This is a genomic window from Pseudoalteromonas sp. BSi20480, from assembly GCF_000241365.1.
GTDB classification, from domain to species: domain Bacteria; phylum Pseudomonadota; class Gammaproteobacteria; order Enterobacterales; family Alteromonadaceae; genus Pseudoalteromonas; species Pseudoalteromonas marina.
The window spans coordinates 1-57671 of sequence record NZ_BADX01000166.1; the positions used below are offsets into that span (position 1 = coordinate 1).

A 57671-nucleotide genomic window follows, 5' to 3' on the forward strand; every position below is an offset into this window, starting at 1 on the left:
ACAAACGAATTTTAAAAACCGATATTGGTGCTGGGGTCATCTTAACCATGATTGTAAATCATTGAATTATAAACACAAATCAAACAAACAGAAAGCAAGGTACCACCTTCAGTACTACTTAAGTTAAAACTCATGCCATTTTTACTCCTAACACTTAGGATTTAAAAATTTGTGGCTAAAATATTAATTTTATATTTTTATCAATTTTTGAGTTTATCTAAAAGAGCATTAATTGCATTTTTACGCCAACAGCTCAAATACTCACTTATAAAATGCTCAAGCTCATCGTCGGTATAAAGCCTAGAGCAACGGTCTGATATCGCTAGCTGGTTTTTTATTTCGTGCATATCAAAATCGTAAAAGATTACTTCTGCCCATTCATAATCACCAAGATCACATTCTAGCTCTTGCTGTACATCATCAGCAGAGCAATGCCCTCTATAATCCGCTACCTGCTCATCCTCAAAATATGTGTCGCACATAGTCTCTATCAAACTATATGCACTACTGTCATCATTAAATGTGACTGTACCTTCAATAATTAGCTTTACTAAATCACGTAATGAGTTGAACTTAACTTCCATATTGCTTACCTGTGAACGTGCCTTTTTATCAAATTAAAAAGGTAAGCTATTACGGCTTACCAATAAAAATAAACTTTAACTGCGTCGCTCATCGCCTTTACCCGCAACACCTTTCATTAGCATATCGAACACTAAACTCGCTATGCCTTTAGACACTAAATCGCTTGATAGTGCTTTCATGGCCATTGCGTTGTGAGTATCCATGCTTTCAATAATCGCGTTTTGGATTGCTTCAGGGAATTGGCCAAGCATGGCTTGCTCTTTGGTATTGTGCTTAACCTGATCCATTGCGGTTTCGTTTTCGGCTACTTTACCCATAATTGCATTAGCGTAATTAACCATATCGTTTTCAGATAGGCCATCTTCAGCAAACAGGTCGTTCATGCGCTCAATGATTTCGTTTAAAAGCTCAGTTTTAGGATCCTTTGGTACTGCGCCCGAGCCTTCTTTGCTTGGTGGTAAGTAGCTTTTAGGCTCTTCGCCTACTTTGTGGCCTAGCTGTAAATCAGCTTCGCGTTGTTCATGCAGCCGATAATGTGTCATTACTACATCTGTTAGGTCAACGTCGTCTTCTATTACATCCATGCGTAAGAGTGGGTGTAAGTTTTTAGCAAACACGCTGAGCTTTTCTAGGTCAGTGTCGTTAAAGTCAACAATTTGAGAGCTAAACTCGTAATAACGATAAAACGAGATTAAATCTTTTCTAAACACATCTAAAATATCTCTGGCTTCTTTAGCGTGCTTAACACTGTTTTCACTGTACTTAATCGCTTTGTCGTTGTTCTCATCTTTTGCTTTAGCCAGCTCTTTTTGGGCTGATTGCAGTACCGTGGTGGCTTCTTTGTAGCGCAACTTAAATCGCTCTACAGGCGCTTTCATAATATTAGTGAGCTTGTCTTGCTTGGCATGTTTACTGTTATAAGCGGTTACAAAGGTTTCTACTTCAAACCATTGGTAAATGCCCACCTCAGCAAGCTTCTCCATAATGTCGTAAACAATATTAGGATCAGATACGTCTGAAAGCTCAGCGGTTTGAAAGTAAACTTTAAACTCTTCTAAAATTTCTTCAGGGTCGTTTACAAAATCAAGCACAAAGGTTTTATCTTTACCTTTGCAAGTACGGTTTAGCCTAGAGAGCGTTTGTATACATTCAACACCCTTTAATGGCTTATCAACATACATAGCCACTAACTTAGGTTGGTCAAACCCTGTTTGAAACTTATTCGCGACTAACATTACTTGGTAGTCGTTAGTGTCAAAAGCTTTGCGCATATCGCGATTACGTAAATTAGGGTTCATCGCTTTTTCAGTAAAAGCATGATCAGGAATATCAGGATCATTCACTTCACCAGAAAACGCCACCATCGCATTGACGTTTTCATAGCCTTTATCCATTACATACTTTTCAAAGGCAAGCTTGTAACGAACAGCCTCTAAACGGCTACTCGTCACCACCATAGCTTTGGCTTCTCCGCCTAATAAGTGTTTAATTTTGGCATTAAAGTGCTCAACAATTGTTTCAACTTTTTGTGCAATATTGTATGGGTGTAATCTTACCCATTTAGCCATTTTAGACGCTGCTTTTTTGCTATCTACTTCTTGATCAGACTGCGGATTATCGTGAGCTAATTGATACGCCACGCGGTAACTGGTGTAGTTTTGCAGCACATCTAAAATAAAGCCTTCTTCAATGGCTTGGCGCATTGAATACACATGAAAGGGTAATGGCTTATTAGTATCGCTTAGCGGTGCGTCTAAATCTTCAGGGCGGCCAAATAGCTCTAAGGTTTTCGCTTTTGGTGTTGCTGTAAAGGCAAAATAACTAATATTATTAGAGCCTTTACGGGCCTCTAGCGATAAACGCAGCATATCCTCGCTGTCTAGCTCGTCATCGCCTTCAAGTTGCTCAGCCATTAGCACTTCACGCAACTTACGTGCTGTTGTGCCTGTTTGGCTAGAGTGCGCTTCATCGGCTATTACCGCAAAACTTCGCCCAGCTAAGGTTGAATCTTTACGTATTGCCTCTAAAACATGGGGAAAGGTTTGTATGGTTACAATAATAATCGAGGTGCTGGCTTTAAGCTCACCGGCTAGCTGGCTCGACTTACTGCCTTGTGCCTCTTCGCGGTTAACGCGCGCTATCATTCCTTCGTTATGATCAAACTGATAAATAGTATCTTGTAGTTGGCTATCTAAAACGGTTCTGTCGGTAATCACTATTACTGAGTCGAATACTTTGTCGCCAGCTTGTTTTTGTAATTCTGGGTGCTCAGTTAAGTAATGCTTAGAGGCCAACTGATGCGACAACCACGCAATTGAGTTCGACTTACCTGAGCCCGCACTATGCTGAATAAGGTACTTTTTACCCGTACCTTCAAAATCAACTGTATTTATAAGTTTAGAAACCACAGCCCATTGATGATAACGCGGGAATATCATGGTTTCTTTTACTTTTATTGAGCCATCAAGTTGTTCTTCGTCTTTTACTTCTAAGTGAATATAGCGGCTTAAAATAAGTAACAAGTTATCTTTTTGAAATATCTCGTTCCAAAGGTACGAAGTAGCATAGCTGCCATCAGCCGGGCTATCATTTCCTGCAGCGCCTTCAGCTGTACCTTGGTCAAACGGTAAAAAGAAGGTTTTATTACCCGCTAAACGCGTCGTCATAGCTACGTTATATTGGCTTACGGCAAAATGGACTAACGCACCACGTTTAAAGGTCAATAACGGCTCAGCCTTTTTAGTGGTTGGATCTTTTGGCTGGCGGTCTTTCATGTACTGCACTTTGGCATTATTGAGCGACTGCTTAAATTCTGACTTTAACTCACAGGTTGCAACCGGTAAGCCATTTACAAATAAGGTTAAATCTATTCGGCCATCATAACCGTTCGGTGAGTATTTTAGCTCAGGCACCACACGTAAAATATTTTTACTGTAGCGAGTACTCGCATCAGGGTTTAAATCGTGATCGGGCTTAAAGCTACATAAACTAAATTTAGCACCGCGGTCTTTAATCGCATTACGTAACACCCAAAGCGTGCCTTTATTTTTTAAGTTACGTTCTAGGTTTTTAAGTAAAGCATCAGCGGTTGCTGTAGGGCTTCGGTCAGTCTCTGGGTAATGCTTTTGCAGCTTATCCCATTGCTCAGGTTGCGAGCCTTTTACAAAAGCAATCACATCTTCAGGGTAAAGTGCCAGCTCTTTGTTGTACTTGTTCGACTCACCCAGTAACCAGCCCTGTGCAAGCATTTGGTCAATAATGTCATTTTGAAATTGCAACTCTCTTACTGTTTTTGCTTGGCTCATTTACTCATCCTTTTGATTTAATCGTTGCTTTGCCTTGGCAATAGAGTGCTGTAATTTTTGTTCGAGTAGTTCAACATCCATCAAATGCGTTAGGTATTCTGCAACATGAATATCGCTGCCTTCCATTTCAAGTAACTCAATTTGTTCTTGTTTTTTACTGGAGCACAAAATGATCCCAAGTGGTGGGTTTTCACCCTCTTCGGTTTCATATTTTTTTAGCCAGTTGAGGTATAGCTCCATCTGGCTTTTGTGGCTGTGTTTAAACTTTTCGAGCTTTAAATCGATTGCCACCAAACGCTTTAACTTACGGTTGTAAAATAGCAAGTCGATATAAAAATCATCGTTGTCAATTTGGATACGCTTTTGACGTGCCACAAAACTAAAACCGGCACCCAGCTCTAATAAAAACTGCTCAATGTCTCTTAGAATGGCATCTTCTAAATCTTTCTCTAAGTAGCGGTCATTCAGCTCTAAGAAATCGAGAATATAGGGGTCTTTAAGCAGCAGTTCTTGATTATACTGGCCTGAATTTCGCAGCTCAGAGAGTTCAGCCACAATGGTATCGTCTGGCTTTTTAGAAATAGCCGTGCGCTCAAACAACAAGGCACCTATGCGCTCATCCAAGGTGCGGGTTGACCAGCGTTCCTGAATGGCCATTGTGGTGTAAAAGTCTCGCTTTATGGGTTCATCAATAGCAATTAACTGGCGAATATGGGTCCAGCTCAATTGTGTACGCAGTGCGTGCACAATCTCTATATCCCCAAAAACCTCTGCAAACTTAACCATTTGCGCAAGGTTGCGTTTGCTCCAGCCTTTGCCAAATTGTACCGTTAGCTCATTAGAAAGCGTGGCAATCACTCGTTTGCCATAATCGGCTCGCTCACCGCCCAGCACTTCTTGATTGATGCGATAACCCACCTGCCAATACAACAAAGTAATTTCACTGTTCACTGCGACCGCAGCGCGCTGCTTGGCACTGTGGATCAGTGCGGCCAGCTCTTGGCTTAAGGGAGCTAAGTTCGTTAGCTTACTCAACCTTGAACTCCTTGTGGTTGCCCTTGTTCTGCAACAAAGTCACGCACGTCAATCTTGCCTGTCACAGCCGCTGAGATAAGGGCTGTTTTACGTTCTTTCATTAACTCAATAGCACTAATAGCTTTGGTTTCAAGATCTGAAACTGTTCTCAAGAACTGTTTCAAATATTCAGCAATTTGGTGTTGTTCATCAATTGACGGTATAAAACATTTGAAATCAAGCATATCAGCAACATTTAAACTTGCTTGGTTTGCTGTCCCGTGGGCGTGTAAATCCAAATGATCTCGGTAAGCCCTAGTTTGTAACAGCAAAAACAGGTACTTTCTGTCAACTGTTTCCTCATTTGGGTCAAAAACAACAGTGTTTTGATTAAGTAGGGTTCCATCTAGCTCTTTTGGTACCATTGCAATTTGACCAACAGCACTATTCTTAACATCGGGCGTACTACCTACAGTGCTGAGTATGATATTACCTTGGTTCAAATATGCCTTGGGATATTTTTTAGTAAAAGTTTCTGGAAGAAAAACGTCTGACTTCCTTAGTGATAACTCTTTAATATCACTAGCTTTTACAACCCTTATGCCACTATCACAGAAGTCAGACGTACTAAAAGCAACACCTTTCCTTGTTTTGATAAATTGCTTAAAAGCAACCCTCCCCCAATGCTCTGGCACTTCACCCAACCATTCTACGCCAGAGTCGCGCATTGGGGCATCGGGGTTTAGCCCTTTAGTGACTGCGTGAGAAATGACCGCTTGGCGCTTTTCTTTTAACAGCTCAATCAGCTTTTCTTGTTTGGCAATTAAGGTATCGATTTTAGCGGTTTCGTGATCGAGGAAACTGGCTATTTTTTGTTGTTCTTCATAGCTACAGTATGGGAGGTAAATAGCACCAAACTGCTCATATGAAATAGATTTACCATCACGAAGACTATCTGTAGAAGATTGTAGAGCTGCTATAAACGGTTCACATTTCAATAAATACTTATAGAATGCACTGTGCATATGAAGTGAGGCTTCCAGCACTGTATATGCTGGAGAAACGCACCCTTCATAAGCGCTATGCTCAATACCACCTTCAAAACTTCTAAGGCTAATCACAAAGTTGTCTTTTTCAACGTGTCTAAATGAGTTTGTTCCTTTTAATGCCAACATCACTTTAGCACTATTCAATTTCATCATCAGAGATTGAGGAACAACACCATATTTCTGGCTTGCGGCTAGCTGCTCATCAGTATCTTTAGCTGCAACCCTAACAGATGCGAAGATACGTTTTGCTCCCCAAACACTCCATTGGGAAGGTATATCTCCCAGCCATTTATGACCAGAGTTCCTGTATTCTGAATATGCTTTATAACGACCGGTCATTACGAGTGTACCTCGTTAAGTAGCTGCATAATCTCAGCCGATACCGCATCTAAATCAGCGTCAATTTCGGTAAGTGATCTTGGTGGTACGTATTCGTAAAAATGGCGATTGAATGGGATTTCGTAGCCGACTATACCGACTTCACCGTCTTGCTCGTCAGTTTTTTTAGTATCAATCCACGCGTTTGGTACGTGCGGTAGTACTTCACGCGCAAAGTAGTCCTCAACAGATTCAGTGAGCGGTACGTTTTCGTTATCGCGTAAGTCTGGGTTGGCTTCTAATTTGCCTTTAGTTTTGCATACTTCTGCTTCGTCGTCGTGTTCGCTTAAATGTTTAACTATCAGCTTGAGTTGTGCAGCGCTTAGCTTAACCGCTGGTGTTGCTGTATCTAATTCAGTAGTCAGTGCTTTTAAAAATACATCGCGAGATAAATACTTGCTATTAAGTGAAGCAAGCGCTGCAAGAATAGTGTGTTGAGCATGCTCGTTTAACTTATCCCATGCTTTGTCGGTTGTTAAAGCAGTAATACGTAACTCATCTTTTGGATAAACTGCCAGTTGTAATGGGCGCTCTACAGTAATACGGCGATAACCAAATTCTTGGTAATCAAATATTTTACTAAAGTCGTTCTCTACAAATTGGCCGTATGTTTTAACAATGGTTTCTATTGCATCTTCTGTTAGTTCTTTACGTTTGCTACCGAGTGACTTACGCATAGCTGCATAGAATACATTCTCATCATTCCCTTCAACCTCACCGCCGCCACTGCGACCACGACCGCCTGTTTTGGCGCGCTCTTTTGCCGCGTTGATAAGTTGAACCTTACCTTTACGGTTAGCTGGCCTGTGGCTTGAAAGAACCCACACATAAGTTGCTATGCCGGTGTTGTAAAACATATCTGTAGGTAGGGCTACAATGGCCTCTAGCAGGTCGTTTTCGAGAATGTAACGGCGAATTTCGCTCTCGCCACTTCCGGCACCACCGGTAAATAAAGGGGAGCCATTTAAAATAATACCAATGCGCGAACCCCCTTCGTGTTGTGGGCGCATTTTGCTAACTAAGTGCATTAAAAACAGTAACGAGCCGTCAGACACGCGCGGTAAACCCGCACCAAAGCGGCCTTCAAAGCCTTTTTCGGTGTGTTCGTCGTTAATTTGTTTTTGTATTTTTTTCCAGTCCACACCAAATGGTGGGTTAGATAACATGTAATCAAACTTTTCGGTGCGTAGCTGATCGTTTGATAAGGTATTACCGAGTTTTATATTATCGACCTTTTGGCCTTTAATAAGCATATCGGCTTTACAAATAGCGTATGACTCTGGGTTTAGCTCTTGGCCAAATGCTGAAAGCGATGCTTTATTGTTAAGCTCTAATACGTATTCCATACCTGATGATAAAAAACCGCCAGTACCCGCTGTAGGGTCGTATATTGAGCGCACTAATCCCGATTGCGTAAGCGCGTCGTCGTCATTGGTAAATACTAAAGACGTTGTTAAACGAACAATGTCACGCGGTGTAAAGTGCTCACCTGCTGTTTCGTTAGAGCTTTCAGCAAAGCGCCTAATGAGTTCTTCAAACACTAAACCCATGCCATAGTTATTAATAACATTTGGGTGTAGGTCGGTTGTAGCAAAGCGTTTAGCGACTTTATAAAGTAGGTCGGCTTCTGCCAACTTATCTAGGGTGTTAAAAAAATCAAAATGCTCAAAAATTTCACGCGCATTAGGGCTAAATGACAGTATGTAGCTTTCTAGGTTACTAGCTACATCGGTTTCGCCAAGGCGGTTTAAATCCATTTTTGAGGTATTGTAAAAACTTAACTGCGCTGTGTGAGTAAGAAGTTTGTCTTGTGCTTCAATAGGCATGGCTTTTACGGTTTCGTACTTTTCAAGCACGGCAGGTTTAGTAGCTTCAAGCACACACTCTAAACGCCTTAACAGTGTAAAAGGAAGGATAATACGGCCATACTGAGATTGTTTAAAATCACCGCGAAGTAAGTCAGCTACTGACCATAAAAAAGCAGCGGTTGAAGAGAAGTTGTTATCTGTCATTTTGACCCTTTATTATTTTGTTTTCCGTAACTTAACTTACCATATCACTTGATACGCTATTTTTTAAGCAAGATTTAAGGATTATTTACCAGCACTGGAGGCAGTACTTTTTATTAAGGGTATTGTAACCTTTATTATGTTGTATGGTAGAGAAGCTTTATCAAATTAAGGTAATATTCATAATTAACAAAATAGTAATCTATAAATAACTCATAGCTTTAAAACGGAATTAAATTATGAAAAAGGAAGAAGTAGACGCACATGTTAGAAGTGTTGTAGATAAGCTAATTGAGCAAATGCAGGAGAACTTGGGGGAATGGATAGCACCTTGGCATAATGGCTTTTTAGAACCTAAAAATGCCATTACACACCACCTTTTTAGTGGAATGAATGCAACGCTACTTTGGGCGTCTACCCTTGATAATACATTTCAATCGGATGAGTGGGCTACACTTAAACAATGGAATACAAAAAAAGCTAAGGTAAAAATTCGCTCAAAGGGGACGCGTTTATTTCGCCCTATTTACGCTAAGAAAAATAACCCCAGTGATGAAGATTATATTATTTATTTTAAACCTTATACTGTATTCAACGCTGACCAAGTAAATAATTACAATTCAGCACACCCTGACTTATTTGCAGATGATATGCCGATAGATCCGAGTGCTGATAAATTTATAGCCCGATGCAAAGCCAGTATTACTCATGGCAATACCAATGCATTTTATAGAGTATACGAAGATAAAATATACCTGCCATTCCCCACTAATTTTGTAGATAGTTCTCATGGGAGCAAAAAGCATAATTATTATGCTACTGCTATTCATGAGTTAATTCATTGGAGTGGTCATGACACTAGAATGAAGCGCAACTTAGCTAACAATAGTACTGAGCAGTATGCATATGAAGAGCTTGTTGCTGAACTAGGTGCTGCAATTATATGTACGCGGCTTGAAAATACAATTACACCAAGAACAGATCATGCAGCTTATTTGAAGTCTTGGATAAAGCATTTAAAAGATGATTTTCGTTACTTATTTAAAGCCGTAGATGATGCAAAAAAAGCAGTACACTTTTTGTATGAGTTAACAGGCATTGAAAATGCTGATGTGGATTGTGAAGATAAAGAGTTTGAACAACTTAATGATAGTGAAGCAGTAGAACCAGATAAAATAATTCTTACAGATTTTGTAAGTACGCTAAAGGTTAGTGCGTGCTGTATCCATTGTCATGAAAGTTATAGTGTTACGTTAACCCGTTATGAAAATTTATCGTTTTGTGAGCAATGCTCTAAACCAAATAAACACCTTATTGAGTGGTAATTGCTGAATATTTTATTAGGGTTGTGGTAACGAGAGGGCTTATCGTAAAACAGGAACAAACCGTTTGAATGTGCTTTAATATGTTCCAAAATAAAATATAAAACCATTATTATCATAGTCTTAGTTATTTTAGATTGTTCCGGTTTGTTCCGCATTGTTCCGGTTGCTATACATAGTAAACCGAGACACACCTTAACACTTTGAAGGCTTTCACAAACATTTAGCACGCGTGAAAAGTTAACAATAATACACATTTCAATTGATTCGACTTGTTCCATAATGTTTTGTTTGTGGCGGTTTCTTTCCCTTACTTCTCACTTTAGCCAAATAAGAAATACGCCATATAGCCTCTTGAAGTGAATCGTAATCACCTCGCATAATGTTGTAGTAGCAGTGCTTTGGGGTATATTGTGAACCTTGTAGCTGGTACTCCCAGATAGCTTTTACCTTAATTAAAATATCATACGGATGACGTACTTTATGACCATCGAGCATCAAAACGTAGTGGTAATGTTGTTGCTTAGCGGTTTCAATCTCACGACACCAAATAAAACCTACCCGTTTTAAGTTATATGCTCGCTTAAGCCACCTAAATAGGATTCGATTAAATTTTGTAATTATTTGATTATCCGACGAGTACTCGTAAAGGCGGAGATCGAAACGAATTAGGTGTACTTTGCTATGATGCTTTAATATCATATCAACTTGGTTTATCATCTTCTTGGCCATAGTTAAGTAAATACCACTATGCTGACCGTTCACCCAGAACACCTGATCATTGACCTCAATAGCCCTAACCTTAACCTTATAAGACATACAACACTCAAGAGATATTATTAATTACCTAGTGGCGTGTTAGTCACTACTATCGCCATTCAATAAGTATGAATTTAAAGCGTCATGGCCTTACTAATAATTTATAGGGTCAAAAACCTATAAATAGCGACCAATAAGCGTTTTTTAAATCCATACAATGCATTCAGTGTAAGCGAGTACTAACATTGTTTAGCTAGGTAATTAACGTTATGCTTAAACGTGCTGGTGGTTTAACTTCCACATTGCGCCACCAGCACACCATTGATAAGTCGCATTGAAATTAACTTTCTTTGCGGCTTTCCTCGTTTTTATACAATGCTTGCTGCTCATCCGTCATCGACAAAACCAATATCGGAAATGGTGTTAATCGACCCGTTGATGGACATTCGGCCTCTTTATCTTCTACTGTAAATAAGTAGCCTTTTCGTTTAATTGCACATACCACATCTTGCAGGTCATCAATTCCAATATAGCGAGCCATATTAGTATTTATTGTTAGCCCTTGGCTTATCACACTCAACACATAATTCGACTCTTTTTGGCAATCGTTTGGCTCTGGCAAGCCTAGCTCTAAGCATTTATTTCTAGGGATCATAACTGCAATTCCTTTATGCCACGATTACTAATAATACTTTGCACTAATGCTTTTAATTGTTGCTCTGTGTAGCCTGCAATCATTGCTTGGACTACTTTGTCACATTCACTTTCAACAAAGCCAACAGCTCTTACTCCCAAACTTATGGGTGTAGGAAATAGGCCATCATTAATGCGGTTATAGAGTGTAGATTTTGACCAGCCAGTTTTATTTAAAACTTCAGGTCTGCGGATAATTTTAGAAAAACTTTTAATGTTCATATTTAATTGCCTTAGTACGTTATGAAATAGTTCAGGCATATTAAAAACCATTAGCATGGGGGTAAGGCAATACGGTCCGGCAACTAAATTTTAGGGGGGATGGAAGGGGTAATGGGGGTCCCCCCGCTAAAAATATGACCTTTTATTTCGATTTTACTATAGAAGCTATAACTTGAGCCTTTTTTTGACTTAAACCTGGAATATATTCCGAACCATCCAGTTGAAGAATATTACGACGAAAAGCCTCTCCTATTAACCAGTCTTCAATTACTTTATTTTTTGGCAAAGTTTTTTCATCTCTACAGAATTTATCATAAGCATCAATTGCTAACTGAAGCTCTAATGGATATTGAGGTTCTTGCTGGTAAGGTGCTTTAAAATCCATATCACCGTTTCCCCCATCAAGGTTTTCATTTCCTATGTCCTCATCAAAAATTCCATTTAATGTGTTATCCCAAAAATCATCTTTTTCTGCAATATCTTTAATTGGTAATCTTAGCTGGGCACAATAATCGACAAAATCGTGATAGTAATAATAAATAGTTGCGTAGTTTGTATTGAAAAAACGATCGGGAGTCAGATCTTCATTATTACTTAACTCAGGTCTAGAACAATAGGCACCACACTTATATACATAGGAGTGAATATGGTGTTCTTCCCCTCTATCATCAATATAGGTATCGAAAAAGAATGGCTTTATTTTAATAAAGCCAGTCACATATAAATCTTCATTACGCCCTGAATCTGTCAAAATCCCATCGTAATAAATGTAGTTATCTAGTTTAGTAATAATAGATCCTATGTTTATATCGATGCACTCTTGCAACTGCTCTTTGGTAAAAAAGTCATTTTTAAAGTCATTTTCTTTATTCATTTTTTTATTATCCATAATAACCTCAACCCACTATTTTTAGAGTAGCATTAGAGACACCGACCTTGCCTTGCTTAGCTAACTCTATATATTCAGACCACCAGCTCATCATTACTCGCCTACGCTCTAAGTAATCCGCTCGGTTGTATGCTCGCCTTACTTCGTTTTTATCAACGTGGGCCAATGCGGCTTCAACTACATCACCTTCAAAGCCATGTTGATTTAATGCCGTACTGGCAATAGACCGCATGCCGTGAGCAACTAAACGATTTTCATACCCCATACGCTTTAAAGCCATGTTCGCAGTTTGTTCATTAAGATGAGAACGGGGATTTCTATCACCCGGAAATATATGCTCTCGATGACCACTGATTGGCTTTAACCTATTTAGTAACTCTATTGTTTGATCTGTTAGTGGAACATTATGTCCGCGCTTCTTCTTCATTCGCTCTGCTGGAATCTCCCACACCTTATTTTCAAGGTTGATTTCTCGCCATGTCGCACCAGCGGCTTCGCTTGGTCTAACCATGGTATGTAGTTGCCACTCGATTAAAAGACGAGTAACAAGCTTTATACTCGCATAACTAAGGTCTTTCATTAACTCAGGAAGTTCTTCAGGTGGGATAGTAGGCATGTTTTCTTTGACTGGCTTTTGAAAAGCAGCCCTTAAGCCAGATAACGGGTTGGCGTGTATTAGCCCTGTATTGACAGAATAGGTCATTATTTCATTTAACCTTTGGCATAAGCGTTTAACCGTTTCCAAACTTCCCTTCGCAGCTAAAGGCTTTATTACCTCAATAACTTTTGGTGCCGTTACTTTACTTATAGGTAGTTTTCCTAACTCTGGAAATAGGTGATTTTCTAGCGAGCGCCATAAATCAATGCCGTAGTTTTCACTTACTTGCGTTTTCTTTATTTCAAACCAATTAGTAGCAACATGCTTGAAGGTGTTTGATACTGCCTCTAACTGTATACGCTCATGATCATCTTTATATTCTTTGGGATCGATGTCTTTAGCTAGTAACTCTCTAAATTTTGATTTTAGTTTACGAGCATCCGCTAAAGATATAGCCGGGTATCCACCTAAACCAATACTGGTCCGTTTTTTGTTGTAGGGTTTGTAATAGTCTAGCAACCAAGATTTGTTGCCGTTAGGTTTAACTCTAAGTTGCAAGCCGTCACCATCAGATAGTTTATATACTTTCTCTTTTCCCTTGGCTTGCTTAACTTCCGTATTGGTTAGTGGTTTTGTTTTTGCCATAAAGTAGTACCCGATTTTCTTTAATTAAAGTGGTACCACCAAATGTACTACTTTAAAATCTGGATGTCACTGTTCATTAAAAACTCTACTTGGAATCGTAACTTGGCGAAAAGCCAGCAATGCGGGGGGTTCAAGGCAAAAAAAAGACGCCTATTGGCGTCTTAGTTTTTTAAGTGGTGGAGCTGGGGGGATTTGAACCCCCGTCCGAAAAGCCTCGACCGTCGGTACTACATGTTTAGTATTGTCATTTAATTAACCTTTAAATCCCGGACAAACACGGTAAGTAAAGGCGAGGCCGCTTAGTTTTAACGCTTCAACCCCGGCCAGGGTTTCCATCGCGATCAGGTGTTAGGGTGACACTCCAGAATCCAGTCCACAAGAATACATGGAAGGAGCGCTAGCCAGCCTAAGCTGCTAGAGAGTAGTTATCGTCGTTTGCGATTACTTTAGATTGCGGCTTTTTTACGAGGCAAACCGCACCTCGACATGCACCTTGGGCTTCTTGAATTCCGTCGAATCCTAATCAGCCCCTGAATTAGTAAACTCATTCAGAGCGTGCAAGCAGTATAACTGAGTAAAGTGATGATACTCAAGGCTTAATAACGCTTTATTTGATTTACACAGGCTAACTGCATATTTAGCAACCAAATTAGCAATAATGTATTAGCCACAGTAAACATTTACTTAACAATATGGCAAACCTGTGTTCAAATAAGGGATTAGCCAGCTAGTGCTAAAGGTTTAGTTGTAACTGTAAAGGTTAAGAATAATAACAGGCATAAGAAGTAGGGATTTAAAATGTCGGTTTTTTCATTAGATAAAAATACAGGGTGTGTTTCTTTAATTAAACATCCTATTGATAGCGGTTTTCCGGTCACAAGCACTCAATTAATTGAAATGTTTGAACAATCTGAATTTGGCGAGTATGAAACTATTACAGCTAATATCGGGAAACTTTTTGCGCCTTCTAAAAACCACAAAGAAGTATCTTTAGTGATTGCTAAAGCAGTGGATGCCACTATTGCTATTAATATTGATGAAAAGAATATGGTCGCAGAGGCCACTATTACTACAGCTAAAGGTGGATCACTGCTAACAATGGAAGATGCCCAAGAGGCGCTTAGCCAAGCAGGTGTAAAAAAAGGGATTAGTCCGCGTGCGCTTGATAGTTTTTTAGGCCAACAGTTTGAAAAAGCTTCAGGTGTAGCATATAGCGCTATTGTAGCCCATGGCCGCAATCCTAAAGAAGGTAGCGATGCTAAATTTGTTCGCCTTTGTTCAACAGCACAAGATCGCGTTTTAAGCCCGCAAGCAACCGCTGGCGGTAAAGTTGATATGAAAGATCTTGGGGCTATCATTACTGTTAAACCGGGTACTCCTCTTATGCAACGTATAGCCGCCACCCAGGGTGAAGACGGATACACGGTGTTTGGCGATATTATCCCTGCCTCGCCAGGAAAAGAACTTGAACTACAACCCTTTGAAGGAACAAAAATAGACCCAACAAACCCTAATTTACTGATTGCAGATTGCAAAGGCGTTCCTGTTGCGCTTCCGCGTGGAATGCGCGTTGACGACGTTTTATGTTTCGATAATGTAGATGTAAGTACAGGCCACATTGATTTTGACGGCAGTGTAATTATTAGTGGCGATATAAAAGACGGAATGCGAGTAAAAGCAAAAGGTGACATTACTGTTTTAGGCTTTGTTGAATCAGGGATTGTGCAAAGCGAAAGTGCTGTAACTATTGTATTAGGTGCCATAGGCCGAAATCGTGAAAACGAAGAAGCATTTACTTGCCGTATTTCAGCCAAACGTACAATTTCTATAGGCTATGCTCAATATTGTGACATTAAGACTGAACAAAGTTTATTCATAGAGCGCCAAGTATTACATTGTGACCTAACAGCTAAACGTTTAATACGTGTTGGCAAAGCCGATAACCCTCGTGGCAAAATTATTGGTGGTAATATATTTGATGCAATGCGGATTGAAACTGGTGAATTAGGTGCGCCTGCTGGTACTAAAACGCGTGTGTTTTTAGCACAAAATTGGTTTGAACTGCGTGATAAGCAAAGCCAAATTAACGACTTTGAAAAGGTTTTAAGTAATAAATTACTGGATTTAAAAAATGCGCGAACTAAAGCAGAGAAAATAACTAACCCTGCTCAGCGCAAGCAATTTACTGATAAAATTACGGCTAACGAAAAGCAAGTGAATGCCCGCTCTCGTCATGTTAAGCAACAAAAAGCACTCGTAAAAAGAAAAATAGCCCAGCTATTAGCCTCTAGCCGCTTAAAAGTGAACGAATTAATGCACCCTGGTGTGGAGCTTAAAATAGCAAAAGAAACTAAACAGTTTTCGCGTATTTATCCCCCCCACTTCGTGAAATTATCTGAGGGTAAAATTACTCAGTCGTTTTAGGTTCCTTGGCGGCTTCATCATCGTCACTCTCATCGAGTGGCGCAAGCGGCCAACCGCCTAACTCTTGCCAACGGTTTACAATTAAACAATATAATTCAGCAGTGCGTTCTGTGTCGTAAAGTGCCGAGTGTGCTTGACTGTTATCAAATTCAATTCCAGCTGCACGACAAGCTTTAGCTAATACTGTTTGTCCTAAAGCAAGCCCTGCTAACGTTGTTGTATCAAAGCTGACAAATGGATGAAACGGTGTGCGCTTTATATTATTGCGCTCAATAGCCGCATTTAAAAAGCCGTGATCAAACGCGGCGTTATGCGCCACAATAACAGAACGCTGGCACCCTGCTGCCTTTTGCGCTTTACGCACGACCTTACAAATCTCTTTGATAGCGTCTTCTTCTGCGACTGCACCTCGTAATGGCGAAAATGGGTCAATGCCGTTAAACTCAATTGCTGCTTGCTCAATATTTGCGCCTTCGAACGGCTCAACGTGAAAATGCACTGTTTGATCTATGCTAAGCAACCCGTCATCATCCATTTTTAAAACAGAGACTGCAATTTCAAGTAATGCATCTGTCTCTTTGTTAAAACCAGCAGTTTCAACATCAATAACAACAGGAAAAAAGCCACGAAAGCGTTTTGCGAAAAGGGTTTGCTCAGTATTTGCCATAGTATTCTTGGTTTGTAGGTATAAGCCTTCTATTATGTCAAAAGTAGGTGCCGTTCGGCTAGGGACTTTTACCTATTATTTATGCCTATAATTATAGGCATACAATTTGCTTTAAGTGATACTAGCTAAGTGTTAACTGCTATATAATGTGGCAGTACTGAACAAAGCCAAATTTTTGGCGTGTCGGGTTTACGGGGAGTCTTTGATGAAATTAAAGTTATTATTAATGAGCGTTAGTATTAGCTCTGCGCTATTGAGCGTCAGTGCACATGCGGCCATGCGTAATTACTCTGCAAATCAAGACAGTTCAAATTGGGAAGTGGTTAAAACAACACGTTTGCAATGCCAGTTGAACCATGAGGTACCTTACTATGGCGAGGCTATTTTTAAAGCATCGGCGAGTAAAAATAAAAACCTAACTTTCAATTTAGATATGGTTGTTCGCCCTGAAAATTACGCCATTGCAGGGCTTAAAGCAGTTCCTCCTTCTTGGCGCTCTGGGCTGCCAGCACGCGACATAGCAAATATGAAGCTACTTAAAAAGTTTGATGGTGAACTCGGTAATCAAACTGCTTGGGAAATGCTTACAGAACTTGAAAAAGGGTTTTACCCCACTTTTTATTACCAAGACTGGCAAAATAGTGCCGATAAAATTGCCGTTGGTATTTCAAGTGTAAACTTTAAGCAAGCCTATTGGGCCTTTTTGCAATGCCGTGACGAACTATTACCTTACAGCTTTGAGGATATTTCGTTTACAGTGATGAACTATCAATCTAATAGCAGTAAGTTAACTAAGTCATCCCAGCAACGCCTTGATAAAATTGCTGAATATCTAAAAAACGATTCAACCATTGAGTCCATTAGTATTGATTCTTATACCGACAGTTATGGCGGTCGTTGGAACAACTTAGACCTATCTCGTAAGCGTGCAAAAGCGATAAAAGATTATATGGTTAGCTTAGGTGTGGATGAAAATAAAGTAAAAACAACGGGGTTTGGTGAAAAACGCTTTGTAGACACCAATGATAATATTTTAGGCCGCGATAAAAACCGCCGTTTGATCATTCAAATAGCTAAAATGTAGGGGGTTTACTTAATTGACGAGGTTACAGACTTTGCGCCGTGATTTAACTAACCGCCCCTCGATTAAACAGGCTTCAAGCCACAAAGTTAAACACACCCTAGCGCTTACTTTTAGTTTTTAAGTATTTATCACCAAATTGAAAAAAGCCTAAACTAATTACAATAATAGCAGCGCCAATTATTAGCTCTTTACTTAGTGGCTCGTTATTAAGCCACGCACCTAACCCTATTGCAAAGCTAGGTGTAATAAGTGTTGTTAACGCAACGGTGCTCGCGTTTAAGTTTTGTAAAACATGAAAATATGCCAATGCCCCTATTAACGACCCAAATAGTCCTAAATAACCAATTGCCCAAAGCGACCTTAAATTCCAGTTTTGTATATTAAGCTCACCATCAAGCACCCACCACGCAATAAAAAATAATGGCGTTACAAATACTAGTGCACCAAATGTTGTGGCCATAGGGTGAATTGCAATTTTCACCCGCTTTATCATCACACCGCTTAAGCTAAAAAAGCATACAGCCATAAATACATATACAAGCCCAAATCCCTGAGTTTGTGAGTTTTGTACTTGGTTATAGCTTACAAAATAAAGTCCGACTAACGCACTTGCTAAAGCAATGAGTTTTATAAAACTAAATTTAGGCTCGTTTAATAGCTGTTGAGCAAGCAATCCCGATAAAATAGGAGCTAATCCAAACATAAGTGAAATAATGCCAGAAGGCACTGTTCTAGCCGCCATATAACTCAATAACATGCCACCAAAAATACCAATGCTTGAGTAAGCATAGAGTAGGCAGGCTTGCTTACTCCACGGCACTCTTACATTAGTGACTGCAACGACAAGCGCACCAATAAATAGCCCAACGAGCATACGCATTAACACCGCTAGTGATGGCGAAACACTCTCACTACTCCACACTATACCCAGCGGAGTGGTGGACCATATAAGAACCATTAAAAAATACGAAACTTTAACAGGCACGTACCATTCCTTTGTTAGTTAAAAATAAGGCGAGTGGGTTTTGAGGGAAAAAGCCAGCCAAGCGTATTAATGCACTAGTTACAGTACACATAATTAACGGTCAGTTTAATCTTAAGATATAAACGCTCAATAACTAGTAATAGAATTATACGCTGTAAAGGGTTTATGAATAGATATTTAATCATATTAAAGATTAAATAATGCTTAAATATACAGCTGTAAAATGTAAGTTACATTTTATTTAATACCATTTATAACAAAACTATTTGAGTTTTACCGTTCTAGTTATATGGTGCGTGTAAATTAATAGTAATTAAGGTAATTAAGTGCTCAAAAATAAAACAACAGGTAGCATGTTAATTGTAGCTGGTACCACTATTGGTGCAGGTATGCTTGCTTTACCTATCGCTTCTGCTGGTTTAGGTTTTATGACTGCACTTGCACTCATTGTTGCAAGCTGGATATTAATGACTTACACCGCCTTGCTGATGCTAGAGCTACATCAGTTTGCCCCTCGTGATGCAACGTTAAATACACTTGCTAAACGCTGGCTTGGGAAGCGCGGTCAATACATTGCCAATTTTTCAATGGTGTTTTTATTTTATGCTTTATGTGCAGCTTATATCGCAGGCGGTGGTGCTCAGCTTCAAGAGCGAATCAACCTTGGATTTGAATTAGAAATTGCCCCCCAATTTGGCTCCGTTATTTTGGCGGTCATTATTGCAAGCGTGGTTACACTAGGGACTAGCAAGGTAGATAAATTTAATAGAATACTCTTTTCAATCAAGGTGATTGTTTTAGCTAGCCTATTTTATATGCTTACGCCCTATGTACAATCAAAGCACTTGCTCGAAATGCCTGTTGAGCAAGGGCTAATATTATCGGCAATTCCTGTGGTATTTACATCTTTTGGTTTTCACGGCTCTATCCCATCAATTGTTAAATACGTAGGTCTTGACGTAAAAGTTCTGCGTAAAGTGATGATTGCAGGCGCAGCATTACCCTTGTTCATTTACATATTTTGGCAACTATTAAGCCAAGGTATTATGAGCCAAAGCGATTTACTCAATAGTGAGGGCTTAAGTGGTTTTGTAGCCAGTGTTGCAGGTATTGCACATAATTCAAATGTATCTATAGCGGTGAAATTATTTGCTGATTTAGCGTTAGCGACTTCATTTTTAGGTGTAAGCCTAGGTTTATTTGATTTTTTTGCTGATGCATTTAAACAAGGAGATAACAACCAAGGCCGTGTTATAACAGCGCTTATTACATTTATTCCGCCTTTGGGATTTGCTCTTTTTTACCCGCAAGGCTTCATAATGGCCCTTGGCTATGCCGCCATTGCTTTAGTTGTACTGGCTGTATTTTTACCTGTTGCTATGGTTTATAAACAACGTGCCTCAACCAGTAGCAACACTGGTTATAAAGTACGCAGTGGTCGTACAGGGTTATTGATTGCAGCGTTATGTGGTGTGCTAATAATTACTGCGCAATTTATGCAAATGAGTGGGGTTATACCTGCAATTGGTTAAAGCTTGCTTTTGTAATACCAAAATTTAGTTAATAAAAAACCGCACACCATGATTAATGAAGTGCGGTTTTTTTTATATTAGCTACGTTTATTTACAAACGTCAGCAACTGCATTTGCAAAGTAATCAAGGTTTGCTTTGCTAACACCGGCTACGTTGACACGACTTGAGCCAACAATGTATATGCCGTACTCTTTTTGTAATCGCTCAATTTGCTCTTTATTAATACCCAAGAACGAAAACATACCGTGTTGACGTTCAATAAATGAAAAGTCTTGCGCTATGTCTTTTGATGCTAGGCTTTCTTTAATTAAACTACGAAGGCCATTAATACGCGTACGCATTTCATCAAGTTCAGCATGCCACATTTGCGTAAGCTCTGTACTGCTTAAAATAGTGTTAACAATATCAGCACCATGTGCCGGAGGCATTGAATAAATGCTACGTACCACACTTAACATTACTGAGTTTGACACATCAGCTGTCGCACTGTCTTTTGCAATTAATGAACATGCACCGATACGCTCACGATATAAACCAAAGTTTTTAGAGCACGATGAGCAAATAATTAACTCTTCAACGGCATCAGCTAAAATACGAAGTCCGCGTGCATCTTCTTCTAGTGAAGAGCCAAAGCCTTGGTAAGCTATATCTACTAATGGTGTAAAGCCAACTTCTTTAGCAAGCTCTGCTACTGTGTTCCACTGAGCTTCGTTTAAATCCATGCCACTTGGGTTATGACAGCATGCGTGTAATAGCACTACATCACCCTTTGGTACTTGCTTAAGGGTATTGATCATCTCATCAAATAGCAGGTCTTTATTCTCGTAGTCGTAGTACGGGTATTCTTTTACGGTTAAACCCGCAGCTTCAAATAAACTAATGTGGTTTGCCCAAGTAGGTGTAGTAACCCATACAGTTGCATCTGTATTACAACGCTTAATAAACTCAGCAGCAACACGAAGTGCACCTGTACCACCTGGTGCTTGTGCTGTACGCACGCGATTTGCTAATAATGCTTGGTGCTCACCAAGTAATAGCTGTTCCATTTTTTGACAGTAGTCTAAGTTACCTGCTAAGCCAATATAAGATTTGCTTGTTTCATTTTCTAAGCGAAATGCTTCTGCTTTCTTCACTGCGTTTAATACAGGTGTATTACCGTGCTCATCTTTATAAACACCCACACCTAAATCAATTTTATTAGGGTTTGTATCTTTTTTATAGGCCGCCATAAGGCCAAGAATAGGATCGGTTGGTAATGGTTTTAATACTGAGAACATGGGCTATCTCTTATCTATATTTATGGGTTAGCAATTAAGCTTAGCTTAACATAAAAGCACATCACGTTGACTAGTGTTATTTACACGAGTGAGTGAGGAATTTTAATACAACACGCAATTAAAATGGCCAAAACTTTGTCATCAAAAAAGTCATTATCAAATGCTTCAGCATCAATAATACCTACACACTCATTTTGGGCATTAAATAAAGGCAAACATACTTCAGATTTAACTTTAGGGTCACAGGTATAATACTCTCCACCTTGTGCTAGATACTTCTCTACATTATTAATAATGCGACCTTTTTGTGATAACGCCACTTGAACATTATTGCTTCCTGCAGCAAAGACCTCTGTAAGCGGAAATAGAGGGCGGCTAGGTACACCATGATAAGCAAGCTTTAAAAGTTGTTTACCTTCATCTGTGTCCGTTGATTGATAAATACCATACCAGTCAACACCGGTTTGCGCGTGTACATAGTTAACAATACTTTGCAGCTGTGCAAGCTTGGTATTGCTATCTTTATTTATAAAATCAGCAAGGTTAAAAGGCTCATCTTGCAAGTAACCAAATAAGCTACACGCCCCGCCTTCACCTAATTCAGGTATTTGATACTGCCAACGCGTTTCTGGTAAAGATGTATGCGCTAGATAGTGCTCAAGCTTTTCAAGCTCGGCTGAAATTAAGTTTGCATTAACGCGCAACTGCGCTTGCGTTAAATAAGAAGAAATCATTTGGCCATCCATACATCTAAGTTGCCAGAAATGATAGCATGGATATTTTCACAGAGCTAGATCAACTTATAGGACATTTCAACTTGGTTACCACTGGCGTTATATGTGACTTTTTCTGCAATTTCTTCAAGCAGTGAAAGACCACGCCCAAATTCATTATTGCCACTCATTTCATCATTTGATTGGCTACTGAACCCCCTCCCCGAATCACAAATGATAAAATACAAACTGAGTGTTTCTGGGCAGTAGCGTATATCAATAATGATCATGGCATCTTTTAACTCACTTATGGCTTTCTCACGCATTTCATAAAACTTAAAAAAACCGTCTTCTTGCAGCTTTATTGCGGAGTCTAATCCTAAAACACCATGATCAAGTGAATTGTTATAAGCTTCAGAAAGGAGTAAAAAAATGTTTGAGCGATGATCATTTAATCCCTCAATTCGGCTAAGAATATTGACAATATCGTAGACAGGATCGGTTTGCTTAATTTGCTTTGAATTAAGGCTTAATGACAAATTGAAGGCAAGCGTTGAAAAAGGCTCTCTCGGCTTTTCTTCCACCTGCAAAGGCAAACAGTTAAGCAAGACAATGCTTACATCATCTTGTTGTTGTAAGCCCTGCGCAAAATCACTCACATCAGCAATTATTTCTTCACAAGAGATCATGGGCTTACTTTTTAATGATGCTATAAAGCGTTCTTCAGCAAAAAACTCGTCCTGCTTATTAGTGGTTTCTGTTATGCCGTCGGTAGCAAAAACTAAACGTGTATCACTATTTACTTCAAAATGTATTAAATCGTACTCAAATTCATGTTTGTCTAATATACCCAATGCCATGTGTTGAGACTCTAATGTCTTTTCTATATTACCTTTAGTATTGATCAAATATGCATCGGGTAAGCCACCAAGCCACGCTGATATACTTTTTCCTGACGCACTGAGCTCCACAATGGTAGCCGCGCAAAACATATGCCCCGGTAACAGGTTGTAAAGAAGTGTATTTAGCTCAAAGGCAATATCATTAACGGCCTTACCTTTATTTACCATTGTATAAAATGCGCGAGAGACAGGTAGCGCACCTATAGCAGCTGCCAAGCCATGCCCAGTAAAGTCACCCAGCATGCAATACAAGTTACCAATGGGACTTTGTGCAACTAAAAACATGTCACCATTAAACATGGATGCTGGCGATAAATTAAAATCTAGATGTTGCTTAAAATCATCTTGATATTCGAGTGAATTATTAAATATGTGCTCAACTATTTCGTGTTCACGTTCAATTTGATTGTGGTGATACTCGAGCAGTTGCTTTTGCTGGTTGGCTTTTTTACTTAGCTCACGAGTTCTTCTATGAGCTTTAATTTTTGCGTGAAGAATAACTTTATCAAATGGCTTGTGGATAAAGTCATCCCCGCCAACTTCTAAACATTTTTCAAAACTTGCTTTGTCGTCTAACGAAGTAATAAAAATAATAGGTAAATAAACTTCACTGTATTTATTTTTTATTATTTTGGCTGTCTCAAAACCATCCATAACCGGCATTATTACATCGAGTAACACAATGTCTATGGCTTCATGCTCAAGGACTTTAATTGCTTCTTGGCCGTTGAAGGCCATCGATACTTGATAACCTTCATCTTTGAGCATTTGACTTAATAAAATACGGTTTAATGCCTGATCATCGACAATAAGAACGTGTGCTGCCATTAGCTAATATCAAATTTCTTATCGAAGCGCGATATTTGTAATATTTTTTTCAGCTGTGGCTGGCAATTAGTGATTTCAAACACAGTCACTTTATCTTCTAAAGTTTTTTTCATATTTAAAAGCATGCCTAGTGCAGAACTATCCATATAGTCAGTTTCTCTTAAATCTACAATCACTTTGTTAGTGCTACTGTCTATCTGAGCATAGGCTTGGCGAAAAGACTGCACTAAATTAAAGTCAAACTTTCCCTTTATTTGTATTGTTAGCGCTTTTCCATCGGCTGATGTACGGGTAGTTAAATTCATCGATTTCTCCGTTAAATGTATCTTTGACTAAATATAACCTGTTAAAAGTATTTAGCAAAAAGAAAAACACACAACAGCAAATTTGCTATCATTTACGCCATTACTTAATACATTTTGACTGAATAAGGTAAACCATGACAGATAGTCACTTAGTATATTCAACAAGCACTGGACGTATTGACCAGCCAAAACCAGAAAAAGAGCTTGATATTAAGCTTTTCAAAGATGGTTTTGTTCGTATTGAGCGTCAAACAAAAGGCCGTAAAGGTAAAGGCGTAATGCTTGTTGTTGGCATAGACCCCAAAGATCATGACTTAAAAAAGTTAGCTAAAACAATAAAAAGTAAAATGGGCCAAGGTGGCGCTGTAAAAGAAGGCGTTATAGAAGTCCAAGGCGATGACCGAGATAAGTTAAAAGCAATTTTAGAGGGCTTAAAGTTTAAAGTGAAAATTGCGGGTGGTTAACCCGCAATTATAAATCTACATTACTTTTTTAAATGGTACTTCACCCAGCTTTAAATATAAATCTGGTAAATCAGACTCAGGGATTGGGCGACTGTAATAATAACCTTGCACTATAAAACAGTTGTTGTTTTGTAAAAACTCAACTTGTTCTATGGTTTCTACCCCTTCAGCAACCACATCTAAATTAAGCTTTTGAGCCATTGCTATAATAGCGGCAGTAATCTCCATATCATTGCTATCTTCTGGGATATCTTGCACAAATGAACGATCTATTTTGAGTATATCTACCGGGAAGCGTTTTAAATAACTAAGCGAAGAATACCCCGTTCCAAAATCATCAATTGAGATAGAAATACCTAGTGCTTTTAGCTCATGAAGTTGAGCAATAGCAGCCTCTACGTTCCCCATCAACATGCTTTCAGTTAACTCTAAATGTAATCGTTTAGCCGATACGCCCGATGTAATAATCATCTTACTTAGGGTCGGCACAAGATTCGAATCTTTAAATTGGCGAGCAGATAAGTTAATCGATACGTTATTTTCACGGTTTTGCTCTGTTAATCTCACAACGAAATTACATGACTCCTGTAATACCCACTCACCTAATTCAACAATAAGTCCTGTCGCCTCAGCTATAGGAATAAACTTATCTGGCGGTATTAAACCTTCTGTTGGGTGGAACCATCTCAATAATGACTCGTATCCTACAACCTTTTGAGTACGGCTATCTATCTGCGGCTGATAAAAAACCACAAACTGATCTTCTTTTAACGCAATACGCAGCTCGTTTTCAATAAATAATCGCTCATTTGCGGCTGCATTTAGCTCTTGGCTATAAAAGTGGAACGTATTACGCCCTTTCTCTTTGGCCTCATACATTGCTAAATCCGCGTGCTTTAATAATTGATCTTCTTCGAGGCTGTCATATGGCGCCATAGTAATACCAATACTCGCGCTTATAATTACCTCGTTATTTCCTAGCATAATAGGCATATTAAGCGTTTGCTGGATTGTATTTGCCACATCGGTTGCGTGTTCTTGGCTTTCAATTCCACTGAGTAATACTGCAAACTCATCGCCGCCTAAACGTGCAATCGTATCTTCCGATCTTAGGCGCTTCTTCAGTCTATTCGCAACCTGTATTAATAATTGATCGCCTGCGTCATGTCCAAGGGTGTCATTAATTCGCTTAAATTCATCTAAATCAAAGTAAAAAAGTGAAAATGCATAATGACCACGTTCTGCAAGCGCAAGAGATTTGCGTAACTGCATTCTGAAGAAGGTTCTGTTTGCTAAACCTGTTAGCGTGTCAAAATAAGCGAGCTGTTCCATTTTGCGCTGGCTTTCTTTAACAAACGAGATATCTTGTGCGGAAGCAACATAACTTGTGATATTACCGCCTTCCTCTCGTATCGGTGAAACGCTCAATGAAACCCAAATAGGCTGTTTGTCTTTGCTTTCAATTAACGTATCACCGCGCCAATAGTTACGACTACGTAGGTCTATATCAATATCTTCAACCAAAATAGCCATATCAGACGCAATAATGTTTAAAAGTGGCGCTCGAGTGAAATGACTCTCTGGATAACCTGTCATCTCTAACATTTTGGGATTAACGTATTCGATAACAAAGTTCTCGTCAGTTATAACAACACCTGTGCCAGAGAAAGCGACTGCTTTTGATAATCGATTAGCTGCTTTTTCGGCTATTTCTTTTTCAGTTATTCGCTGGTTAAGTCCATCTATTAATTTACGAATTTCAACCGTCATATCTTTAAACGAACCGATAAGCGTACCAATTTCGTCTTTGTTCTCTTCTGGAAATTGAGTATCTAGTTTGCCCTGACCAAAGCTTGATACCGCATAAACAAGTGAATGCAATCGGCGTAACACAAGATGCTGCAAGGCTTGATGCAATAACAAGGCAACTAAAATAGCGTAAAGAATAAAAAGACCAAAAAACTTAAGTTTCAAATCTTGCAGAGCAGACAATGTAGAAGAACGCTTTTTATAAACCCCTATGTACCAATCTAGCTGATCAATTTTTTGAATATTGATTAAGTGTGCCTCGTCATTTTGTAAAAAAGAACTTGCATATTCTGGAAGCTTTGTCGCAATTGCCTCACTAATAATTGACTTGAGCTGAGGGTTTACAAACTCGTCCATAGCCACTTTTTTATTATTTTTTCCGTATTCAGCAAGTAATGAAGTACTCAAATCTGGGTGGGCTAATAATTGGCCTTTACTATCAAAAACAAGTTAAGTTTTTTCTTTGTCTCCTATAGGTAGAAAAGACACGAGTTTATTAAGCGTAATATCACTGCCTGTAACCCCTATAAATTCATTATTCGAATAAATAGGGACCAGTAAACTGATCACCCAATCATGCCATACTCTATCGTAGTAAACCTTTGACCATTCAGGTTCTACAGAGTTTCCTAAACTTTCGCGAACATACTTATAAGTTGAACCACCGCTTACTCGAAAATCAGCAGGAGCATTTAACGCCCAATTAGGTGGCGATATTCTGATAAAGTCATCATTGGTTATAAGGTAAAAATTGTAGAAGTCATAAACTAATGTTGGTGAGATAACATCCCATAGTGCTTCAGAGTTATTAAATAACTGTTTGTAAAAAGGTGTGAACTTTTCTTGTGGTAAAAACGCGGCAGATAAACCATCCGATGAAGCGCTTCGAATAGTGCCATCACTATTAAACTGTAATTGTGCTTTACTGGTTAGATCAATTGGGGAGTTTTTTTGAAATAACTGCTCATTAACTATGTTGTTAGCTTGCTTAGCAATGTTAACTTTTGTTTCTATTCGTTCTTTAAATTGCCTTACTAATAAATCGGTCGAGCTTTTTAGTACTTCGTGCTCTTCAAAAACCAGCTGCTTTTCCTCAGATTTAAGCATAAAAAAAGCAGCACAAACACCCGCAATTAAACAAATTGAGGATATGAGTAACGACAATTTCACACTTAAAGAGTTTATTCCAAAACGCGATGGAGGGCGTCTATATAGCACAAGCCAACCTTAATTATTAATAGTTGTTATTATTTAGCTGTTAATGAAATATACCAGATTCAAATTCATTATTATAAATTTTTTGTAAACTTTATAAAAAAATTACAAAAGTTGAAATAATCAATACTTAAGCACTATCTTAGTAAAGTATGTTATTGACATTACCCCTAACTCTCCATACATTAACTGCATGAACATATTTTATTCTCGCATTATTTTTTCTTTTTTTAGCTTCTTTAAATAAAAGAGGCTGGCCTGTTTGTGAGATAAATCAATCGAATAGTAAAGCCTCCCAACCGGGAGGCTTTTTTGTATATGCTGCATTTACGCAGATGACTTTTGGAATGAGGAACCCCAAAATGACCAACGATGTATTAAACACATTAAGACATGATATAAATGAAATAGACTCTGACTTACTCGTACTCCTAGCTAAACGGCGCCGTATTAGTCATGGTGTTGTTGAATATAAAATTGCAAATAACAAGCCTATTCGTGATGAAGCCCGTGAACTAGCACTACTAGAAAAATTAATTGGTTATGGCAAGTCGCTTGGCTTAGATGCGTATTATGTAAACAATGTTTTTCAAACAATTCTAGAAGACTCCGTATTACACCAGCAAGCAATGCTGCAAAAAAACCTAAACCCTGATGCATTAAGCGAAACACACCGTGTTACTTATTTAGGTGGGCAAGGCTCATATAGCCAACTTGCTTGCCATAAGTACTTTAGCCGTCGCCCCGGCAAACTCGTTGAAATTGGATGTTCATCGTTTGAAGAAATCACCTCCAAGGTAGAAAGCGGGCAAGCAGACTTTGGATTACTTCCTATTGAAAATACCAGCTCAGGCAGTATTAACGAAGTATTTGATTTACTACAACACGCACAAGTATCTATTGTTGGTGAAGTGACACACAGTGTTGAGCATTGCTTATTAGCTAAACCTGATACACAACTTGAACAGCTCACAAAAGTATTTGCTCATCCACAACCCTTCGCACAATGTAGCCGCTTTTTACAAGGGTTAGGGGATTTGCAGCATGAAACATGTGACTCAACATCTTCAGCGCTTCAATCTGCGCTCAGCACACCAAATAGTGCTGCAATTGGCTCCGCTCAAGCTGGTAAAAATGTAGGCCTTGAAGTTATTAAATCAAACTTAGCTAATCAAAGCGAAAACCACAGCCGCTTTATAGTCGTAGCGCGTAAGCCTTTGCATGTGTCGAATCAAATACCAACGAAGACCAGCTTGATCATGTCGACCAAACAACAAGCCGGCTCACTTGCTGATGCACTGATGATTTTCAAGCAACACAAAATAAACTTGGTAAAACTGGAATCACGCCCTACCCCAGGCAACCCGTGGGAAGAAGTATTTTATGTTGATTTAGAAGCAAACTTGGCTGATACCCAAGTAAAAGAAGCGCTAGAGGAACTTAAAGAACATACCCAATATGTGCGTATATTAGGTTGCTATCAAAGTGAAACATTACAAGCTGTTAGTGTGAATACTTAAATATAGGCTATTCAAAAGGGGGCAAAAAATGTGCCCCCTTTACATTTATTTGATGTAAAACTAGTCGAGTACCTTAGCGTCATTCGCTTTATTAAGTAAACTGCGGCTTTGTGTTAAAAAATGCGCAGTTGAGTCTGAAAAATATGATTTAGCATCTGCAAATGCCTCCATTAAGGCTGCTTTATCACCTACCCTAAGCTTTTCAAGCGTTTGTGCAAAGGTATCTTGGTATTGAGCTAACAAATTTTCAACGTCATCAAACTGAGCCAACATTATATCGGAATAAAGCTCAGGTGATTGCGCAAACAAACGCCCTACCATCATTAGCTCTAATTGATATATCGGCGACGAGCAACTTCGTAACTCTGCTAAAGTATGGCTTTGCTTTGCTAAAAACTGCCCATAAACAAACGTTGTTAAATGTCGCATTACCTGAATTATTTGCATGGCTTCATCGTGTTTTTTAGCATCTAGCTCTACAAGCTGACACCCCCACACTTGTAACTGCTCTAATAGCCCTTTTGCCGCCTTATGCTCTCTGCCCTCACATACAACTACCGTTTGTTTTACCCAATGTGAAATATCAGGCCCAAACATAGGGTGTAAACCAACAACTGGACCACTATGAGCTGCTTTTAATGCTTTAATTGGCGATTGCTTTACTGATGTAATATCTACGAGCAAACAGTCATCATCTAGTTTTGGTAGTTTAGCAACTACAGACTCTAAGGCATTAATAGGTACACTGATCATGACCAGTTTTGCACCGGTTAAAATGCTTTGGGCATCATCTTGCTGCTCTTTATCTAATATTTTGACGTCATAACCTGAGCGCATAAATTGTTGGGCAAATAACTGCCCCATCGCCCCTTGACCGCCCACAATAACAATAGGTGAAAGTGATGGCGCTGCACACGCTAACTTAGCCTGTTGGTTTTGATATGCTTCACGCATCATCCGCCTGAGAATATCTTCAACTAGATCGGGACTTACATTTTGATTAATCGCTTCTTGGCGCCTAGCAGCTAGTAATTCAGCTTCACGCTCTGGTGCATGTAAAGGCGCACCTGTTTGCTGTTTGATTTCACCAATTTTTTGGGTAATACCATTGCGTTTAGCTAATAAGGCAACAAGCTGCGCATCGCATTCATCTATACCTTGTCTTAGTTGGGCCAAATCACTTATATTTGCCACGTCCAATCCCACCTTGAAAAAATCAAATTTCGTAAATTTATATTTACATAAAAGTAAACTAATCAATACGATAAATACTAACAGGATACGTTAGACGTTAAAAGGGCTGATCGCATATAGCAAGGTTAAAACCAAGGGTGAATTTATGTTATCAGTCAGATTATGGGCAACATCTCAGAAGCTTTTGTAGGGAATGATCAATGAGTCTTTAGTTTTTTGTAGTGAGCTAAATATCGATAACCTCATAGCGTAGGAACAGTAAAACGTTTTAAACCGAAGCTGCAGTTCATAAAAAAAGAAACGTTTTTTGAGTCAATCTATTTCAAATACCTAATATTGCCTGCGCCACTTAACATTACAATAAAAATCTAGACCGCTTAAAAACGAAAACGGGTTGCAATCCGAAGACTGCAACCCGTTTTTTGCGTTGATAAACAGCGCGTATTAGTTAAGTTTTTCTCTAATACGTGCAGATTTACCAGAACGCTCACGTAAGTAGTAAAGCTTAGCACGGCGAACTGCACCGCGACGCTTAACTGTTACGCTATCGATAAGAGGGCTGTGCGTTTGGAATACACGCTCAACACCTTCACCGTTCGAGATTTTACGAACTGTGAATGCTGAGTGAAGACCACGATTACGCTTAGCGATTACAACACCTTCAAAGGCCTGTAGACGCTCTTTAGCACCTTCTTTTACTTTTACCTGTACAACCACTGTATCACCAGGGCCAAATGCAGGTACGTCTGTTTTAAGCTGCTCTTCTTCAAGCGCTTTAATAATATTTTGGTTTACTTTTGCCATTATGTTTCTCACTTTCCTAGGTGTAACTGTCTTCTAGCCACAAGCTTTTTGGTACTCTTGCTGAAATTCTGCGAGTAATACCGCTTGCTCCTCAGTCAGAGCTAGGTTATGCAACAAGTCAGGACGTCGTATCCAAGTTCTGCCTAATGACTGCTTAAGCCGCCACCTTGCTATCGCTTGGTGATTACCACTGAGTAATACAGCAGGAACTTGTTTGTCGTCCAATGTTTCTGGTCGTGTGTAGTGAGGGCAATCTAGCAAGCCATCCGAAAATGAATCTTGCTCTGCTGATTGGTTATGACCTAACACGCCAGGCACCAATCGCGCTACTGCGTCAATTAATGTCATGGCAGGTAGTTCACCACCACTCAAAATAAAATCACCAATTGACCATTCTTCGTCAACGTATGACTCTATTATTCTCTCATCTATACCTTCATATCGACCGGCAATCAAAATCAGTTTGTCAGAGTTAGCGAGTTCGCTAGCCCCTTGCTGATCAAGTTTGCGCCCTTGTGGGGACATATAAATTACTTTAGCACCATCACCTGCCGCTTTTTTAGCGTCAAGAATAGCTTTTTCCAATGGTTTAACCATCATTAACATACCTGGTCCGCCCCCGTAAGGACGATCATCTACAGTTCTGTGCTTATCTAAAGCATAGTCACGTGGATTCCAGCAGTTAAAATTAATTAACCCATTTTTTACTGCGCGACCAGTAACCCCTTGTTGGGTAATTGCGTCAAACATGTCCGGGAAAAGGCTTATCACCCCAACCCACAATGAACTAGTTTGAGTCATTAAAACCCAGGATCCCAGTCTACGGTAATTTCTTTTACGTCGTATTTAACATCTTTGATAACTGAATCAGTTAAAAAAGGTATTAAACGCTCCGATTGACCAAATGCATCTTTACTGTTTGCTTTCACAACCAGTACATCATTTGACCCTGTCTCCATCAAGTCATCAACAGTGCCTAAGTTATAACCTTTATCAGTTACAACCGACATGCCAATGAGATCTCGCCAATAGAACTCACCTTGCGGTAGTTCTGGTAATTGCGTTGCATCCATTGAGATTTCTGCATGGGTATAAGCCATTGCTTCGTCTCGATCGTTTACTTGCGCAAATTTAGCGATAAAGCCTTTGTTGTGGCGACGCCAGTCGACCACTTCTAAGGACTGCCATTTACCTTGTTGCCCTATCAACCACGGGCTGAAATCGAAGATCCCTGCGGGATCATCAGTAAATGAATGTACCTTAAGCCAGCCCTTTATACCATAAGGGGCGCCGAGCTTTCCTACGACAATTATTGATGAGGTGTTCTCTTGACTCATGGTTACACTTACGCCTATTAAGCCGCTTTACGAGCGTCTTTAACTAATTTAGCTACACGATCTGAAAGACCTGCGCCTTGACCTACCCAGTGATCTACACGAGATAAATCTAAGCGAAGTTTTTCTTCCTGACCCGAAGCGATTGGGTTAAAGAAACCAACTTTCTCGATGAAGCGACCGTCACGCGAGAAACGGCTATCCGCAACCACAATTTGATAGAAAGGGCGTTTTTTAGCGCCACCACGTTGCAAACGAATAGTTACCATACCGTCCTCTAAATAGATTGACTGTTTTCATTAATAAGATTTACTCCCCAGTATGGGGAGCCGGTGAATTGTACGAGTTTTTAGCAATAACGCAAGTAAGAAGTGAAGCAAAAAGCCAGTTTAGTAGGTTAAACCGTGATCTAGGCTAAAAATTAGAGTTAATGCAGTACAGAGTGCATAAATTATTCAACAAAAAAGGAGCAATTTGCTCCTTTTTTGTATGCGTTGTGATTAATTAAAGTGCAACGCTTACTAAAAATCTAAAATTTTGGACCGCCGCCGCCCATCATGCCCGGTGGCAACATGCCTTTCATACCGCGCATCATTTTTTGCATACCGCCTTTACCTTTCATTTTTTTCATCATTTTTTGCATCTGCGTAAATTGTTTAAGCAACTTATTGATCTCTTGTACCTGTGTACCAGAACCTGCTGCAATACGTTTTTTACGCGACCCTTTAATGATTTCTGGACGAGCTCGCTCCTGTTTTGTCATAGAGCTGATGATAGCCTCCATTTGAATAAAGGTTTTATCACCCATCTGACCTTTTACCGCGTCAGGTAAATTAGACATGCCAGGGAGTTTATCAAGCATCGACATCATGCCGCCCATATTTTTCATTTGCTTTAACTGGTCAGCAAAGTCATCCAGCGTAAAGCCTGCGCCTTTAAATACTTTTTCGGCAACTTTAGCAGCTTGCTCTTTATCCACTTTCATTTCGACTTCTTCGATTAATGAAAGTACATCACCCATGCCTAAAATTCGCGATGCTATTCGGTCAGGGTGGAAAGGTTCAAGTGCGTCTGTACGTTCACCCACACCCATAAACTTAATGGGTTTACCTGTAATATGACGAATAGATAAAGCAGCACCGCCTCGGGCGTCACCATCTGTTTTAGTTAATATCACACCAGTAAGTGGCAGAGCTTCATCAAATGCTTTTGCAGTATTTGCCGCATCTTGACCCGTCATAGCATCAACAACAAATAATGTTTCAATTGGGTTGATAGCTGAATGAAGATCTTTAATTTCATCCATCATGTCGCTATCCACATGCAAGCGACCCGCAGTATCAACTAATACAACATCAATAAATTTCTTTTTAGCGTGTGTAATAGCCGCAGTAGCAATATCAACAGGCTTTTGTGAAATATCACTTGGAAAGAAATCTACATCAACTTCTGTGGCTAACGTTTCAAGCTGTTTTATTGCTGCAGGACGATAAACATCGGCACTAACAACAAGCACTGATTTTTTCTTGCGCTCTTTTAAAAACTTAGCAAGTTTACCAACACTGGTCGTTTTACCGGCACCTTGCAAACCAGCCATCATAACAACTGCTGGCGGTTGTGCGTTTAAGCTCAGCTCTTCGTTTGCTTCGCCCATCGCTTTTTCAAGCTCTTCACGCACAATTTTTACAAACACTTGCCCAGGCGTTAAGCTTTTAGTTACCTCAACACCCACTGCACGTTCTTTAACTTGCTTTACAAAATCGCGAACAACTGGCAAAGCCACATCGGCTTCCAAAAAGGCCATGCGCACTTCGCGAAGAGTATCTTTTATGTTGTCTTCTGTTAGGCGGCCACGGCCACTGATATTTTTTAAGGTTTTACCTAATCGTTCTTGGAGATTCTCAAACATGTATCGGTTCCGATAAAACGTTATACCAATTTAATTACTCAGCCGATTTAGCTACTAGCTCGACTAATGACATTGATATTATTAAATTTGAATTAAAAACAGTATACCGTAAATAGTGGTGGACAATACAGTGTTCAAGTGCAGTGAATTAAGTTTCTTTTTTAAGGTCTATTCATTTGCGTTGCTATAAAATACAATACGTTTGTACTTGCAAGGATTTTTTGACTCAAATTAAGTGGCCCAAGCAAAATGCTGATCATCAGTTTAACTATTATCACCAGTTTATTTTATGTGTTAGCGACGTCACACGTGCTTTCACGGCTTTTTCATAAACAAGGCCCAAACCAAAAAGTAACTGTTATCTTGAGTACCGTCGCTATATTGGCGCATATGTTGTTATTGGTGAACTCGGTGTTTCGTTCTGACGGTCAAGATCTAAGCATTGTAAATGTCGCACTGCTAACCTGTTGGGTTATTGTTGTGTCTGTAACAGCTGTCTCCTTAAAATTTCCAGCCACTTTATTATTGCCCGTAGTGTATGGCTTTGCAGCGCTTTTATCTGTTGCAAGCTTATTTATACCCCATCATATATTGCTGCAAAGTATAGATGTTGAGCTTGGTTTGGTTGCCCATATATCACTTTCCCTACTCGCTTACTGTATCTTAATTATTGCAACCTTATACGGCGTGCAATTTTACTTTATAGATAAACGCCTTAAGCGCAAAGATCTCGCCATTGTGCATAGCCATTTACCTCCATTGATGGTTGTTGAGCGCCAGCTTTATCAACTGCTTAATCTTGGTACTGCGCTGCTTACAATTGCACTCGTGTGCGGGTTTGTATTCCTCGATGGCATGTTTGCCAAAGAGTTTATTCATAAAACCATACTTTCGTTGGTGGCATGGGCTATTTTTGTTGTAGTCGCTCTTGGCCATATTAAACAAGGTTGGCGTGGTAAACCTGTGGTAATTACCATCATGGTTGCAGCATTTGTCCTCACATTAGCTTATTTTGGCAGCCGTTTTGTACAAGAAGTCGTACTAAACAAGTTTTAACTTGACTCTAGTTGCTCACTCTAGCTTAATACGCATTGATTTATAAAAAAAGGATCCATCGTTGGACGACATATCGACAAGTACCCTGTTTATCACGTTAGGATTATTGGTACTTTTTTCTGCTTATTTTTCTGGTTCTGAAACTGGGATTATGTCAATCAATCGTATACGCCTGCGACATCTTGCAAAGCAAGATCACCGTGCAGCTAAACGAGTCAGTAAATTACTTAGCCGTCCCGATAGGCTTATTGGCCTCATTTTAATTGGTAACAACCTAGTAAATATAGCCGCAGCTCAAGTTGCCACTATTATAGGTATCCGCTTATACGGTGATTTAGGTATCGCAATAGCAACTGGTGTACTTACCTTGGTTGTGCTTATATTCGCTGAAGTAACACCTAAAACACTCGCAGCCCTTTACCCTGAAAAAGTAGCCTTTCCAAGCTCAGTGATACTTAAAGGCTTGCTGAAAATCATGTTTCCGTTTGTTGTAGTTGTTAACTGGCTAACTAACGGCATATTACGTTTATTTGGTATTAGTGCAGCTCAAATCGATGAGCACAGCATGAGCAAAGAAGAATTAAAAACAGTCGTGAACGAATCAGGTGCTTTATTACCTGCTCGTCACCAAAGCATGCTGACTTCTATCTTAGATCTAGAACAAGTTACTGTTGAAGATATTATGATTCCACGTAACGAAATTGTGGCGATTGATATAAACGACGATTGGAAAGTAATTAGCCGCCAGCTAACACATGCACAACATACACGTGTTTTGTTGTATCGCGATAATATTGATGATGCTGTCGGTTTTATTCACTCACGTGATGCGCTGCGACTTTTAACAAAAGAGCAATTTGACAAACCGTCACTATTGCGTGCAGTTCGCGAAATTTACTTTATCCCCGAAGGCACATCGTTAAATACACAACTATTTAAGTTTCAACAATCAAAAGAGCGAATTGGTATAGTTGTTGATGAATACGGCGATATTCAAGGCCTAGTAACCCTTGAAGACATTTTAGAAGAGGTGGTGGGCGATTTCACGACCACTCAAACACGTACGCCAAGTGAAGAAGTGACAACACAACCTGATGGTTCGTTTATTGTAGATGGTGGCGCAAACGTCCGTGACTTAAATAAAGAAATGGAATGGGACTTTCCTCTTGATGGCCCTAAAACATTAAGCGGCTTAATTGTTGAATATTTAGAAGATATTCCTGACGCAAATATCAGTTTACGTATTGCGGGATACCCATTAGAAGTACTCGAAGTAAAAGAAAACATGATTAAACAGGTTAAAATACAACCTAAAAAACGTACTCGTCAATAACAAATAAGGAGCCATAAGGCTCCTTATTTACGCTGTTGTGCGATTAAGTAAATAATCGCTCCAACCAGCCTTTATCAAGCTCATCTTCACATCGCTTTAATTGCGTGCCATAACGACTTGCTCTATTTTTTACTTTGTTGGCTACGCTCATTAACCATTTTTTCTTCTTATATGTGCCACGTTTATACCCGCCCCAGCCTTCATGATAATTAAGATATTGAGCGTAAGCATCCCATTTTGAAATGCCGTTTACTTTATGCGTTTTATAAACAAACCACGCCATAAAGTCGATTGCATCATCAAAGTCATCCCTATCTGCTCCGCTGTTACCTGTTTCACGAACGTAATCAGCCCAAGTAGGCGTTTTAGCTTGTGAATAACCGTAGGCTGAGCTTGCTCTACCTGTTGGTATAATCCATAAAAAATATTCCATAGGCGGAGCTGCATCGTGCTTAAACGAACTTTCTTGATACATCATGCTCATGAGTACATGTTTAGGAGAGCCCCACTTGTCTTGCGCGTCTTTTGCATCAAAATACCAATCAGGCTTTTCTTCAAAAATTTTACAAAGATCATTTGGCTGTTTAGGTGGCGCTGTAGCACACCCGGCAAGGGAAAAAGCGAGAGTGAGAGATAAAATAAGTGCTTTTTTGTTCATTTTTTGTGTTCTCACTGAACTTTTATAAGAAGTGTCGGTCGTAATGATTAATGCAGCCGTATAGCATTGTTTCATCCCTGAATATTATTTACGCAGCCATATTAGGCTGCGTTTTTTTTGCGTGTATGTTGGCTATCAGTTTTTATGAAAATACTCATCTAAAAACGCTGTAAACGACTGCGCATCTGCATTTTCTATATTACGCTGCGCTTCATTTGACTGCTCAACTTGCTGCTCGAGCCACGGCTTTAAAAACTCACTGTAATCTGTGTCTATGTGGCTTTGCTTATACTTATTTGCTAAGTCTAAGGCAAAGTGACCATTGTCTAAACCTGACTCTTTTAGTTTTGCTACATATCGTCCAGAGTAAGTAAGCGAAGGATCATTAACCCACGTGCTCATTCGCTCAATTGTTTCAGAGTAATAACTTACGCCGTAAGCTTTATCCATCCACTTTGCAACATCAGTCAATTGAGCAAATATTTCATTCCCCCAAGATTGCAGGCTACGCGGAGTATTATTATCGTTGAGCATCAACCCTTGCTCTCTCCCCTGATTTACAACCGCATCTAAATTTTCAGTACTGCGAGCCTGTTCTTTCCAATCCATGTTTGGTGAATCTTTTAATAAGCAATACGTTAAAAATACATCTAAAAAGTGAATTTGCTCTATATCGATACCCACTTCACTAAATGGGTTTACGTCTAATGCACGAATTTCAACATATTCTATACCCGCTCTCAATAGTGCATCTGTTGGCGTCTCACCACTATTCGCATTACGTTTAGGGCGAATTGGCGAATAAAATTCATTTTCTATTTGCAGAATATTTTTATTTAACTGTTTTGGCTGTTCGCTAGTGTAGTCGTCAATGTCGCTGTATATATCTGATGGCGTATTGATGGCCTTTTTCAAACCAGCAACATATTCATCAAGCGAGTTATACATGACACGCAAGGACGATTGTGCGCTGTTTGTGTAACCTAAGTTACCTAAACGCAGTGCAGTGCCGACCTCTAAGTACAAGGTACCTTTACCTAACTTTTTAAACGGTAAATCTGTTTTACGACCTTGCAAAAATGAGTTACACAGGGCCGGCGATGCGCCAAACATATAACTAATAAGCCACAGCTCGCGTTTGAAGTTTCTTATCAGCGATAAATAACCATCAGATATAAAATCCTGCAAGCTCGTATTACTTTGCTTTAACGAGTGCAGAGACTTCCAAAGTGACTCTGGAAAAGAGATATTAAAATGCACGCCAGCAATAGCCTGCATCATACTGCCGTATCGATTTTTTAACCCTTCACGGTAAAGCGTTTTCATTTTACCTATATTCGAGCTACCAAACTGAGCAAGTACGATATCGTCTTGGTGGTTGATGAAGCACGGCATACTGATAGGCCAAAGCAGTTCGTCACCCATATTTTCAAGCGTGAACTTTTGAAGATCGCGCAGTTGCTTTAATGTTTGCGTTGATGACTCGCTAACCGGTGTAATAAATTCAAGTAAAGATTCAGAAAAGTCAGTCGTTATATGGCCATTGGTTAGTGCACTCCCTACCCCTTTAGGATGACCTGTAGGAGATATAGCACCGTTGCTTTGTATTCTTAGCGACTCTCGTTCAATGCCACGTTTAATGCCTTTAATTGCGTTTTGGTGTTCACCAGTCGATAACGCGTTAAGCGCATTTGTTAGATCTTGTGTTGTCAAAAATATTTCCTCGGGCCACGTGGCGTAATCATACGGTTATGGGGGCTAATTACCGATTACTCAAGATTAAATTGTTAAGAACCATTTAGTTTTTTCAATTAGTCTTAAAATCCCTAATTTGAGCATACGCTTGATTTAACTATTTTCGTAAAATTATGTTGTAATCTTGCCATTGCTATTTACTTTATACAATTGCTTTACGAAGGTATTTACTAATAACACGGTATGCAATGAAGCATTAAACCAATGCGGATAGGAGATCTGTTATTTCGATTAAAGAATTCAATTTTATTTCGCTGACGTTATTAACCACAGAAATCTTGATATAGATCAATAAAGCATTCAATTCATCGTCAATATAAACATAATCGAGCTTTAATTTTGCTTTGTGTAAATAACTGAATATACTTCAGTTAATTAAAAAGGATGATAGTGAATGCAATGCACAGTAATAAAACATTAATTAATGAAGAAGTTCATTTTGATGAGTCACAAGAGCTTGTTTCAACAACCGATTTACGCGGTGTTATTACCTACGCTAATACAGAATTTTGTACAGTTGCTGGTTACTCAATACAAGAGCTTGTTGGCAAAAACCATAATATAGTTCGCCACCCAGATATGCCTAAAGCAGCGTTCAAAGAAATGTGGGAAACATTAAAACAAGGTCACTCTTGGCGCGGCATGGTAAAAAATCGCTGTAAAGATGGCCGTTACTATTGGGTTGACGCTTTTGTTACGCCAATTTTTGAACATGGCCAGCTGGTTGGCTACCAATCAGTAAGAACAAAACCGAGTCAAGCACTCAAAAATAAAGCGCAAAGCTTATACAACACCCTTAATGCTAATAAATCATTGTTCAGTATTCGCGAACAAACTGGAGTTAGGCAGAGTATCACCATAGCGTGTGTGTTACTTTGGTTAATAAGCTCTTTAGTATTTGCTCCAATAGCCATTGCTTTACTTAATGTTATTGTTTGTATATTAGTAATCGCCCTAAATTACGATGAGCTTGTTGCAACCCCTAAAATATTGCGCGAGCATAAAGCTAAATCGGACTCTGTTTCTCGCTATATATACAGCGGTACCACAGCCCACAGCGTTAGTGACTTCAAAGAACAACTGCTAAATGCCAAGTTGCGTACTGTACTTGGGCGAATGAAAGATTCAACTCTTAATTTTAATAGTATTGCGACTAATTTAGACAAACAATCAACACTTACAGAGCAAGGAATTGCTTCTCAGGGTGAGCGCTTGGAACAGATTGCATCTGCGATGACTCAAATGGGATCGACCATTGGCGAAATTTCAGTAAACACAGCTGAAACGGCAGATAAAGTAAACGCAACGCATAGCAGTTGCTCTGAAATCAAAATACACATTGCTGATAATAGTAATATGATTTCTGAACTAGCAGTGCAAGTTGAGCATGCAGCAACCACCGCAAGTAGCTTGGCCTCAGAAGCTGATAAGATTGGTCAAGTAATGAGTGAAATAGAAGGCATTGCAGATCAAACAAACTTACTTGCACTTAACGCAGCAATAGAAGCAGCTAGAGCGGGTGAGCATGGCAGAGGGTTTGCTGTCGTTGCCGATGAAGTAAGAACTTTATCGTCTCGTACACAAAGTGCTACAACACAAATTCACAGCTCAATAAAAGAAATACAAGATACTTTATTTAGCTGGTCAAAAGTGATGCAAGACACAAAAGAGCAAGCCGATAATTGCGTAAGCACTACAGAAAAAACGCAAGTGGAACTAGAAGGTATCTTTGCTCAAATTAGTGAAATATCGCATTTAGCCATTCAAATATCGTCTGCAGCAGAAGAGCAACAAATGGTGAGCAACGATATCAGCAACAATGTGACTGATATTAAAGCCTTTGGCGATAACAATTTGAGTTTAAGCTTTGAAGTAGCTAAAGGTGCAGCAGAACTGGTTGAAGGCTCACGAAAAGTAAATGACTTGCTATTAACTTTTAAAGTATAAACATTATAGGTTAAAAAACCGCTTAGTTTCAGGAGATAGGCAACTAAGCGGTTTTTATAATTATTTACCGGCTAGTAAATACTAACCCATCACTGCCAGCATCAATAACAATGACACATCCCGGAATATAATCACCATTAAGTAACTTTTGCGCCAACGGATTTTCAATTGTTTGTTGAATGGCCCGCTTTAATGGACGTGCGCCGTATACAGGATCAAACCCACTTGCAGCAATAGTATCGAGCGCCGCATCGCTAATTTCTAGTAAGTACCCCATCTCAGTTAAACGTTCACGTAACTTCATTAACTGAATATCAGCAATCTCTTTAATGTGCTGATTCGCTAGCGGATGAAATACCACTGTTTCGTCAATGCGGTTTATAAACTCAGGTCTGAATTCACTGATCAATACATCCATTACTTTTGATTTTAGTATTGCGTAATCATTATTACCCGCCTGCTCTTGAATAATATCTGAACCTAAATTTGAGGTCATGATGATTACGGTATTTTTAAAATCAACAGTACGCCCTTGTCCGTCGGTTAACCTACCATCATCAAGTACTTGTAATAAAATATTAAACACGTCAGGGTGTGCTTTTTCTATTTCATCAAGCAATATGACCGAATATGGCTTACGGCGAACAGCTTCTGTTAAGTAGCCCCCTTCTTCATACCCTACGTACCCAGGAGGCGCACCTACTAAACGGGCAACAGAATGTTTTTCCATAAACTCAGACATATCAATGCGCACCATGGCATCTTCTGTGTCAAACATAAACCCAGCAAGGGCTTTAGTAAGCTCTGTTTTACCTACGCCTGTTGGCCCTAAAAACAAAAATGAGCCAATCGGTCGGTTTGGATCAGCAAGCCCAGCTCGGGAGCGACGAATAGCGTTAGACACCGCAACAACTGCCTCGTCTTGCCCTATTACTTTACTGTGCAATCTATCTTCCATTTGCAGTAGTTTTTCACGTTCACCTTGCAACATGCGTGACACTGGAATACCAGTCCAACGAGAGAGTATCTCTGCAATTTCATCTTCGCCTACTTGGTTTTTAAGCAGTGTCATGTCTTGCATTTCGGCTTGTGACGCTAAGTCTAATTTGCGTTCAAGTTCGGGTATACGACCATATTGCAACTCAGACATGCGCTGTAAATCACTTGCTCTGCGAGCAACGTCTAAGTCGAGCCGAGCTTGCTCAAGCTCAGCTTTAATTACTTGCGTACCTTGCAGTGATGCTTTTTCTGCATTCCAAATTTCATCGAGTTCGCGGTATTGGCCGTCAAGATCGGTTATAAGCTCTTGCATTTCACTGCGGCGTTTTTGACTTGCCTCATCTTTTTCTTTAGCGAGAGCATTATCTTCAAGTTTTAACTGAATAATGCGGCGTTCAAGCTTGTCCAATGACTCAGGCTTCGAATCAATTTGCAAACGAATAGAAGAACCTGCTTCATCAATTAAATCTATTGCTTTATCGGGAAGCTGGCGGTCGCTAATATAACGATGCGATAACTGCGCGGCAGCAACAATTGCAGGGTCGGTGATTTCAACTGAGTGATGCAGTTCGTAACGTTCTTTTAAACCACGCAATATTGCAATAGTGTCTTCAACTGAAGGCTCTTCGATTAATACTTTTTGAAAACGGCGCTCAAGGGCTGCATCTTTTTCTATGTATTTACGGTATTCGTCTAGTGTGGTTGCGCCTACACAATGCAGCTCGCCACGTGCGAGCGCTGGCTTAAGCATATTGCCTGCATCCATTGCGCCATCGCTTTTACCTGCACCTACAATGGTATGAATTTCATCAATAAATAAAATGACTTGGCCTTCTTCTTTAGCCAACTCGTTTAAAACCGATTTTAAACGCTCTTCAAATTCACCTCTAAATTTAGCACCAGCAACCAAGGCTCCTAAATCAAGTGACAATACACGTTTATTTTTTAATCCCTCTGGTACTTCACCATTAATAATACGCTGCGCTAAGCCTTCTGCTATGGCGGTTTTACCCACTCCAGGCTCGCCAATAAGTACCGGGTTGTTTTTAGTTCTGCGCTGTAATACCTGAATGGTACGGCGTATTTCGTCGTCTCGACCTATAACGGGGTCAAGCTTGCCTTGCTCTGCACGCTCGGTTAAATCAATCGTATATTTTTCTAAAGCTTGGCGCGTTTCTTCCGCATTCGGATCATCAACTTTTTGACCCCCACGGATTGCTTTTATGGCGCTTTCTATTTTTGTTGCAGTGATATTAAGCGATCTCAAAATATCCCCAAGCGGGCCTTTGTCATCGCACGCAGCAAGAACAAATAACTCACTAGAAATAAATTTATCTTTGCGCTTTTGAGCGTACTTATCACATAAATTTATAAGCGTAGCCATATTATTAGATAACTGTACATCGCCCCCAACGCCTTCAACTTTGAATAGCTTTTCTATTTCTTGGGATAACTTTGTATTAAGCTCGTCTGCACTTACACCTGTTTGAGCAAACAAGGCACGAACGCTTGAACCACTCTGTTGGAGGAGTGCATACATTAGGTGAACGGGTTCAATAAATTGATGATCGCGGCCAAGGGCAAGTGATTGCGCATCAGAAAGCGCAGATTGAAATTTACTTGTAAATCTATCTAAACGCATGAGGGGTTACCTATTAAAAAATCTAATTGATTAATAAATGGGTATGTTGCACGATTTGTTCAAGGTACGAAAGAAAATATATTCGCTAAATGATTAATTACTTGCGCCAGATCAAACTAGCCATTCGCCCTGTTTGCCCATCTCTTCTATAAGAGAAAAATAAATGTGATTGAGAAACTGTACAGTACTCACCACCAGCAATAGTTATTACCCCTAGCTGTGATAATAAAATACGCGCTATACCGTATATATCAGCATAATACTTGTTATTGAGGTGCGGCTTGAATGCATCTGAGAATAAAGGCGATTGACTATTAAATGCTTCAAAAACCTCTACACCAACCTCAAACTGATCAGGCCCTATTGCCGGACCAAGCCAAGCATATATATTTTCTGGTTTAGCGTTAAAGCATTTAAGTGTATTTTGAATAATGCCTTGCTTTAACCCTCGCCAGCCACCATGAATAGCCGCTACCTCAGTCCCATCATTACTCGTAAGTAATATAGGTAGGCAATCGGCAGTCATTATAGCCAAAGGTTGGTCAACTAGGCGCGTATAGAGTGCATCGGCATTATGTAATTTATTAAAATCAAACTGCTGATCAACTGTAATTACATCTGCGCTGTGAATTTGATTTAGCCAGATAGCTGGATTTGGAAGGAAGTTATTTAATACTGAGCGATTTTTTAAAACGTCAGCTTGGCTATCATTAACATGAAGCCCCAAATTTAAACCGTTATAGGGTGCCTTTGATACGCCGCCTTCACGTGTGGTACTGAGAGTACTCACATTGTGAAGGCTTTGCCATGTTGCTGATAGCAACTGCATTATCTATCAATATCTGGGTTAGCCTGAGTATCTTCACGAAGTGCTAACGTCATTTCTACCATATCATCTGGGATAGGTGCTTGCCACGTCATCATTTCGCCCGTGATTGGATGCGCAATACTTAGTTTTACCGCATGTAACGCTTGGCGTTTAAAACTTCTAAGCAGTTCAAACAATTGCGGTGTTGCACCCTTTGGTGGACGCGGACGACCGTTGTATGACTGATCACCAATTAATGGGTGGTTCAAATAAGCCATGTGTACACGAATTTGGTGAGTACGGCCTGTTTCTAAACGCAAGCGCAAACGCGTATGCGCACGAAATTTTTCAGCAACACGGTAATGAGTAATGGCAGGCTTACCCATTTCATGTACAGCCATATGAGTACGCTGTGTTGCATGGCGACCAATTGGTTTTTCAACCATACCACCCGCTGTCATAGTGCCGTTACAAAGCGCTTCGTATTCACGAGTGAAGTTTTCACGCTTTTGTAGTGCCTTAACAAGATGTGTTTGCGCTTGAATTGTTTTAGCAACAACCATTAAACCTGTTGTATCTTTATCTAAGCGGTGCACAATACCTGCTCGTGGCACATTAATAATGTCAGGGTAATGGTGTAATAATGCATTAAGCACTGTGCCATCTGGGTTACCAGCACCAGGATGAACCACTAATCCCATAGGTTTATTAATAACTAAAATATGGTCATCTTCATAAACAATGTTTAAGTCGATATTTTGTGCAAGGTATTCACGCGGTGCTTCAATGATTGTCTCAACATTTAACACTTCACCGCCTAACAGTTTTGTACGCGGTGTGTTTAATATTTCGCCATCAACGGTGATTTTATCATCCAAAATCCAAGTTTTTATACGTGAACGTGAATAATCAGGGAACAATTGCGCTAATACTTGGTCTAGACGTTTACCACCTAAGTCGGTTGGAACCTCGGCTTGAAGAGAAATTTGCTCTGTCATTCGTAACTTTACCCAATTTACCAGTGCAAGCTTTGCTCGACTGGGTTAGAATCGCTTTTAATAAAAGCATAATATAATACGTATAGTTTACTCGGTTTTACCGACTTGGCCTAGCCGAAGACATCGAAGGTAACAAATAAAATGATAAATAAAATAGGGAAACGTGCATTTGCCATCGTTTTTTCAGTTTCGGTACTTAGTTTAGGTGCCTGTTCGTCAGCACCTGACCAAGAAGACATTCAACGTGTACCAAATAGATCAGCACAAGCTTTATACGAAGATGCAAAAGAAACACTAGATTCAGGCTTATATGCCCGTGCAATTGAGCTTTTATCAGCGATTGATTCGCGCTACCCATTTGGGCCATTTTCAAAACAAGTGCAAATGGATTTAGTGTATGCTCATTACCAGTCGGGTAACACTGAACAAGCATTAGCAACCATTGACCGTTTTATCCGTTTGAATCCAAATCATAAAGATCTAGATTACATGTATTACATGCGTGGTTTGGTAAATATTAAAGCAGACAAAAACGCGTTCCAAGAATACTTTGGTATTGATAGAGCAGACAGGGATGCGAACAGAACCCGCGTTGCTTTTACTGATTTATCAACGCTTGTAAAACGTTTTCCACAAAGCGGTTACGCACCTGAAGCAAAACGTCGTTTAGTATGGTTATTAAACCGTATGGCACGATACGAGCTAAAAGTAGCTACATACTACTATGAGCGCGAAGCGTACTTAGCAGCTGCTAACCGTGGTAAATTTGTAGTTGAACACTACTCGCAAAGTAGTTATTTAAATGCAGCCCTTGATATGATGCAAAAAAGCTATGAAAAATTAGGTTTAACCGAATTAAGTCAAAACGCTAAAAAAGCACAAGCGCTGAATAAAAGAACACAGTAAATACAAAAAAGGCGCTTTAAAGCGCCTTTTTACTGACTAAGCTATTTAAGCTTAAATTAGATTGCGTCTTCATCTTCCTCAGCGGTACGAATACGAACTACACGCTCAACCTCAGTGACAAATATTTTACCGTCACCAATTTTTCCGGTTTGTGCAGTTTTAACAATAACTTCAATCGCGCGATCAACACTTTCGTCAGCAAGTACTATATCAAGCTTCACTTTTGGTAGAAAATCAACCATATATTCAGCACCACGATAAAGTTCAGTGTGCCCTTTTTGACGACCAAAGCCTTTTACTTCACTCACGGTCATGCCGTTAATGCCTACCTCTGACAGCGCCTCGCGTACATCATCAAGTTTAAACGGTTTTATAATTGCTTCTATTTTTTTCATATTAATTACTTTTTAAAGCCTTAGATGCCACGATTTTAGACAATCATAAGGTTCATAGCAAACAAAGCAATTGAATTACGGTGATAAATTAATCAGCCATGATATAATTTTGGCCATATAAGAATCGTAATATAAAAATTAGCTGTAAATGAGATCGTTATGAAGATTAAACAATCAGGATTCACACTTTTAGAATTAATGGTAACCGTCGCAATTGTTGGCATTATAGCATCTATCGCTTTTTGGAATAGTAGCGACATGTTAGAAGAAAACCGTGCTGAAAACTTTTTACTTGAGCTGAAAAGAAACATTAGCTACGCGCGTTCTCAAGCTGCAAGCACCGATGAAATAGTTGTAATATGTGCAGCGCAACATGGTGAAGTAAAAAACCAAAACGATAATATGCAATGCCGAAACCGATGGGATAGGAATAAAATTATTATTGTTTTTATCGACTCTGATAACAGTGGCCACTACAACAAATCTACCGACTCATTATTACGCGTTATGGAAAAAATTAGCCTAGAAGATAAAGTTAAATTTACAGGTAACTCAAGGCGGCTACGGTTTAATACCAGTGGCCGAATTACAACAAACCCAGGAGAGTTTGTTTTTTGTCCTAACAACGGCACAGATAACAATAAAGCCCTCAGTGTTTCTCAATCTGGTACGGCGTTTTATTTAGGTGATAGTGCAAAAACTTGCGGTTAAAAAACAACCAATTTAGCTTGTCATATTTTTTTCATTTACTAAACTAAATTAAAAGATAATTAATTTAGGACTTCAGGGATGAGGTTATCAATATCGAAATGTAAAGGGATCACGCTTCTTGAACTAATGCTTACACTCGCTGTTGTAAGCATTATCAGTCAAATCTCTATGTGGTACTACCCAGATTTTCTAGCCAAAAACCGGCTAGAGAACCACGTTAACCTTCTGCACCGAACTATCAATTATGGTCGACTTTACGCAATAGAAAATAGCACTTACGTTACTCTTTGCTCGTTAAACGAAGGCGAATGTTCAAAAGATGAATGGGATGGTCAAATGTCTTTGTTTATCGATCTAGATAAATCAACAACATTAGATGACGATGAATTGTTACTTAGTACCTTTGAAAGAATAAATGAGGCTGATGCGCTTGAATACCCTCGCACTGCAATTACGTTTCGCCCTGATGGCTCATTAAACGGTTTTCAAAATGGGACGTTTATTTACTGCCCAAATGAAAAAGCCAACCTCGAAGGGTTGGCTTTGTCAGTGAGTCAAACTGGCAGAATAAGAATTAAATCAACCGATAAGTGTCAAAAAAATTAAACTCAACGGCCCCAGCAATAGTCAATATCTGAGTTACCTTTAGCGCCTTTAGCACCCTTTAGACCTGTATCGGTAATAGATAACTCCTTGCAGTCGTTATCACCCTTTACTGCACCTGCTATTGGCTTTGCTTTTATTGTAAATGCATTGCCATCAACGACATCAATGGATAATTCAAAATGTCCATTTTCGGTTTTATCTTGAAGTCCTAAGTCTGCAAATGTTTCTGTATATTCACGGTTATCAACAAAAAACTGCTCTTGCTTATTAGCTGTATCTAAAAGTGCTGCAGCAGCTTCTGCTCTTGATGCCCGCTTTACATATTCAGTGTAATTGGGCACTGCCACAGCCGCTATAATGCCAACAATAGCCACCGCTATCATCAGCTCAATCAAGGTAAATCCACGTTGCTTATTCATTTTTAGTCCTTAGTTTCCAACTTCATCGTTTTCTTCACGCTTATAGATATACGTCTGTTGCGTTCTAAATCCAAAGCCTAATGCGTTATCAGGGTTCACAAGCTGTACTTTACCATCAACCACATTTAAACCAGGACCTGTGATCTCCACCGGCTTCATTGGATTTTGTGCATTTTCCCCTTTTATACCCGGTCCAATAAGATAAAATTGGCTTTCTTGTGTTACAGATAATGTTGGGTTGTCATCGCACTTACCATCACCATTACCATCCGCACATGAAGGACCTTCTCCAAAGTAAAGTTGTGGTGTATCTGGTACATCGTAACTGGTTGAAAATTTTAGGTCGTCATACACTTTTGTACCGTAATGCAGGTGGAAAGCATACAATGAGCCTCCCCCGCCACTAAGCGAACATTGGTTTTCTGTTGATGTTTCTGACGCCGGAGTAAAGCTAGTAAAGTACGCAACACCACCCACTACCGTTGAAGCGGCAAGTGACTTCTCACCTGTGCCTAACTCATAACGCCAGCCATTGAATTTTGCTAAATCTATTTCTAGGTCTACAAAATCGTCCACATCATCAAGTGCATTACCAAACGGATCTGAATTCATCAGCATTAAATCATCTGGTTTAATTGTATCTGGTGCGTTAGTTTTAAACGTTTGTGTAACTGTGTTTTCATCTCTTATCATAAAGAGTTGGTCTTGCTCGTTTGTACCAGTTGGTTTAGAGCGGTTACCACTGCCTATAACTATTGCATCATACGGTGTATCCAAACGTGTAATCACTTTTTTACCATTAATCGTCGTTTCTGAAACTTTACTGTAAATAGTACGCGCAACAAGTGGCTTGTAAAAAAAGCGTCTGTCTTCTGTTGCTTTGTTACTGCCAAGTTCTGCCAGTTTAAAATGGCTAAAATCATTGGTGTTTGTGCCGGGCATATCTATACGCCACACATCACCGCCTGTATCGGCTGCGTATATTCTGTCTATGTAGCCGTCATAGTCAGAATCTAACGTGGTAATATTTGCAGCAATACTGTGCTTGCCCTTAAACCCATTAATGTTAGGCGTTAATGCCCACACTCGTTTACCTGTTTCAGCCTCAACAATATATATACCTCGGCCAATACTATCATTACTTCGAATAGCTTCATCTTTATTTGTATCGTAGCCAGCTCCAAATACAAGTAATGGTTTATCACCAAATGCTTTGATATAAGCTATTTGTGGCTTAGACCATGTTTGCCCCAGCTCTTGAAATTGACCTTTACCGCCTTCAATTGGGTTATCCCACAGTTTTTTAGGCTCATCAGGGTTAGTAATATCAAGCGCATAATAGTTTTCTCCACCGCGGCGCATACCTGCAAACGCCCACACTTTGTCGTCCCCACTGGCATCAATAATGCCATCATTTAATCCATCGCTGTTTAGGTTTTTATTACTAAAATAAACACTAATGGGTCCATCCATACCGTAAACTTTTGTATCGGCTTGGTTATTCCTAAGCGGCTCAATAATGTCGTATAAGGCTGAAGGAATAAATGCCCAGCTTTCACTCACACTGGTATCAGAATCTTTAAACATATGTAAAAAGCCTGCATTAGTGCCAATTAAAACCCTAATATCATCGTTACCATAATCGATAGCTACGGGCTTAGAATGTAAAGGGTCGCCAAATATATCATTTCGCTGATCAACGCGAGATCCATCGCCATCTTCATCGTCTACGTCAATACCCATTGCCCATTTAATATCATTACTCGATAAACTAATTGGGTTATCGTCAACCAAATCAAGAATGTCTGTTACAGTACTTGTATTAAACGTAATAACTTGTCCTTGATTCTCTGTGTATAAGTTACGGCTGTCTGAATCAAGATTAGTTAAATGAAGATTTACTCCACCTTGGGCCACCAAATTACCATCAGCAGCTTCACCGCTAGGTAACCAAAACGTTTTGGCACTTTCGTCAATAAGTCCATTTTCATCAAGAGCTTGGTTACCTGTTGAGTCAACAATTTGACTGCCTGATACTTTTAACTTTTTTAGGTTACCGCGCCAACGGGCACCGGTTTCAGGGTAAAACATAGCAAAATATATTGCGTCGCGGCTTCGGGTTTGATCCACGTTATTACTTGCCACAGAAGGCGATGAAAAGCTGTCGTTTACCTCTCTAATACGAGAAATTGTATTTTTGAGTGCTTCAGATAACGCCTCAGATGTCCGAGCTTCTAAGTACTGGCCGCCACCAACAGAAGCCGCTCCCTCTAGTAATTTAATACCGTCTTCACTCATACCTGTACCAAAACCAATGGTATATACCCTGCCAGTGTCTAATACATCTCTTGTGTCTGTATATAGATCTACTTTTGTGTCATTGGTACCATGAATAATTTTAGATAAAGCCACTAAATAGCTATTTGAATAGTCACCATCAACAAAAGGGATTGAGTCGTCAAATATATCATTGTGCACATTTTTTATTTGATTATCACGGCCACTATCATTCGTAGGGTCGCCATCTGTCATTAATATTAAATTTATTGAATTGTCACATCTCAAAGGGTCGCCTGAATTTTTTTTAAAAGGCGACTTATAGTTCCCGCTTGCATCTGCGCTTTTATCCCGATTGTTTATACCATTTGCAAAATCGAGGCTTGAACCTGTTATATAACGGTAGGCTTCCCAGAGAGTCTCTGTTATTGGCGTTGAACCGCTAGCTGGTAAGTCATCGATTTCGTTTAATATATTTGATTTACTAGCGCCAGATCTTGCAAGTACATAACCTCCAGAGTTTCCGTTAAAACGCATTAAACCAAAATCAATATCATCGTTATCATTGACTAGTTGTTTAATAGCATTTTTAGCCACTAAAAGTCTGCTATCTTCACAAATAGCTTGGGCGTACCCGTTAACTGATTTATAACACTGCTGCGTATAGTTAAAATAAGTCTGACTTTTAAAACAATCTGATTGATAAAATTGCCCATTTTGATAGCGACGATAGCACTGCCCACCATCAGTAACATCCCAAGCCATACTACCGGACGTATCAAATATCATTAATACTCTTGGGTTTTCATCTGTTTCAACATTATAGTTTACATATAACTCAATGTCTTCTGCACTTGCTGTTGCACTGACTGCTAAGCCAAGTAATGCCGCTAGCACTTTGTTTAATTTAAAATTCATCTTAAATTCCCTTACTCATACTAGCCATTTCTTGTGCTACACCTGTCACAATTGTGAGTGAATGCTTTGCTTTAGATCCATATTCAACGGTAGTAGCAACTTGTACCATGTTGCACGATATACCCGCTGTGAAGTTAAAGCGCCTTGGGCATTCTAAATCAAGTACACCTTGATTTAAGTTAATCATTTTACTTTGCATATCGCCGTGCGTTGCAATCGTCATACCTTCACCGTTGTCTCCAGAATGGTGTGAGACTTCATCGGGTGTTAAAAAAAACTGGTTTGCAGCCCCTTTGTTAGCCTCATCAGAAATCATTCTTTGCACTTCACCAATAAGTTCGTTTTCAGCGACTTCTCGCTCTTGCGCTGCATTTGTAATTTTAACGTCAATACTGCTGCTACTCATCAGTGTTACAGCAATACCAGTGACGGCTATTACCATAATTAATGCAGTAATAAGCACAACACCTTGTTGTTTTGTAGGTGAGCTTTTTAAATACGCCATAAGTTTGATCCAACGTTGTTTAATCGAATTGTGGTAGTAAATACGGTGCGTCTGTAACTGTCATTAAATGTTAACTGACGCTTATTATCGTCTTCGCCCAAGGTATATGTTTGATTCTTTAATTTAAGGCCCGGGTCTTCTTGTAAAGCTCTTATTAATAAGAATACTTGAACGGTTAAAATACCCTTTCGGTCTTCCCAGTCTGAATGTTCCATATCGCTGATACTTTTATAGGTATCAATGCGGCTGTCACTGTTTGTGTCGAGGCCAAAAACAAAGCGCATATTTTCTACGCCTTCCATTATTGTCTCTGTAGAAATATTAGCCCCCACCAAGCGTTTTCTCATCAGTGCAGGAACAGTAATATTTTTATTATTAACCTTGTACGTTTGCTCAGAAATGTAATAAACGTGGTGGCTATAAGGCCAAACAGTTGCATTAATATTTAGCGCACCAGCATTGACTACGCCGCGAACAAATTGCGCCTTTTCTTGCTCTGCAATAAAATAGTTTTGACCTGCTTGGGTTTCGTTTCCTGCAGCTCCTACTGTTAAGCGGTTACCTTGTAAAAATTTAAGCTGCAAAATATCTGTACTTTTAACAGGGTTACTCACGCAATTTAGTTCTTTAGACTCTTCAGCAACCTTTGCATAAATGGTTCTAAAGTTAGTGGTAGATGCTAAATCAGGAAAACTCCCATTATTAGCCCCTTCAAAGCAATCTGGTGCAGGGGTTGTTGCTGAAGCCCTTGTGGTGTTACCTGCGACAAATGAGTCATCGTAGTATGTGCCCCAAAACCCAATTTGTTCTATATCACGCTGCATAATATTAATAGCAAGGCGCGCAGACTCTTGGATCTCGCCGATGGTCATGGTGTCTTTTGTGGTTACTTTCATGCCAATGTAGGTGAACATAACGCCGCCAAGTACTAAACCACCTATAAAAAGCGAGATCATCATTTCTACAAGGGTAAAACCTTTTTGCCTAATGCTCATGCTTAACTCCTAAGGTAAATGTAACTAGTTAAAACCACTAAACGGCGCTTTTTGTCTGATTCGCCACACTCAATTGCGGCTGTTGCATCATTGGCTGTAAATTCTTGTCTGCCTTGCCATGAAATAATCACTTCTAAATTAAATGCTTTACCACCTGAGCCACCAACTGCTGTTGGCCTAATACACACAGTTGCGTCATCTAAGGCGCCTGTATTTTCTCGCGCTCTAATCGCGCGTTTCCATTGTTCTAAATCTAAAGCTGCAACTTGCGCTGCACTGCAGCTTGCTGTGAAGCAAGTTTGAGACGTTGTTGTAGAGGTTTCACTATTAAATGTTTTAGCGTAAAGCCCAACTAATTGCGGTGTATCATTTGCACGAATACGTTGAATAATATCGTTTCCTAGCGCAACAGCAGCAGCTCGCTGCATAGAATCAAAACTTGCCTGCTTAGCTTTAGCTTGCAAAGCCACGGCCCCTAATAAGCCAAAACTTAAAATTATAAATGCAATAAGTACTTCAATTAGTGTGAAGCCTTTTTGAAATTTTGTTTGAGACGATTGCATACCAAAACCAAATAAAAAATTGTCTGATTGTAAGTTTATGGCATTAAAATTTAGATTCAATACTTACTAGGATAAGCGGTAGGATTTGTTGATAAACGGTTAACAGCTAGGCATTTAATATATCTTTAACTGCTTTTAGTTCCCGTCGGCTTACAGCTAAGTGCTCTTTGCAACCAACAAGTTCTATTGTATGTACCCCTGTATTTTGTGTTTTCAAACATAGCAGCTTACTTTTGTTTACTAAGGTATTTCTATGAATTCGTAACAACTGGGCGGGGTAAAGTAGCTCTAACTGTTTTAAGCTCTGCTCTATAAAGGCTTCTCCACCTTCAAAAACCATGTTTGTGTATTTTTGCTGCGCGATAAAATAAAGAATGCTGTCAAGCTCTACACTTTTTATAACCCCTGCCACCTGGTAACTAATTTTAGCTGATTGCTGTTTTTGCACATGCGCTTTATTTAAACGCCCTAGCTGATCTAGCACTTTACTTAAAGATTGGTCGGTAACAGGTTTAACTAGATATCCCGCAGCACTTAATTGCAGGGCATCTAATGCATGCTCTGGGTGAGCCGTAACAAACACAATAGCGGGTGGTAAAGGCATTCTGTTTAGCTTATGCGCTACCTCTAAGCCATTCATTCCTGGCATATCGACATCTAAAAAAATTAAATCAGGGTTATACTTTTTAGCAAGCTCTAACGCTTCACTCCCATTCGCTGCCTCTGCTTTTATCACTATGCTTTTGTCAATTGCTAAAAGCCGCTTTAATCGCGTCCTAGCTAATGGTTCATCATCAACAATCAGTACATTCATACGCTATTCTCAATATATTTAGGAATAACGACTTTCACCCTGTATACGCCATCTCTATTAGTAATAGTAAGCTGCGCTTTATTTTTATAATAAATATTTAAACGCTGGCGAATATTATCAAGTGCCATTCCATTGTTAGGCCTAGTCTGCTCCTTTGTGGCTATAATTGGGTTTGAAACAATCATTGTTATATAGCCGGTGGTGATATGCAGCTCTACATTTATAGTCGCGCCGTCTTCACTTGTTTCAACACCGTGGCATACTGCGTTTTCAATTAATGGCTGAAGTGTTAAACACGGTATATTTAATGCTAGTAAATCTGAGGGAATGTGCCAATTAACTTTTAATCGCTCACCAAAGCGCCAAGTTTCTAAGGCAATATATTGCTTACTCAGTGTTACCTCATCGTTTAACTGCACGCTTTGCCCTGAACGCATTGCCGCTTGTGACAATGCAGCTAATGCTAAAATAGCTTGCTCTGCAGCCGCGGCATCGTGATGCGTTAATTCTGCGGCTGTATTTAAGCTGTTGTATAAAAAATGTGGACGAATTCGTGCTTGCAAAGCGTCTAACTCAGCACGGGAAAGTGCCTTAGTTTGTAGCTCTTTTTCAGCATATATAAGCAAAAACTGTACAAATAAAGCAACCAAAAATGCAACAATAATAGTATTTTGAATAACAAAATAAATAAGGTGCTCAGTTGTATTTATATCAAACGCAAAGCGCGAAAATAAAACACTGAATAGGCTGGTAAATAAATAAAAAGGAAACAAAAAAAGTGAAAGCTGTAGAGCACGTGTACGCTTTTGTAAAAAGTGCCGAGCTATATATAACGAGGAAGTACTTGATAAAACAATTAAATGTAAAAATAGGCTAATTATTCCGAGCCTAAGCCATATATCACCCTGAGCGTGCGGAGCAAATGCTAAAACAACCGCAATAACTTGAGTAACAACAAGCGAAGCAAGTACACCTCGCTCATTAAAAAGAGCTGAAAAAAGCAATACATCCGATTGAGGCGTTTTGCTCATCACAGCTCTCCTTGTAATCTAAATAATTAATTTATATAGATTAACGCAGCTCCACAGGAACAGCAAATACGATATTCTCTTCTTCACCTGGGTTTTCTACAACTTGTGTGCCACCCAACTCTTTTAAACGACTTATTACCTGCTGAACAAGCACTTCAGGTGCTGACGCACCAGCCGTAACCCCTACTGAATTAGCGCTTGAAACCCACTGCTCCTGTACATCAGTAGCATCGTCAATTAAGTAAGCGGTTGTACCCATTTTATCTGCAAGTTCGCGCAAGCGATTTGAGTTTGAGCTATTTTTCGCACCAACAACTAATAATACATCAACCTTATCAGCTAGGTCGCGAACAGCATCTTGGCGATTTTGAGTCGCGTAACAAATATCATCTTTACGCGGGCCGTCAATTGCAGGAAATTTTTCTCGTAATGCATCTATTACATCAGCAGTGTCATCAACAGAGAGCGTTGTTTGACTACAATAAAATAAGTTTTTTGCATCTTTAACATTAAGCGCAATAACATCGTCTACGGTTTCTACTAAATAAATACCGCCAGCATCATTGTCGTATTGCCCCATGGTGCCTTCAACCTCTGGGTGACCATGATGGCCAATTAAAATACATTCTATACCCTTACGGCTTGCGCGGGTTACTTCCATATGTACTTTAGTTACAAGTGGACAAGTCGCATCAAATACTTTTAACTCTCTGCGCTTGGCTTCAGAGCGTACCGCTTGAGATACACCATGCGCACTAAAAATAACAATGCTGTCGTCTGGTACTTGGTGTAATTCTTCTACAAATACTGCGCCTCGGTTTTTTAAGCCGTCAACAACATATTTGTTATGAACAACTTCATGACGTACGTAAATTGGCTTTTCAAAAATATCTAAAGCGCGCTCTACTATGCTAATTGCTCTATCAACGCCTGCGCAGAAGCCACGTGGATTAGCTAATAAAATATCCATTAGCCTTTTACCTCAATAATATCAACTTCAAATGTTAAACGCTGGCCAGATAGCGGATGGTTAAAATCAATAGTAACCGACTCACCCTGCACTTCCCGCACTAAGCCCGGAAGCTCTGTACCATCAGGTTGAGTAAACGCAATAATAGCACCTACTTTCGCAGGTGTTTCTGCGCCAAATTTACTACGATCAACATAATAAATGTTATCTGGATTTGGCTGACCAAATGCATCTTCAGGCTCTAATTCAAAGGTTTTACTTTCGCCTGCGCTTAAACCTAATAGGCACTTCTCAAAATTTGCCGTTAAGCTGCCATCGCCCATTGTTAACTTTGCAGGTTTGTTGTGCACTTTAGTTGAATCAGCGGCAGAGCCATCTTCAAGTTTTATAGAAAAATGAAAAATAACTTGCGAGTTTTCACCAATTACAGCTTGGCTCATGCTTTATGCTCCTTCGGACTCTCACCTGTAAAGGCGTCAAATAATAACAAAGCCGCGCCTACACAAATAGCACAGTCAGCAAAGTTAAATACTGGAAAATGTGAGTCTTCATAAAATACGTGAATAAAGTCAATTACATAACCGTAAGCAATACGGTCGTATAAATTACCAATAGCGCCAGCAAGCACTAACGAGTAAGCACCACATAACACTTTATTAGTTGCGGGTAATCTTTTTAGCCACCACACCAATAAGGCACTTATAGCAATTGCAATTGCGCTTAAAAACCAACGTTGCCAACCACCAGCATCACTTAAAAAACTATAAGCAGCACCATAGTTATGCACATAGGTAATACTAAAAACAGGTAGTAAATTAATAGACTCGCTATAAGCCATAGTATTTACAACAAGTGTTTTACTGGCAAAGTCTATTGCTAAAAGCAATAGACTCAACCATAACCACACTAAACCACTTTTTTGGGCTAGTT

50 protein-coding genes, 1 other RNA gene and 1 pseudogene (1 of these 52 running past the window's edge) are annotated in these 57671 nt (G+C 39.5%); 12 read left to right on the top strand and 40 right to left on the bottom strand.

What is annotated here, in order from left to right; translation table 11 throughout:
* Nucleotides 1-200: 200 nt before the first annotated feature.
* The 5 genes from P20480_RS02225 to P20480_RS02205 form a co-directional block, all read right to left on the bottom strand.
* Nucleotides 201-584 carry a hypothetical protein gene (locus P20480_RS02225; RefSeq protein WP_008132485.1) on the bottom strand — a complete coding sequence of 128 codons (384 nt, stop codon included), beginning with the start codon at nt 582-584 and terminating at the stop codon, nt 201-203.
* Nucleotides 585-659: 75 nt separating this feature from the next.
* Complete coding sequence (locus P20480_RS02220; protein WP_008132486.1) at nt 660-3890, bottom strand: type I restriction endonuclease subunit R; 3231 nt, start codon at nt 3888-3890, stop codon at nt 660-662.
* Complete coding sequence (locus P20480_RS02215) at nt 3891-4925, bottom strand: PDDEXK nuclease domain-containing protein (RefSeq protein WP_008132488.1); 1035 nt, start codon at nt 4923-4925, stop codon at nt 3891-3893. It lies immediately after the preceding gene.
* Nucleotides 4922-6292 (bottom strand): restriction endonuclease subunit S, encoded by a 1371-nt coding sequence (locus P20480_RS02210; RefSeq protein WP_008132489.1) that lies wholly within the window; start codon nt 6290-6292, stop codon nt 4922-4924. The genes P20480_RS02215 and P20480_RS02210 overlap by 4 nt, the downstream gene beginning before the upstream one ends.
* Nucleotides 6292-8343: a type I restriction-modification system subunit M gene (locus P20480_RS02205; RefSeq protein WP_008132490.1), complete on the bottom strand. Its 2052-nt coding sequence runs from the start codon at nt 8341-8343 to the stop codon at nt 6292-6294. Before P20480_RS02205 ends, P20480_RS02210 begins: the two co-directional genes overlap by 1 nt.
* A 236-nt stretch (nt 8344-8579) precedes the next feature.
* On the opposite strand from P20480_RS02205, the gene P20480_RS02200 reads away from it, so the two are divergent.
* A complete protein-coding gene (locus P20480_RS02200) occupies nt 8580-9665 on the top strand; it encodes an ArdC family protein (RefSeq protein WP_008132491.1) in 1086 nt (361 codons plus the stop codon).
* A gap of 255 nt (nt 9666-9920) precedes the next feature.
* Here the strand turns inward: P20480_RS02200 and P20480_RS02195 are convergent, their stop codons facing one another.
* The 6 genes from P20480_RS02195 to ssrA all read right to left on the bottom strand — a co-directional run bounded on the left by P20480_RS02195 (nt 9921) and on the right by ssrA (nt 13999).
* Complete coding sequence (locus tag P20480_RS02195; protein ID WP_008132492.1) at nt 9921-10481, bottom strand: YagK/YfjJ domain-containing protein; 561 nt, start codon at nt 10479-10481, stop codon at nt 9921-9923.
* Nucleotides 10482-10761: 280 nt separating this feature from the next.
* Complete coding sequence (locus tag P20480_RS02190; RefSeq protein ID WP_008132494.1) at nt 10762-11076, bottom strand: hypothetical protein; 315 nt, start codon at nt 11074-11076, stop codon at nt 10762-10764.
* Entirely contained in the window at nt 11073-11336 is a 264-nt protein-coding gene (locus tag P20480_RS02185) for a helix-turn-helix transcriptional regulator (RefSeq protein WP_008111294.1), read from the bottom strand. Before P20480_RS02185 ends, P20480_RS02190 begins: the two co-directional genes overlap by 4 nt.
* A gap of 142 nt (nt 11337-11478) precedes the next feature.
* Nucleotides 11479-12225 carry a hypothetical protein gene (locus P20480_RS02180; RefSeq protein WP_033025851.1) on the bottom strand — a complete coding sequence of 249 codons (747 nt, stop codon included), beginning with the start codon at nt 12223-12225 and terminating at the stop codon, nt 11479-11481.
* 7 nt (nt 12226-12232) lie between these two features.
* On the bottom strand, nt 12233-13468 hold the full coding sequence (locus P20480_RS02175) for an integrase domain-containing protein (RefSeq protein ID WP_008132500.1): 1236 nt from the start codon (nt 13466-13468) through the stop codon (nt 12233-12235).
* Nucleotides 13469-13642: 174 nt separating this feature from the next.
* Nucleotides 13643-13999, bottom strand: a transfer-messenger RNA (tmRNA) gene (gene ssrA, locus P20480_RS19335).
* Nucleotides 14000-14266: 267 nt separating this feature from the next.
* Here ssrA and P20480_RS02170 point away from each other — a divergent pair.
* Nucleotides 14267-15892, top strand: a complete 1626-nt coding sequence (locus tag P20480_RS02170; RefSeq protein ID WP_008132504.1) for a DUF342 domain-containing protein — start codon at nt 14267-14269, stop codon at nt 15890-15892.
* On the opposite strand, the gene rnt is transcribed toward P20480_RS02170, so the two are convergent.
* Nucleotides 15876-16559, bottom strand: coding sequence for a ribonuclease T (gene rnt, locus P20480_RS02165; RefSeq protein ID WP_008132506.1), 684 nt, complete (start codon nt 16557-16559; stop codon nt 15876-15878). The two genes, P20480_RS02170 and rnt, sit on opposite strands and share 17 nt — an antisense overlap.
* A 205-nt stretch (nt 16560-16764) precedes the next feature.
* Here rnt and P20480_RS02160 point away from each other — a divergent pair, with 205 nt between their 5' ends.
* Nucleotides 16765-17643 carry a flagellar protein MotY gene (locus P20480_RS02160; RefSeq protein ID WP_008132510.1) on the top strand — a complete coding sequence of 293 codons (879 nt, stop codon included), beginning with the start codon at nt 16765-16767 and terminating at the stop codon, nt 17641-17643.
* A gap of 97 nt (nt 17644-17740) precedes the next feature.
* Here the strand turns inward: P20480_RS02160 and P20480_RS02155 are convergent, their stop codons facing one another.
* Entirely contained in the window at nt 17741-18628 is an 888-nt protein-coding gene (locus P20480_RS02155; protein WP_033025852.1) for a DMT family transporter, read from the bottom strand.
* Nucleotides 18629-18954: 326 nt separating this feature from the next.
* Between P20480_RS02155 and P20480_RS02150 the strand changes: the two genes are divergently transcribed.
* On the top strand, nt 18955-20160 hold the full coding sequence (locus P20480_RS02150) for an aromatic amino acid transport family protein (RefSeq protein WP_008132517.1): 1206 nt from the start codon (nt 18955-18957) through the stop codon (nt 20158-20160).
* 87 nt (nt 20161-20247) lie between these two features.
* On the opposite strand, the gene P20480_RS02145 is transcribed toward P20480_RS02150, so the two are convergent.
* The 4 genes from P20480_RS02145 to P20480_RS02130 all read right to left on the bottom strand — a co-directional run bounded on the left by P20480_RS02145 (nt 20248) and on the right by P20480_RS02130 (nt 24186).
* Nucleotides 20248-21438 carry an amino acid aminotransferase gene (locus P20480_RS02145; RefSeq protein WP_006794684.1) on the bottom strand — a complete coding sequence of 397 codons (1191 nt, stop codon included), beginning with the start codon at nt 21436-21438 and terminating at the stop codon, nt 20248-20250.
* Between the two features lie 80 nt (nt 21439-21518).
* Nucleotides 21519-22172: a GAF domain-containing protein gene (locus P20480_RS02140; protein ID WP_008132520.1), complete on the bottom strand. Its 654-nt coding sequence runs from the start codon at nt 22170-22172 to the stop codon at nt 21519-21521.
* A gap of 56 nt (nt 22173-22228) precedes the next feature.
* Nucleotides 22229-23881 carry a fused response regulator/phosphatase gene (locus P20480_RS02135; RefSeq protein WP_008132521.1) on the bottom strand — a complete coding sequence of 551 codons (1653 nt, stop codon included), beginning with the start codon at nt 23879-23881 and terminating at the stop codon, nt 22229-22231.
* A complete protein-coding gene (locus tag P20480_RS02130) occupies nt 23881-24186 on the bottom strand; it encodes an STAS domain-containing protein (RefSeq protein WP_006794681.1) in 306 nt (101 codons plus the stop codon). Before P20480_RS02130 ends, P20480_RS02135 begins: the two co-directional genes overlap by 1 nt.
* A 134-nt stretch (nt 24187-24320) precedes the next feature.
* Here P20480_RS02130 and P20480_RS02125 point away from each other — a divergent pair, with 134 nt between their 5' ends.
* Nucleotides 24321-24650, top strand: coding sequence for an SUI1 family translation initiation factor (locus P20480_RS02125; protein WP_006794680.1), 330 nt, complete (start codon nt 24321-24323; stop codon nt 24648-24650).
* A gap of 15 nt (nt 24651-24665) precedes the next feature.
* On the opposite strand, the pseudogene P20480_RS18765 reads toward P20480_RS02125, so the two are convergent.
* Nucleotides 24666-27677: pseudogene (locus tag P20480_RS18765) on the bottom strand (bifunctional diguanylate cyclase/phosphodiesterase).
* Nucleotides 27678-28036: 359 nt separating this feature from the next.
* Here P20480_RS18765 and P20480_RS02120 point away from each other — a divergent pair.
* Nucleotides 28037-29194 carry a chorismate mutase gene (locus P20480_RS02120; protein WP_008132528.1) on the top strand — a complete coding sequence of 386 codons (1158 nt, stop codon included), beginning with the start codon at nt 28037-28039 and terminating at the stop codon, nt 29192-29194.
* A 60-nt stretch (nt 29195-29254) separates the two neighbouring features.
* Here the strand turns inward: P20480_RS02120 and tyrA are convergent, their stop codons facing one another.
* The 6 genes from tyrA to ffh all read right to left on the bottom strand — a co-directional run bounded on the left by tyrA (nt 29255) and on the right by ffh (nt 34435).
* Nucleotides 29255-30388: a bifunctional chorismate mutase/prephenate dehydrogenase gene (tyrA, locus tag P20480_RS02115; protein ID WP_008132529.1), complete on the bottom strand. Its 1134-nt coding sequence runs from the start codon at nt 30386-30388 to the stop codon at nt 29255-29257.
* Nucleotides 30389-30832: 444 nt separating this feature from the next.
* A complete protein-coding gene (rplS, locus tag P20480_RS02110) occupies nt 30833-31192 on the bottom strand; it encodes a 50S ribosomal protein L19 (protein ID WP_008132530.1) in 360 nt (119 codons plus the stop codon).
* 33 nt (nt 31193-31225) lie between these two features.
* On the bottom strand, nt 31226-31993 hold the full coding sequence (trmD, locus tag P20480_RS02105) for a tRNA (guanosine(37)-N1)-methyltransferase TrmD (RefSeq protein ID WP_033019178.1): 768 nt from the start codon (nt 31991-31993) through the stop codon (nt 31226-31228).
* Nucleotides 31993-32529 carry a ribosome maturation factor RimM gene (rimM, locus tag P20480_RS02100; RefSeq protein ID WP_006792802.1) on the bottom strand — a complete coding sequence of 179 codons (537 nt, stop codon included), beginning with the start codon at nt 32527-32529 and terminating at the stop codon, nt 31993-31995. Before rimM ends, trmD begins: the two co-directional genes overlap by 1 nt.
* Nucleotides 32530-32546: 17 nt before the next feature.
* Nucleotides 32547-32795, bottom strand: coding sequence for a 30S ribosomal protein S16 (rpsP, locus tag P20480_RS02095; protein WP_006792801.1), 249 nt, complete (start codon nt 32793-32795; stop codon nt 32547-32549).
* Between the two features lie 260 nt (nt 32796-33055).
* Nucleotides 33056-34435, bottom strand: coding sequence for a signal recognition particle protein (gene ffh / locus P20480_RS02090; protein ID WP_006792800.1), 1380 nt, complete (start codon nt 34433-34435; stop codon nt 33056-33058).
* A gap of 249 nt (nt 34436-34684) precedes the next feature.
* Between ffh and P20480_RS02085 the strand changes: the two genes are divergently transcribed.
* Both P20480_RS02085 and P20480_RS02080 read left to right on the top strand, forming a co-directional pair.
* Complete coding sequence (locus tag P20480_RS02085) at nt 34685-35491, top strand: cytochrome C assembly family protein (RefSeq protein WP_006792799.1); 807 nt, start codon at nt 34685-34687, stop codon at nt 35489-35491.
* 61 nt (nt 35492-35552) lie between these two features.
* Nucleotides 35553-36824: an HlyC/CorC family transporter gene (locus P20480_RS02080; protein WP_008132535.1), complete on the top strand. Its 1272-nt coding sequence runs from the start codon at nt 35553-35555 to the stop codon at nt 36822-36824.
* A gap of 43 nt (nt 36825-36867) precedes the next feature.
* Here P20480_RS02080 and P20480_RS02075 read toward each other — a convergent pair whose 3' ends face one another.
* Both P20480_RS02075 and gshA read right to left on the bottom strand, forming a co-directional pair.
* Complete coding sequence (locus P20480_RS02075; RefSeq protein ID WP_008132536.1) at nt 36868-37482, bottom strand: transglycosylase SLT domain-containing protein; 615 nt, start codon at nt 37480-37482, stop codon at nt 36868-36870.
* 135 nt (nt 37483-37617) lie between these two features.
* Complete coding sequence (gene gshA, locus P20480_RS02070) at nt 37618-39195, bottom strand: glutamate--cysteine ligase (RefSeq protein ID WP_008132537.1); 1578 nt, start codon at nt 39193-39195, stop codon at nt 37618-37620.
* A gap of 441 nt (nt 39196-39636) precedes the next feature.
* On the opposite strand from gshA, the gene P20480_RS02065 reads away from it, so the two are divergent.
* Nucleotides 39637-41184 carry a methyl-accepting chemotaxis protein gene (locus tag P20480_RS02065; protein WP_033025867.1) on the top strand — a complete coding sequence of 516 codons (1548 nt, stop codon included), beginning with the start codon at nt 39637-39639 and terminating at the stop codon, nt 41182-41184.
* 64 nt (nt 41185-41248) lie between these two features.
* Here the strand turns inward: P20480_RS02065 and clpB are convergent, their stop codons facing one another.
* The 3 genes from clpB to rluD all read right to left on the bottom strand — a co-directional run bounded on the left by clpB (nt 41249) and on the right by rluD (nt 45631).
* On the bottom strand, nt 41249-43825 hold the full coding sequence (clpB, locus tag P20480_RS02060; protein WP_008132539.1) for an ATP-dependent chaperone ClpB: 2577 nt from the start codon (nt 43823-43825) through the stop codon (nt 41249-41251).
* Between the two features lie 97 nt (nt 43826-43922).
* The gene (pgeF, locus tag P20480_RS02055) at nt 43923-44654 is read right to left on the bottom strand and encodes a peptidoglycan editing factor PgeF (RefSeq protein WP_006792793.1); all 732 of its coding nucleotides are present in this window, start codon (nt 44652-44654) and stop codon (nt 43923-43925) included.
* On the bottom strand, nt 44654-45631 hold the full coding sequence (gene rluD, locus P20480_RS02050; RefSeq protein WP_008132540.1) for a 23S rRNA pseudouridine(1911/1915/1917) synthase RluD: 978 nt from the start codon (nt 45629-45631) through the stop codon (nt 44654-44656). The genes pgeF and rluD overlap by 1 nt, the downstream gene beginning before the upstream one ends.
* A 141-nt stretch (nt 45632-45772) precedes the next feature.
* Between rluD and P20480_RS02045 the strand changes: the two genes are divergently transcribed.
* Nucleotides 45773-46537, top strand: a complete 765-nt coding sequence (locus tag P20480_RS02045) for an outer membrane protein assembly factor BamD (RefSeq protein ID WP_006792791.1) — start codon at nt 45773-45775, stop codon at nt 46535-46537.
* 56 nt (nt 46538-46593) lie between these two features.
* On the opposite strand, the gene glnB is transcribed toward P20480_RS02045, so the two are convergent.
* Complete coding sequence (gene glnB / locus P20480_RS02040; RefSeq protein ID WP_006792790.1) at nt 46594-46932, bottom strand: nitrogen regulatory protein P-II; 339 nt, start codon at nt 46930-46932, stop codon at nt 46594-46596.
* Between the two features lie 159 nt (nt 46933-47091).
* On the opposite strand from glnB, the gene P20480_RS02035 reads away from it, so the two are divergent.
* Nucleotides 47092-47643 carry a GspH/FimT family pseudopilin gene (locus P20480_RS02035; protein ID WP_008132542.1) on the top strand — a complete coding sequence of 184 codons (552 nt, stop codon included), beginning with the start codon at nt 47092-47094 and terminating at the stop codon, nt 47641-47643.
* Between the two features lie 78 nt (nt 47644-47721).
* Nucleotides 47722-48249 (top strand): GspH/FimT family pseudopilin, encoded by a 528-nt coding sequence (locus tag P20480_RS02030; protein WP_008132543.1) that lies wholly within the window; start codon nt 47722-47724, stop codon nt 48247-48249.
* A 2-nt stretch (nt 48250-48251) separates the two neighbouring features.
* Here the strand turns inward: P20480_RS02030 and P20480_RS02025 are convergent, their stop codons facing one another.
* The 10 genes from P20480_RS02025 to lspA all read right to left on the bottom strand — a co-directional run.
* On the bottom strand, nt 48252-48668 hold the full coding sequence (locus P20480_RS02025; protein WP_008132544.1) for a type IV pilin protein: 417 nt from the start codon (nt 48666-48668) through the stop codon (nt 48252-48254).
* Nucleotides 48669-48677: 9 nt separating this feature from the next.
* Nucleotides 48678-51863, bottom strand: a complete 3186-nt coding sequence (locus P20480_RS02020; protein ID WP_008132546.1) for a pilus assembly protein — start codon at nt 51861-51863, stop codon at nt 48678-48680.
* A 1-nt stretch (nt 51864) separates the two neighbouring features.
* On the bottom strand, nt 51865-52368 hold the full coding sequence (locus P20480_RS02015; protein WP_008132549.1) for a hypothetical protein: 504 nt from the start codon (nt 52366-52368) through the stop codon (nt 51865-51867).
* Nucleotides 52356-53363, bottom strand: coding sequence for a PilW family protein (locus P20480_RS02010; RefSeq protein ID WP_008132552.1), 1008 nt, complete (start codon nt 53361-53363; stop codon nt 52356-52358). The genes P20480_RS02015 and P20480_RS02010 overlap by 13 nt, the downstream gene beginning before the upstream one ends.
* 2 nt (nt 53364-53365) lie before the next feature.
* Entirely contained in the window at nt 53366-53926 is a 561-nt protein-coding gene (pilV, locus tag P20480_RS02005) for a type IV pilus modification protein PilV (protein ID WP_008132554.1), read from the bottom strand.
* Between the two features lie 106 nt (nt 53927-54032).
* Complete coding sequence (locus P20480_RS02000; protein WP_008132556.1) at nt 54033-54740, bottom strand: LytR/AlgR family response regulator transcription factor; 708 nt, start codon at nt 54738-54740, stop codon at nt 54033-54035.
* Nucleotides 54737-55771 (bottom strand): sensor histidine kinase, encoded by a 1035-nt coding sequence (locus P20480_RS01995; RefSeq protein ID WP_008132558.1) that lies wholly within the window; start codon nt 55769-55771, stop codon nt 54737-54739. Before P20480_RS01995 ends, P20480_RS02000 begins: the two co-directional genes overlap by 4 nt.
* Nucleotides 55772-55811: 40 nt before the next feature.
* Nucleotides 55812-56741, bottom strand: a complete 930-nt coding sequence (ispH, locus tag P20480_RS01990) for a 4-hydroxy-3-methylbut-2-enyl diphosphate reductase (protein WP_008132560.1) — start codon at nt 56739-56741, stop codon at nt 55812-55814.
* The gene (fkpB, locus tag P20480_RS01985; RefSeq protein WP_008132561.1) at nt 56741-57181 is read right to left on the bottom strand and encodes an FKBP-type peptidyl-prolyl cis-trans isomerase; all 441 of its coding nucleotides are present in this window, start codon (nt 57179-57181) and stop codon (nt 56741-56743) included. The genes ispH and fkpB overlap by 1 nt, the downstream gene beginning before the upstream one ends.
* Nucleotides 57178-57671 carry the 3' portion of a signal peptidase II gene (lspA, locus tag P20480_RS01980; RefSeq protein ID WP_010555931.1) on the bottom strand. The gene runs 7 nt beyond the window's last position, so only the last 494 of its 501 coding nucleotides appear in the window; its start codon lies beyond the right edge, outside the window; its stop codon occupies nt 57178-57180. The genes fkpB and lspA overlap by 4 nt, the downstream gene beginning before the upstream one ends.

Coding starts and splice junctions, on each gene's coding strand:
- P20480_RS02225 (WP_008132485.1), bottom strand. CDS start 584: ATGGAAGTTAAGTTCAACTCATTACGTGATTTAGTAAAGCTAATTATT.
- P20480_RS02220 (WP_008132486.1), bottom strand. CDS start 3,890: ATGAGCCAAGCAAAAACAGTAAGAGAGTTGCAATTTCAAAATGACATT.
- P20480_RS02210 (WP_008132489.1), bottom strand. CDS start 6,292: ATGACCGGTCGTTATAAAGCATATTCAGAATACAGGAACTCTGGTCAT.
- P20480_RS02205 (WP_008132490.1), bottom strand. CDS start 8,343: ATGACAGATAACAACTTCTCTTCAACCGCTGCTTTTTTATGGTCAGTA.
- P20480_RS02200 (WP_008132491.1), top strand. CDS start 8,580: ATGAAAAAGGAAGAAGTAGACGCACATGTTAGAAGTGTTGTAGATAAG.
- P20480_RS02195 (WP_008132492.1), bottom strand. CDS start 10,481: ATGTCTTATAAGGTTAAGGTTAGGGCTATTGAGGTCAATGATCAGGTG.
- P20480_RS02190 (WP_008132494.1), bottom strand. CDS start 11,076: ATGATCCCTAGAAATAAATGCTTAGAGCTAGGCTTGCCAGAGCCAAAC.
- P20480_RS02185 (WP_008111294.1), bottom strand. CDS start 11,336: ATGAACATTAAAAGTTTTTCTAAAATTATCCGCAGACCTGAAGTTTTA.
- P20480_RS02180 (WP_033025851.1), bottom strand. CDS start 12,225: ATGGATAATAAAAAAATGAATAAAGAAAATGACTTTAAAAATGACTTT.
- P20480_RS02175 (WP_008132500.1), bottom strand. CDS start 13,468: ATGGCAAAAACAAAACCACTAACCAATACGGAAGTTAAGCAAGCCAAG.
- P20480_RS02170 (WP_008132504.1), top strand. CDS start 14,267: ATGTCGGTTTTTTCATTAGATAAAAATACAGGGTGTGTTTCTTTAATT.
- rnt (WP_008132506.1), bottom strand. CDS start 16,559: ATGGCAAATACTGAGCAAACCCTTTTCGCAAAACGCTTTCGTGGCTTT.
- P20480_RS02160 (WP_008132510.1), top strand. CDS start 16,765: ATGAAATTAAAGTTATTATTAATGAGCGTTAGTATTAGCTCTGCGCTA.
- P20480_RS02145 (WP_006794684.1), bottom strand. CDS start 21,438: ATGTTCTCAGTATTAAAACCATTACCAACCGATCCTATTCTTGGCCTT.
- P20480_RS02140 (WP_008132520.1), bottom strand. CDS start 22,172: ATGATTTCTTCTTATTTAACGCAAGCGCAGTTGCGCGTTAATGCAAAC.
- P20480_RS02135 (WP_008132521.1), bottom strand. CDS start 23,881: ATGGCAGCACACGTTCTTATTGTCGATGATCAGGCATTAAACCGTATT.
- P20480_RS02130 (WP_006794681.1), bottom strand. CDS start 24,186: ATGAATTTAACTACCCGTACATCAGCCGATGGAAAAGCGCTAACAATA.
- P20480_RS02125 (WP_006794680.1), top strand. CDS start 24,321: ATGACAGATAGTCACTTAGTATATTCAACAAGCACTGGACGTATTGAC.
- P20480_RS02120 (WP_008132528.1), top strand. CDS start 28,037: ATGACCAACGATGTATTAAACACATTAAGACATGATATAAATGAAATA.
- rplS (WP_008132530.1), bottom strand. CDS start 31,192: ATGGCAAAAGTAAACCAAAATATTATTAAAGCGCTTGAAGAAGAGCAG.
- trmD (WP_033019178.1), bottom strand. CDS start 31,993: ATGACTCAAACTAGTTCATTGTGGGTTGGGGTGATAAGCCTTTTCCCG.
- rimM (WP_006792802.1), bottom strand. CDS start 32,529: ATGAGTCAAGAGAACACCTCATCAATAATTGTCGTAGGAAAGCTCGGC.
- rpsP (WP_006792801.1), bottom strand. CDS start 32,795: ATGGTAACTATTCGTTTGCAACGTGGTGGCGCTAAAAAACGCCCTTTC.
- ffh (WP_006792800.1), bottom strand. CDS start 34,435: ATGTTTGAGAATCTCCAAGAACGATTAGGTAAAACCTTAAAAAATATC.
- P20480_RS02085 (WP_006792799.1), top strand. CDS start 34,685: ATGCTGATCATCAGTTTAACTATTATCACCAGTTTATTTTATGTGTTA.
- P20480_RS02075 (WP_008132536.1), bottom strand. CDS start 37,482: ATGAACAAAAAAGCACTTATTTTATCTCTCACTCTCGCTTTTTCCCTT.
- P20480_RS02065 (WP_033025867.1), top strand. CDS start 39,637: ATGCACAGTAATAAAACATTAATTAATGAAGAAGTTCATTTTGATGAG.
- clpB (WP_008132539.1), bottom strand. CDS start 43,825: ATGCGTTTAGATAGATTTACAAGTAAATTTCAATCTGCGCTTTCTGAT.
- pgeF (WP_006792793.1), bottom strand. CDS start 44,654: ATGCAGTTGCTATCAGCAACATGGCAAAGCCTTCACAATGTGAGTACT.
- rluD (WP_008132540.1), bottom strand. CDS start 45,631: ATGACAGAGCAAATTTCTCTTCAAGCCGAGGTTCCAACCGACTTAGGT.
- P20480_RS02045 (WP_006792791.1), top strand. CDS start 45,773: ATGATAAATAAAATAGGGAAACGTGCATTTGCCATCGTTTTTTCAGTT.
- glnB (WP_006792790.1), bottom strand. CDS start 46,932: ATGAAAAAAATAGAAGCAATTATAAAACCGTTTAAACTTGATGATGTA.
- P20480_RS02035 (WP_008132542.1), top strand. CDS start 47,092: ATGAAGATTAAACAATCAGGATTCACACTTTTAGAATTAATGGTAACC.
- P20480_RS02030 (WP_008132543.1), top strand. CDS start 47,722: ATGAGGTTATCAATATCGAAATGTAAAGGGATCACGCTTCTTGAACTA.
- P20480_RS02025 (WP_008132544.1), bottom strand. CDS start 48,668: ATGAATAAGCAACGTGGATTTACCTTGATTGAGCTGATGATAGCGGTG.
- P20480_RS02020 (WP_008132546.1), bottom strand. CDS start 51,863: ATGAATTTTAAATTAAACAAAGTGCTAGCGGCATTACTTGGCTTAGCA.
- P20480_RS02015 (WP_008132549.1), bottom strand. CDS start 52,368: ATGGCGTATTTAAAAAGCTCACCTACAAAACAACAAGGTGTTGTGCTT.
- P20480_RS02010 (WP_008132552.1), bottom strand. CDS start 53,363: ATGAGCATTAGGCAAAAAGGTTTTACCCTTGTAGAAATGATGATCTCG.
- pilV (WP_008132554.1), bottom strand. CDS start 53,926: ATGCAATCGTCTCAAACAAAATTTCAAAAAGGCTTCACACTAATTGAA.
- P20480_RS02000 (WP_008132556.1), bottom strand. CDS start 54,740: ATGAATGTACTGATTGTTGATGATGAACCATTAGCTAGGACGCGATTA.
- P20480_RS01995 (WP_008132558.1), bottom strand. CDS start 55,771: ATGAGCAAAACGCCTCAATCGGATGTATTGCTTTTTTCAGCTCTTTTT.
- ispH (WP_008132560.1), bottom strand. CDS start 56,741: ATGGATATTTTATTAGCTAATCCACGTGGCTTCTGCGCAGGCGTTGAT.
- fkpB (WP_008132561.1), bottom strand. CDS start 57,181: ATGAGCCAAGCTGTAATTGGTGAAAACTCGCAAGTTATTTTTCATTTT.